Source organism: Polaromonas sp. P1_H6 (assembly GCF_056405195.1).
In genome coordinates this window covers 112,773-160,500 of record NZ_JBFUCN010000009.1, presented here as the reverse complement: position 1 = coordinate 160,500, position 47,728 = coordinate 112,773, and the positions used below count along the sequence as shown (strand labels likewise).

The 47,728-nt window shown below is 64.1% G+C and carries 40 protein-coding genes, 1 pseudogene and 1 riboswitch (1 of these 42 running past the window's edge); of the genes and pseudogenes, 11 read left to right on the top strand and 30 right to left on the bottom strand.

Annotated features, from left to right (window positions below):
* Window positions 1-561: 561 nt before the first annotated feature.
* The 6 genes from mdtD to rplM form a co-directional block, all read right to left on the bottom strand.
* Window positions 562-1,983, bottom strand: coding sequence for a multidrug transporter subunit MdtD (gene mdtD, locus AC1D1F_RS11070; protein ID WP_477700723.1), 1,422 nt, complete (start codon window positions 1,981-1,983; stop codon window positions 562-564).
* Window positions 1,984-2,098: 115 nt separating this feature from the next.
* On the bottom strand, window positions 2,099-2,464 hold the full coding sequence (erpA, locus tag AC1D1F_RS11065) for an iron-sulfur cluster insertion protein ErpA (protein ID WP_122955163.1): 366 nt from the start codon (window positions 2,462-2,464) through the stop codon (window positions 2,099-2,101).
* A gap of 168 nt (window positions 2,465-2,632) precedes the next feature.
* Window positions 2,633-3,034 carry a bactofilin family protein gene (locus AC1D1F_RS11060; RefSeq protein ID WP_436156070.1) on the bottom strand — a complete coding sequence of 134 codons (402 nt, stop codon included), beginning with the start codon at window positions 3,032-3,034 and terminating at the stop codon, window positions 2,633-2,635.
* A gap of 58 nt (window positions 3,035-3,092) precedes the next feature.
* Window positions 3,093-3,800: a DUF6776 family protein gene (locus tag AC1D1F_RS11055; protein WP_477680835.1), complete on the bottom strand. Its 708-nt coding sequence runs from the start codon at window positions 3,798-3,800 to the stop codon at window positions 3,093-3,095.
* A 189-nt stretch (window positions 3,801-3,989) separates the two neighbouring features.
* A complete protein-coding gene (rpsI, locus tag AC1D1F_RS11050) occupies window positions 3,990-4,382 on the bottom strand; it encodes a 30S ribosomal protein S9 (protein WP_007867568.1) in 393 nt (130 codons plus the stop codon).
* Between the two features lie 10 nt (window positions 4,383-4,392).
* A complete protein-coding gene (gene rplM, locus AC1D1F_RS11045) occupies window positions 4,393-4,821 on the bottom strand; it encodes a 50S ribosomal protein L13 (RefSeq protein WP_007867557.1) in 429 nt (142 codons plus the stop codon).
* 207 nt (window positions 4,822-5,028) lie between these two features.
* On the opposite strand from rplM, the gene AC1D1F_RS11040 reads away from it, so the two are divergent.
* From AC1D1F_RS11040 to AC1D1F_RS11030, 3 genes are all read left to right on the top strand, one after another.
* Window positions 5,029-6,015, top strand: coding sequence for a 23S rRNA (adenine(2030)-N(6))-methyltransferase RlmJ (locus AC1D1F_RS11040; protein WP_477678860.1), 987 nt, complete (start codon window positions 5,029-5,031; stop codon window positions 6,013-6,015).
* Window positions 6,016-6,188: 173 nt separating this feature from the next.
* Complete coding sequence (locus AC1D1F_RS11035; protein ID WP_477697329.1) at window positions 6,189-8,189, top strand: sensor histidine kinase; 2,001 nt, start codon at window positions 6,189-6,191, stop codon at window positions 8,187-8,189.
* The gene (locus AC1D1F_RS11030) at window positions 8,186-10,258 is read left to right on the top strand and encodes a protein kinase domain-containing protein (protein WP_477697328.1); all 2,073 of its coding nucleotides are present in this window, start codon (window positions 8,186-8,188) and stop codon (window positions 10,256-10,258) included. The genes AC1D1F_RS11035 and AC1D1F_RS11030 overlap by 4 nt, the downstream gene beginning before the upstream one ends.
* Window positions 10,259-10,261: 3 nt before the next feature.
* Here AC1D1F_RS11030 and AC1D1F_RS11025 read toward each other — a convergent pair whose 3' ends face one another.
* The 3 genes from AC1D1F_RS11025 to AC1D1F_RS11015 are packed head-to-tail and all read right to left on the bottom strand — an operon-like array spanning window position 10,262 to window position 13,363.
* Window positions 10,262-11,293, bottom strand: a complete 1,032-nt coding sequence (locus AC1D1F_RS11025) for a cytochrome d ubiquinol oxidase subunit II (protein WP_477675794.1) — start codon at window positions 11,291-11,293, stop codon at window positions 10,262-10,264.
* The gene (locus AC1D1F_RS11020; RefSeq protein ID WP_477675793.1) at window positions 11,286-12,704 is read right to left on the bottom strand and encodes a cytochrome ubiquinol oxidase subunit I; all 1,419 of its coding nucleotides are present in this window, start codon (window positions 12,702-12,704) and stop codon (window positions 11,286-11,288) included. Before AC1D1F_RS11020 ends, AC1D1F_RS11025 begins: the two co-directional genes overlap by 8 nt.
* Window positions 12,705-12,706: 2 nt before the next feature.
* Complete coding sequence (locus AC1D1F_RS11015) at window positions 12,707-13,363, bottom strand: GbsR/MarR family transcriptional regulator (protein ID WP_477675792.1); 657 nt, start codon at window positions 13,361-13,363, stop codon at window positions 12,707-12,709.
* A 205-nt stretch (window positions 13,364-13,568) separates the two neighbouring features.
* Between AC1D1F_RS11015 and AC1D1F_RS11010 the strand changes: the two genes are divergently transcribed.
* Entirely contained in the window at window positions 13,569-14,039 is a 471-nt protein-coding gene (locus tag AC1D1F_RS11010) for a cupin domain-containing protein (RefSeq protein ID WP_477675791.1), read from the top strand.
* A 43-nt stretch (window positions 14,040-14,082) separates the two neighbouring features.
* Here the strand turns inward: AC1D1F_RS11010 and AC1D1F_RS11005 are convergent, their stop codons facing one another.
* From AC1D1F_RS11005 to ahcY, 4 genes are all read right to left on the bottom strand, one after another.
* On the bottom strand, window positions 14,083-14,646 hold the full coding sequence (locus AC1D1F_RS11005; RefSeq protein ID WP_477675790.1) for a septal ring lytic transglycosylase RlpA family protein: 564 nt from the start codon (window positions 14,644-14,646) through the stop codon (window positions 14,083-14,085).
* A gap of 61 nt (window positions 14,647-14,707) precedes the next feature.
* Window positions 14,708-15,541 (bottom strand): methylenetetrahydrofolate reductase [NAD(P)H], encoded by an 834-nt coding sequence (gene metF, locus AC1D1F_RS11000; protein WP_477675789.1) that lies wholly within the window; start codon window positions 15,539-15,541, stop codon window positions 14,708-14,710.
* A 10-nt stretch (window positions 15,542-15,551) separates the two neighbouring features.
* Window positions 15,552-16,562, bottom strand: coding sequence for a TlyA family RNA methyltransferase (locus AC1D1F_RS10995; protein ID WP_477675788.1), 1,011 nt, complete (start codon window positions 16,560-16,562; stop codon window positions 15,552-15,554).
* Between the two features lie 158 nt (window positions 16,563-16,720).
* Window positions 16,721-18,151: an adenosylhomocysteinase gene (gene ahcY, locus AC1D1F_RS10990; protein ID WP_477675787.1), complete on the bottom strand. Its 1,431-nt coding sequence runs from the start codon at window positions 18,149-18,151 to the stop codon at window positions 16,721-16,723.
* A 103-nt stretch (window positions 18,152-18,254) separates the two neighbouring features.
* A riboswitch (S-adenosyl-L-homocysteine riboswitch) is annotated at window positions 18,255-18,327 on the bottom strand.
* 177 nt (window positions 18,328-18,504) lie between these two features.
* Between ahcY and AC1D1F_RS10985 the strand changes: the two genes are divergently transcribed.
* On the top strand, window positions 18,505-19,299 hold the full coding sequence (locus tag AC1D1F_RS10985; protein ID WP_477675786.1) for an HAD-IIB family hydrolase: 795 nt from the start codon (window positions 18,505-18,507) through the stop codon (window positions 19,297-19,299).
* Here the strand turns inward: AC1D1F_RS10985 and AC1D1F_RS10980 are convergent, their stop codons facing one another.
* Window positions 19,300-20,550, bottom strand: a complete 1,251-nt coding sequence (locus AC1D1F_RS10980) for an MFS transporter (RefSeq protein WP_477700722.1) — start codon at window positions 20,548-20,550, stop codon at window positions 19,300-19,302.
* A gap of 112 nt (window positions 20,551-20,662) precedes the next feature.
* Between AC1D1F_RS10980 and AC1D1F_RS10975 the strand changes: the two genes are divergently transcribed.
* Window positions 20,663-21,247, top strand: coding sequence for a TetR/AcrR family transcriptional regulator (locus tag AC1D1F_RS10975; protein ID WP_477675784.1), 585 nt, complete (start codon window positions 20,663-20,665; stop codon window positions 21,245-21,247).
* On the opposite strand, the gene AC1D1F_RS10970 is transcribed toward AC1D1F_RS10975, so the two are convergent.
* On the bottom strand, window positions 21,234-22,199 hold the full coding sequence (locus AC1D1F_RS10970) for a Bug family tripartite tricarboxylate transporter substrate binding protein (protein ID WP_477697039.1): 966 nt from the start codon (window positions 22,197-22,199) through the stop codon (window positions 21,234-21,236). The two genes, AC1D1F_RS10975 and AC1D1F_RS10970, sit on opposite strands and share 14 nt — an antisense overlap.
* A 417-nt stretch (window positions 22,200-22,616) precedes the next feature.
* Here AC1D1F_RS10970 and AC1D1F_RS10965 point away from each other — a divergent pair, with 417 nt between their 5' ends.
* Window positions 22,617-23,255, top strand: a complete 639-nt coding sequence (locus AC1D1F_RS10965) for a hypothetical protein (protein ID WP_477675782.1) — start codon at window positions 22,617-22,619, stop codon at window positions 23,253-23,255.
* Window positions 23,256-23,276: 21 nt separating this feature from the next.
* On the opposite strand, the gene uvrA is transcribed toward AC1D1F_RS10965, so the two are convergent.
* The gene (gene uvrA / locus AC1D1F_RS10960; RefSeq protein WP_477697040.1) at window positions 23,277-29,156 is read right to left on the bottom strand and encodes an excinuclease ABC subunit UvrA; all 5,880 of its coding nucleotides are present in this window, start codon (window positions 29,154-29,156) and stop codon (window positions 23,277-23,279) included.
* A gap of 193 nt (window positions 29,157-29,349) precedes the next feature.
* Here uvrA and AC1D1F_RS10955 point away from each other — a divergent pair, with 193 nt between their 5' ends.
* The gene (locus AC1D1F_RS10955; RefSeq protein ID WP_477655009.1) at window positions 29,350-30,462 is read left to right on the top strand and encodes an ABC transporter substrate-binding protein; all 1,113 of its coding nucleotides are present in this window, start codon (window positions 29,350-29,352) and stop codon (window positions 30,460-30,462) included.
* 345 nt (window positions 30,463-30,807) lie between these two features.
* On the opposite strand, the gene AC1D1F_RS10950 is transcribed toward AC1D1F_RS10955, so the two are convergent.
* From AC1D1F_RS10950 to AC1D1F_RS10890, 13 genes are all read right to left on the bottom strand, one after another.
* Complete coding sequence (locus AC1D1F_RS10950; protein WP_477675780.1) at window positions 30,808-31,281, bottom strand: hypothetical protein; 474 nt, start codon at window positions 31,279-31,281, stop codon at window positions 30,808-30,810.
* A gap of 184 nt (window positions 31,282-31,465) precedes the next feature.
* Window positions 31,466-31,684 carry a hypothetical protein gene (locus AC1D1F_RS10945; RefSeq protein ID WP_477697041.1) on the bottom strand — a complete coding sequence of 73 codons (219 nt, stop codon included), beginning with the start codon at window positions 31,682-31,684 and terminating at the stop codon, window positions 31,466-31,468.
* 69 nt (window positions 31,685-31,753) lie between these two features.
* Window positions 31,754-33,412, bottom strand: a complete 1,659-nt coding sequence (locus tag AC1D1F_RS10940; RefSeq protein ID WP_477697042.1) for an MFS transporter — start codon at window positions 33,410-33,412, stop codon at window positions 31,754-31,756.
* A 250-nt stretch (window positions 33,413-33,662) separates the two neighbouring features.
* Window positions 33,663-34,313, bottom strand: coding sequence for a 2-hydroxychromene-2-carboxylate isomerase (locus AC1D1F_RS10935; protein ID WP_477676276.1), 651 nt, complete (start codon window positions 34,311-34,313; stop codon window positions 33,663-33,665).
* Between the two features lie 38 nt (window positions 34,314-34,351).
* A complete protein-coding gene (locus AC1D1F_RS10930; RefSeq protein WP_477697043.1) occupies window positions 34,352-35,107 on the bottom strand; it encodes a YbaK/EbsC family protein in 756 nt (251 codons plus the stop codon).
* 1 nt (window position 35,108) lies between these two features.
* Entirely contained in the window at window positions 35,109-36,029 is a 921-nt protein-coding gene (locus tag AC1D1F_RS10925) for a hydroxymethylglutaryl-CoA lyase (RefSeq protein ID WP_477676274.1), read from the bottom strand.
* Window positions 36,030-36,068: 39 nt separating this feature from the next.
* Complete coding sequence (locus tag AC1D1F_RS10920; protein WP_477697044.1) at window positions 36,069-37,007, bottom strand: 2-hydroxyacid dehydrogenase; 939 nt, start codon at window positions 37,005-37,007, stop codon at window positions 36,069-36,071.
* A 39-nt stretch (window positions 37,008-37,046) separates the two neighbouring features.
* The gene (locus AC1D1F_RS10915) at window positions 37,047-39,038 is read right to left on the bottom strand and encodes an acetyl/propionyl/methylcrotonyl-CoA carboxylase subunit alpha (protein WP_477700721.1); all 1,992 of its coding nucleotides are present in this window, start codon (window positions 39,036-39,038) and stop codon (window positions 37,047-37,049) included.
* Entirely contained in the window at window positions 39,031-39,705 is a 675-nt protein-coding gene (locus AC1D1F_RS10910; protein WP_477676271.1) for a DUF4126 domain-containing protein, read from the bottom strand. The genes AC1D1F_RS10915 and AC1D1F_RS10910 overlap by 8 nt, the downstream gene beginning before the upstream one ends.
* Before the next feature lie 10 nt (window positions 39,706-39,715).
* The gene (locus AC1D1F_RS10905) at window positions 39,716-40,507 is read right to left on the bottom strand and encodes an enoyl-CoA hydratase/isomerase family protein (RefSeq protein ID WP_477676270.1); all 792 of its coding nucleotides are present in this window, start codon (window positions 40,505-40,507) and stop codon (window positions 39,716-39,718) included.
* Window positions 40,504-41,676, bottom strand: a complete 1,173-nt coding sequence (locus AC1D1F_RS10900) for a dienelactone hydrolase family protein (RefSeq protein ID WP_477676269.1) — start codon at window positions 41,674-41,676, stop codon at window positions 40,504-40,506. The genes AC1D1F_RS10905 and AC1D1F_RS10900 overlap by 4 nt, the downstream gene beginning before the upstream one ends.
* Window positions 41,669-42,805, bottom strand: a complete 1,137-nt coding sequence (locus AC1D1F_RS10895; RefSeq protein WP_477676268.1) for an acyl-CoA dehydrogenase family protein — start codon at window positions 42,803-42,805, stop codon at window positions 41,669-41,671. The genes AC1D1F_RS10900 and AC1D1F_RS10895 overlap by 8 nt, the downstream gene beginning before the upstream one ends.
* Window positions 42,806-42,830: 25 nt before the next feature.
* The gene (locus tag AC1D1F_RS10890) at window positions 42,831-44,453 is read right to left on the bottom strand and encodes a carboxyl transferase domain-containing protein (RefSeq protein ID WP_477696207.1); all 1,623 of its coding nucleotides are present in this window, start codon (window positions 44,451-44,453) and stop codon (window positions 42,831-42,833) included.
* 147 nt (window positions 44,454-44,600) lie between these two features.
* Between AC1D1F_RS10890 and AC1D1F_RS10885 the strand changes: the two genes are divergently transcribed.
* The 3 genes and pseudogenes from AC1D1F_RS10885 to AC1D1F_RS10875 form a co-directional block, all read left to right on the top strand.
* Window positions 44,601-45,638 (top strand): AraC family transcriptional regulator, encoded by a 1,038-nt coding sequence (locus AC1D1F_RS10885; RefSeq protein ID WP_477676266.1) that lies wholly within the window; start codon window positions 44,601-44,603, stop codon window positions 45,636-45,638.
* 52 nt (window positions 45,639-45,690) lie between these two features.
* Complete coding sequence (locus tag AC1D1F_RS10880; protein ID WP_477676265.1) at window positions 45,691-46,371, top strand: glutathione S-transferase family protein; 681 nt, start codon at window positions 45,691-45,693, stop codon at window positions 46,369-46,371.
* A gap of 387 nt (window positions 46,372-46,758) precedes the next feature.
* Window positions 46,759-47,037, top strand: a pseudogene (locus tag AC1D1F_RS10875) (IS21 family transposase); the annotation flags it as partial.
* A 279-nt stretch (window positions 47,038-47,316) separates the two neighbouring features.
* Here AC1D1F_RS10875 and AC1D1F_RS10870 read toward each other — a convergent pair.
* Window positions 47,317-47,728: the 3' portion of an aminotransferase class V-fold PLP-dependent enzyme gene (locus AC1D1F_RS10870; protein WP_477676264.1), read on the bottom strand. 752 nt of this gene lie beyond the right edge of the window; 412 of the gene's 1,164 nt are visible here — the last part of the coding sequence; its start codon lies off the right edge, out of view — the gene reads right to left on this strand; the stop codon is at window positions 47,317-47,319.

Sequence of the window (47,728 nt, the reverse complement as noted above, 5' to 3'; positions counted from 1 at the left end):
CTGGCCGGGGGTTGCCCGGCAGCAAGTAACTTTCTTTTGCTTCGCCAAAAGAAAGTCACCAAAGAAAAGGCGACCCGCAGTCTGGGTCCCTACGCTTCGCTACGGGCAACCTGCGGTGCTCGAGCCAAGCGGGGTCCGGCTAAACTCGCCTTCGGCTCAGACAACGCCGGCCCTGATCCGCTTGTCTCTGAGCTCCTCGGCCCAGCCAGGACGGGGCAATCGGGAGCGGGGAAAGAAGACAAATACAAACAAGGACTCGCCGTGGCGAGTCCTTGTTTCTTCAGGTATTCGGTATTCCTTCCCCACCCCTTGTGGATGCGCCGAGGAGCGCAGGTTCAGACGGATCAGGGATCGCGTTGTTTGAGCCGAAGGCGAGTTTAGCGAGACCCCGTCTGGACCGAGCACCGCAGGCTGCCCGCAGCGCAGCGGAGGGACGCAGCAACCAGGGTCGCCTTTTCTTTTGCTTACTTTTCTTTTGGCGAAGCAAAAGAAAAGTGAGTAGCCGGGCTACCCCCGGCCAGCAACCCTCAGAGGAGAGCGCGTCGCCGGAACAAGCAACACCTACCCCTGCCCCGAAGCCTCAGAAGCTTCAGCCTTCTTCACCACCCTCACCTCCGGCGAGAGCTGCCAGAAGATCCCCGCCGAGGCCAGCGTGATCAACCCCATCGCGGCAAACGTCGCCTGGAAGGAGTGCAGCGTCTGCACCGCTTCGGCGGTGCCGAAGAAACCCGTGAAGGCGGCCAGCACCGCGCCGGCGGCGGCCACGCCCATGCTCATGGCCAGCATTTGGATCATGGACAGCAGGCTGTTGCCGCTGCTGGCCATGCTGCTGTCGAGGTCGCGCAGGGTGACGGTGTTCATCGCGGTGAACTGCATGGAATTGACCGCGCCGAAGCAGGCCAGTTGCAGGATGTGCAGCCACAGCGGCTGGGCCGGCGTGACGAGTGCGAAACTGGCCATGGTGAGGCCCACCAGCGCAGTGTTGGTCACCAGCACCCGGCGATAGCCGTAGCGCGTGATGAGCGGCGTGGTGACGCGCTTGACCAGCATGCTGGCCACGGCGACGGGCACCATCATCATGCCGGCCTGCAACGGCGAATAATCCAGGCTGACCTGCAGCAACAGCGGCACCAGAAAGGGCATGCACGAGCTGCCCAGGCGCGAGAACAGGTTGCCCAACAGGCCTATGCTGAGCGTGGGGATCGAAAACAGCTTGGGCGAAAACAGCGGGTCGGGCCGCTTGGCCGCATGCAGCCAGTAGGCGGTCAGGCTGGCCATGCCGAACACCAGCAGCACCAGCACGCTGGCCTGTTTCAGGCCCAGGCCCGACAGCCCGTCGACCGCGAGCGAGACGGCCACCATGCCGAAGGCCAGGAACAGATAACCCGGCAGGTCAAAGCGCGGCACCTGCATCCGCGGGTTGTCCTGCATATAGAACACCGTCGCCACCCCGCCCAGCAGCCCCACCGGAATGTTGATGAGGAAGACCCAGTGCCAGGTGGCCACCTCGACCAGCCAGCCGCCCAGGGTGGGGCCTATCAACGGGCCGATCAGGCCCGGAATGGCGATAAAGCTCATGGCCTGCAAAAAGCGTTCGCGCGGGAAGGCGCGCAGCACGGCGAGCCGGCCCACCGGCAGCAGCAACGCCCCGCCCATGCCCTGCACCACGCGCGCGGCCACCAGTTGCATCAGGTTGCCGGACAGCGCGCAGGCGATGGAGCCGACGACGAACAAGGAGATCGCGCCCACATACACGCGCCGCGTGCCGAAGCGGTCGGCGATCCAGCCGGAGGCGGGGATCAACATGGCCATGGTGAGGGAATAGGCCACCACCACCGACTGCATGCGCAAGGGGCTTTCGCCGAAACTGCGGGCCATGGCCGGCAGGGTGGTGTTGACGATGGTGGCGTCCAGGGTCTGCATGAAAAAGCCGATGGCCACCAGCCAGAGCAGCACACGCAATGATTTTTCTTCTGCCTGCATGGTTGAGAGATGAAAAATGGCGGACTTGGTTCAGGGCATTGAACAGACGGAAAGAACGGCGGACAGCAAAAAGCCGCCTCGAGGGCGGCTTTTTGAGCGGGGTGCGGGATTCGCCTCAGGCCGAGAAGCTGGAACCGCAGCCGCAGGTGCTGGTGGCGTTGGGGTTCTTGATGACGAACTGGGCGCCTTCAAGGTCGTCCTTGTAGTCGATCTCGGCGCCCACCAGGTACTGGTAGCTCATGGCGTCGATCAGCAGGGACACGCCGTTCTTGGTCATGGTGGTGTCGTCTTCGTTGGTGATTTCATCAAAGGTGAAACCATACTGGAAGCCGGAGCAGCCGCCGCCCTGGACGAACACGCGCAGCTTCAGGTCGGGATTGCCTTCTTCGGCGATCAGCTCAGCCACCTTGGAGGCGGCGCTGTCGGTGAAGACAAAAGGCGCGGGCATTTCGGTCTGGATATTTTCGGCAACGGCACTCATGGGGACTCCAATACATCATCAAGCGAACATCGTCCGCGATTCGGGGCTGCAGGCTCTGGCGGCACTGATAGGCAAATAGTACAGCAATTCAATCAACCATAACGCCCATGCGTGTTAGGCGCAGCCATCTATTTGTGAGCGCTTACTCTCAAAATCCACCCGGCAGGCTTAGATATTGTTGGCCGCCAGCTTGAGCGTGGGCTTTTCTTCCAGCTCCGGATGCGTGGTGGGACGCAACTGTCCAAAGATGACGGCGCCCTGGTGCATTTCAAGCGCTTTGTAGGACACGTCGCCCTCGATCTTCGCCTTGGGCTGCAGCTCGAGCAGCTCGGAAGCATGCACGGGCCCCATGACGCGGCCGTTGATGATGACGTGGTCGGCGTGGATATAGCCGGTCACGGTGGCGGACTCGCTGATCACCAGGATGCTGGAGCTGCCTTCGGCGGCCCGAATGTCGCCTATGACTTCGCCGTCTATGCGCAGGCCGTCGGTGAACTTCAGGTTGCCTTCAATACAGCTGCCCTGGGCAATCAGGCTTTTGATAGGCGGCTGTTTCTTTTTTCCAAACATACAAAAATTCCTGTGCTGGGTCGGTGTGCAATGGGCGGGATGGCTGGGGGAAATTCATTCAAAGCTTGAAGGTCTGGGAAGATCTGACCGCTGTTCCCTCAATGACCTTAGCTGTAACACTTTGTACCACGGCTTGGGGGGGCAAGTCGAGGACACCCTCCACACGCCGGTACTGTTTGAACTGTAAAGTTTGCGGCCCTCCGGGCAAAGTCATGCTCCAGGGCTTGCCGGCCTGGGTTCCATGGACGGTGAGGTCCAGTTTCCCGTTGAAATTCGGGGCGGCTTTCTCAGCCTGGATGACCAGCACCTGCCACTTGAGCTGGGTGTCGGACAGCCTTTCGGCCTGCAGGCTGCGGATGGTGGCCACTTCGGCGCTACCGGCCGGCAGCAGCTTTTCAAAAAAGCCCAGGTCGTCGCGCAGGCTTCGGTTGTCCGCTTCCAGCTGCCGGATCTGGCTCATCATTTTTTCCTGGGCGGCTTTTTCGGCGGTCAACAGGCTGCCTGAGGTGTTGGCGATGGACTGCGCCTTGTCGCGATCCGAGCGCAGGCTGGCCAATTCCTGCCGCAGCAGCACCAGTTCTTCCTTGCTGCCCGTGTCTGTGCCGGTGATGCCCTTGCCGAATTCGAAGGCCCACAAGGCGATGGCGCCGGAAAAGCCGAGCATCAGGGCGCCGGCGATCCAGCGCAAGGGCCAAGGGAGCGAGCTGCGCACCGACATGCGCGGGGAACTGATGGTCAGGCGACGGCGAAACAGGCGAAATTTCAAAAAAGGGCCCTGCTGTTTTCGGTTCGGGGAGCGTGCATTGTGCACTCAGACGAGGCCCAGAAAGGGTATTAATCCCCACAATACCGGTAAAGCCACAGTAAGGGTTTGCATCCGGGTTTGCCGGACGGATGGCCCATGAAAAAAGCCGCCAGGCTTGCACCAGGCGGCTTTTTTGGGAGCGAAGCGGATTTAGCGCTTGCTGAACTGCTTGCGACGGCGAGCAGAACGGAAACCGACTTTTTTACGTTCGACTTCACGTGCATCGCGGGTCACAAAGCCGGCCTGGCTCAGGGCCGGCTTCAGCGTTGCGTCGTAATCGATCAGCGCGCGGGTGATACCGTGGCGCACTGCGCCGGCCTGGCCGGACTCGCCGCCGCCGTGGACGTTGACCATGATGTCAAACGTCTCGACGTGGTTCGTCAGAAACAGGGGTTGGCGGCAGATCATGATCGAGGTTTCACGACCGAAGAACACCTGGATGTCACGATCATTGATCGTGATCTTGCCGGTGCCTTTTTTGATAAACACACGGGCGACGCTGGATTTGCGACGGCCGGTGCCATTGTTCCATTCACCAATCATCAATAGCTCCTTAGATGTCCAGCACTTTGGGCTGTTGGGCGGTATGCGGGTGCTCTGCACCACCGTACACCTTGAGTTTCTTGATCATGGCGTAGCCGAGCGGGCCCTTGGGCAGCATGCCCTTGACGGCTTTTTCCAAAGCGCGGCCGGGGTGCTTGGCTTGCATGTCGCGGAAGTTGGTGGCAGTGATGCCGCCTGGATATCCGGAATGGCGATAGTAGATCTTGTCGGTCGACTTGGCGCCGGTGACGCGCAGCTGGGCTGCGTTGATGATGACGATGAAGTCACCGGTATCGACGTGAGGCGTATAAATGGCCTTGTGTTTGCCGCGCAAACGGAGAGCAACTTCGCTGGCTACTCGTCCGAGGACCTTGTCGGTCGCGTCAATCACAAACCACTCGTGCGTCACGTCAGCGGGTTTTGCGCTGAACGTTTTCATGAGTTTTCTTTCGAAAAAATGGTTTGTCGGGTTCTTTTCTGCGGTCGGTGTTCTTCTGATGAGAACCTCTTAGGCAGTATTGTTTAGCCTCTGCCGCGGAACCACAAGGCGCTGCAGAGCCCACGATTATATGAAAAATCAAGGACTTGCGTCAATATTCGGCCGCTTTTAAGGCATTCCCCCCCGGCAAGAAGGTAGGATAGGCCCATGTTTTCCTATCGCCACGCCTTCCACGCAGGCAACCACGCCGACGTGCTCAAGCACACCACGCTGATCGCGTTGATGAAGTACCTGACCCAGAAAGACACGGCGCTGACCGTGATCGACACGCACGCGGGCGCGGGCCTGTACCGGCTGGACGGTGATTACACCGAAACCAGCGGCGAGGCCCAGGAGGGCATTTTCCGCCTGCTGTCCGAGCCCAAAGCGGTTACAACCCCCGCGAAAAAAGCGCCTACTGCTACCAAAACCGCAGCAGCCGGCGCAGGCAAACCCGCCGCCGCCCCGACTTGGGCGCCTGCGCTGCAGGACTATATTGACCTGCTGCGCGGCCTGAACCCGCAGTTCGCCGAAACCGGCGACCTCGCCCACCTCAAGATTTACCCGGGCTCCCCCTTCATCGAGCAGCAATTCCTGAGCGGGCGCGACAAGCTCAAGCTGTTCGAACTGCACCCCACCGATTTCAAGTCGCTTTCCGGCAACATCGAGCAGCTGGGCGTGGGCCGCCAGGTGGCCGTTGCCCGTGAAGACGGCTTTGAAGCGCTCAAAACCTTTTTGCCGCCGCCGGCCCGCCGGGCCATGGTGCTCTGCGATCCCAGCTACGAAATGAAGAGCGACTACGGTCGCGTGGCCACCTGCATGGCCGATGCCCTCAAGCGATTCGCCACCGGCACCTATGTGGTCTGGTACCCCATCATTCCGCGGCCCGAAGCGCACGATTTGCCGCGAAAACTCAAAACCCTGGCCGTCAAAAGCAGCCGCAGCTGGCTGAATGCGGCTTTAACGGTGAAATCAAGCAAGTTAACGACAGATACGAGCGGAGAAGTGATTCGCCCGGGACTTCCCGCAAGCGGCATGTTCGTCATCAACCCGCCCCACACGCTCAAAGCGGAGCTGCAAGCCGCCCTGCCGCAAATGGTGGCGCTGCTGGGCCAGGACCGCAACGCGGGCTTCACGCTGGAACACGGCGGCTGAAGCGCACGAGGCAAGCGCCTTGCGGCGCCGAGGCTAGCTGGTTTGCAGCGCCGCGCGCGCATGTTTTCCTGTCTTTACCGCCGCGATGAGTTGTGGCAAGGTTGCCTGTCACCTGTCCCGCGTCCACAGCCCCACCCTCCTGACTGACTTTTCACCGGCGTTTTACGACCCTCATGCCCGCTCAGGCACATCCGACCTCCCCTGCCCTGCCCGACACACCCGGCGGCGGGCCGCGCGCGGACTACGCGGCCCCGGCGGACGAGGAATCCATGGAAGCCGAAATCGCGCGGCAGGTCGCGCTGCGCACGCGAGAGCTGGGCGCCTCGCTGGCGCGCTACCAGACCATGGTCGACCTGGCGACCGAAAACATCTGCGTGGGCCAGGGCGGGCTGCTCCGCTTCGCCAATCCGCCCTGCCTGGCCTTGCTGGGCACGCAGGCCGGCACCATGGCCGACCGCCTCATGATCGAGTTCATCCATCCGGACGATCGCGAGTTTGTTTCCGGCAAGCACCAGTTGCGCGCCGCCGGCAATGTCGTCCCGGCCTTTGAAGCGCGATTCCAGCGCGACGACGGTACGGTTTCCTGGGTGGAAATCAATGGCGTGCTGGTGGACTGGGAGGGTGCACCCGCGGACCTGTTTTTCCTGAAGGACGTCACCGAACGCAAAAGGCTGGAGGCCCTGACCCAGTCCGCCGCCGAGCGCTACCGGGCGGTCGTGGAAAACGTCAACGACACCATCCTCGTGGTGCAAAAAGGCATCGTCCGTTTTGCCAATGCCAGCGCGCAGGAGCTGTTCGGCTGCGCGCTCATCGGCCTGCCTTCGCTGCACCTGATACATCCCGACGACCGCCCCATCGTGCAGCAGCGCCGCGAACTCATGCAGTCGGGCACCATGGTCAGCGCCTATGAGGCCCGGTTCATCACGCCGCCGCGCGAGGCCATGGCGCCTTCGCTGCGCACCGGCTGGGCCAGCATCTACGGCACGCGCATCGAATGGGACGGCGAGCCCGCTCTGCTGGTGCTCATGTCCGACATCAGCGAACGCCGCCGGCTCGACCAGGAGCTCAAGAGCGCGCTGGTGCAGCGCGAGGCCATCCTCGAGACCACCGCCGTCGGCGTGACCTTCCTGAAGGCGCGGCGCCACCAGTGGCTGAACCGCACGCTGGCCGCCATGCTGGGCTACAGCCCGGCCGAGCTGCTGGGCCAGGAAACCCGGGTGCACTATCCCGACGACGAAGAGTTCGAGCGCCTGGGTGCGCTGGCCTACGCGCAGATCACGCAAACCGGCCTGTTCTCGGCCGAAGCCCGCATGCGCAGAAAGAACGGCGAACTGATCTGGGTGCAGCTGGACGGCTCGGCGCTGGACCGCAGCCGGCCCGAGGACGGCTCGGTCTGGACCTACGTGGACATCACGCGCCGCAAGGAAGCCGACGAGGAAACCCGCCGCGCTTTGGTGCGCGAGCGCGAACTGGGTGAACTCAAGACCCGCTTTGTCTCCATGGCTTCGCACGAATTCCGCACACCGCTGGCAACCATTCTGTCCTCGGCCGAATTGATAGAGCACTACGGCGAAAAAATCACGCATCGCGAGCGCCAGGACATCATGGCCGACCTGGTGGTCGCGGTGAAGCGCATGCAGGGCATGCTCGAAGACATGCTGACCGTCGGCCAGGCCGACGCAGGCAAGCTCAGGCTCAACCTGCGGCCGGTGGACATCGCGGCGCTGTGCCGCAAGCTCGTGACCGAGGTGCACACCAGCGACGCCGGCCAGCATGCCATCGAGTTCGAGGCGCCGGTCGGCCACGACGCTTTTTCGCAGCTGGTCATGCTCGACGAGCGGCTGATACGCCACATCACCAGCAACCTGTTGACCAACGCCTGCAAGTACTCCGCCCCGGGCAGCGTGGTGGTGCTGACGCTGGGCGGTGACAAGGACGAGCTGGTCCTGCAGGTCAGCGACGAAGGCATCGGCATCCCGACCGCCGACCTGCCGCGGCTGTTCGAGAGCTTTCACCGCGGCTCCAACGTCGGCAACCGCCAGGGCTCGGGCCTGGGCCTGGCCATCGTCAAGCACGCCGTCGACCTGCACCACGGCAAAATCGAAGTGGCGAGCACGCCAGGCGCAGGCACCCGGTTCACGGTCAGCCTGCCCATCTCCCGGGGACAAACATGACACTGATTCTGATCGTTGAAGACGACGACGCCATCCGCAGCAACATCGTGCGCCTGCTCAAGCTCGAGGGTTTTGAGACCGCCGCCGCATCCGACGGCGTGCAAGGCCTGGCGCTGGCCCGCGCCAGCAGGCCGGACCTGATCATCTCCGACGTCGGCATGCCCGGCATGAACGGCTTCGAGCTGCTGGCCACCCTGCGCGCCGACCGCGACATGGCCAACACCCCCTTCATGCTGCTCACGGCGCTGGACGACCGCGACAGCATGCGCCGCGGCATGACCTCCGGCGCCGACGACTACCTGTCCAAGCCCTTCAGCCGCGCCGAGCTGCTGGACGCCGTCAATGCCCAGCTCAAGAAAAAAGCCCGGGTGCGCGAAGCCATTGATTCGGAAGTGGCCGCCGGCGAACAGCGCCTGCGCGCGGCCTTCTCCAATCGCATCAGCGGCGATCGGCCCGACTCGGTCCCCGTGGACATTCCCGCCACGGCGCAAACCGAAGAAATTTCCAGCGCCACGGTGCTGGTTGCCAGCATCCGTAACTTCACGTCCATCGCCGAAAAACTCAGCGCCGCCGAAGTTTCGCAATTGCTCACCGAATACTTCGAACGCGTCTCCGAACCCGTGCTGAAGAACAGCGGCCGCCACATCAAGTTCATCGGCGACGGCCTGATGGCGGTGTTTTCGGACACCATGACGGGCTCGCCGCTGCCGGCTCCGCGCCGGGCGATTTCCGCCGCCCTGGCCATGGCGCTGGCCACGCATGAATTCCGCGACTGGCTGGATGAACGCTTCAGCGCGCGCGCCCTGCCGCCCTTTGCCATGGGCGTGGGAATCCACAGCGGCGCCGTCACGCTGTGCCAGCTCGGCACGCAGCAGAACAAGGAAGTCACTCCCGTCGGCGAAACCGTGACCCTGGCCGCGCGCCTGGAAAGCGCATCCGAGGAAATGGGCTGGACCGTCATGGCCAGTGAAGAGGCCCTGGGCCTGGCCGGCACCGGCATACAGACCGGCATCCACACCTCACTGGTGGTGCCGGGCAAGAACCTCGCCATCGACGTGGTGGAAGTGATCGGCCTGGTCACCACCATGGAGGACAAGATCCACGGCATGGCCAGCCTGACCGAGCGCGCCAAGGAGATCAGCGACGCGGTGCGTGCCAACTCCGACATCACCGCGCGCGCCGTCAAGGGCGCGCTCGACTCCAAGCTGTCGGCCCTCAAGGATCTGCGCTTCGACGCCAGCACCGAGCCGGTGCGGCTCAAGGGCTACCGCATCACGCGCAAGATAGGCGCGGGCGGCATGACCGAGGTCTACCTCAGCGAACGCGAGTCCGACGGCCTGCCCATCGTGCTCAAGGTGCTCGATTCGCGCGGCAAGGAAGCCTCCGAGCACCTGGTGCGCTTCATCCAGGAATACGCCCTGCTGTGCAAGATAGACCATCCGCACGTCATCAAGATCTATGACCAGGGCTTCACCGACGAACATGCCTACATCGCGATGGAGTACTTCGAGCGCGGCGACCTGCGCGGCCTGTTCGGCCCCAGCCTGGCACGGCCGCAGGCGCTGACGGTCGCGCGCGAAATCGCCCATGCCCTGTCGGCCATCCACGCGCACGGCATCGTGCACCGCGACATCAAACCCGAAAACGTCATGTTGCGCGCCGACGGCAGCGTGGCGCTGGCCGATTTCGGCATCGCCAAGTCCATGCTGCAGTCGCAGAACATGGGCCTGACGCAAACCCACCACGGCGATGTGGTCGGAACGCCCTACTACATGAGCCCCGAGCAAGCCACCGGCCGCAAGGTCACGGCGCTGTCCGACCTCTACAGCCTGGGCGTGATGCTGTTCGAGATGCTGGCCCACCGCAGGCCTTACATCGCCGAGTCACTCGAGCTGTTGCTGGCCAAGCACCTGAACGCCGAAACCCCCGCACTGCCGGCCCCGCACGCGGACCTGCAAGGCATCGTCAACAAGCTGATGGCCAAAAGGCCCGAGCAGCGCTATGAATCGGCCGAGGCGTTTTTGCTGGAACTGGAAGCCGTGGCGCCCGCACCCGAGATTAGTCTCTAGCTTCTAGTACTTCAGAGCAGTGCTTTTTCCCCAGAAGACCCTGTACGCAAAGATCGTGTAGCCGATGATCATCGGCAGCACCACCGCCGCCCCGGCCAGGATCACACCCATGGCCTCTGGCGCGGCGGCGGCTTTCCAGATGTCCAGGCTGTCGATCACCAGCCAGGGAAACAGGCTGTAGGCCAGGCCGTAGAAGGCCAGCATGAACACACCCACCGTCGCGCCGAAGGGCACCCAGGCGCCGTATTCATTGCCCTGGGCCAGCCGCACCGGCAGGCGCTGCAGGCTGCGGAAGATCACACCGAACAGCACCAGCGTGGCGGCCGGAATCGGCAGCAGCAGCACGATGTTGGGGAAGGAAAACCACTTGTTAAAAATACTGTGGCTGACCAGCGGCGTGGCGATCGAGATCGCCGCCACCCCGGCCATGGTGAACCACAGGCTGGCACGCGCCCAGCGCACCGCGCGCAACTGCAGCTCGCCCTCGGACTTGATGATGAGCCAGCCCGCGCCCATCAGGCAATAGGCCGCCACCAGGGACAGGCCTATCACCGCGTTGAACACGATGGTCCACCAGTTGCTGGCAAAGCCGGTGACCAGCGAGCCCAGCATATAGCCCTGAGACCAGCTCGCCAGCAGCGAGCCGGTGTAGAACATGCGGTTCCACAGCGGCTTGTGGCTGGCGCGCGCCTTCACCCGGAAGTCGAAGGCCACGCCGCGCAAGGTCAGGCCTATCAGCATGAAAGCCACCGGCAGGTAGAGCGCGCCCAGGATCACGCCGTGCGCCACCGGAAACACCGTGAGCAGGATGCCTACGCCCAGCACCAGCCAGGTTTCATTGGCATCCCAGAACGGGCCTATGCTGGCGATCATGGTGTCCTTGTCCTCGTCGCTGGCTCGGCGCATCAGCACGCCCACGCCGAGGTCGTAACCGTCCAGGATCACATAGGCCAGCATCGCCAGCCCCATCACCACCAGGAAAACAATCGGCATCCAGCCGGCGGCTTGCGTCAGGTCGGGGGCAAGATCAAGCATGGGATGCTCCTTCCTTTTCGGGATAGTTCACGACGTTGAGTTCTTTTTCGGTTTCGCCCGCGGTGTTGTCGTCGTCGCCGAAAGGCTTGTCCGCATGCTTCCTGTGCCGCGCGAGGTAGAAGACCACCGACACATAAGACGCCAGCAGCACCGCGTATAGCGCGAGGTAGAGCGACAAGGTCAGCGCGATGCGCGGCGCCGGCACTTTCGAGGCCGCGTCGGCCGCCGTCAGCACGCCCGTCACCAGCCAGGGCTGGCGGCCGATTTCGGTCACGTACCAGCCGGCGACCAGTGCGATCCAGCCCGCGAAAGTCATGGCCACCAGCAAGCGGGCATGCCACACCGTCAAGGTGCGCGCCGGGTCTCTCTTCCACGGGGCCAGCTGCAGCACGCTGGCCCAGCTGACCAGCAGCATCAGCACGCCCACACCCACCATGATGCGGAAGGCCCAGAACACCGGCGCCACGGGCGGGTGCTTGCCCTCGAACTGGTCCAGGCCCTTGACCTCGCCGTCCATCGAGTGCGTGAGGTAGAGCGAGGCCAGCTTGGGGATCGCGATTTCATAGCGGTTGGCCTTGGCCTTTTCGTCCGGCAAGGCGAACAGAATCGCGGGCACGCCTTTTTCGGTTTTCCAGATGCCCTCCATCGCCGCCAGCTTGGCCGGCTGGTGCTCCAGCGTGTTGAGGCCGTGCTGGTCGCCCGCGACAATCTGCAGCGGAATCAACATCGCGGCCATGTAGATACCGGTCTTCAGGCCGGCCATCACTTCGGCCCCGCGGTCGTTGCGCAGCCAGCGGTAGGCCGAAATTCCGGCCACCAGAAAGGCCACCGTGAGTCCGGAAGCCAGCAGCATGTGCGTGAGCCGGTACGGGAAGGAGGGGTTGAAGATGACTTCAACCCAGCTCGTCACATGCGCCTGGCCGTTGATCATTTCAAACCCGGCGGGCGTCTGCATCCAGGAGTTGAGCGCCAGGATCCAGAAGGCCGACAGCGTGGTGCCGCCCGCCACCAGCAGGGTGGCCACGGTGTGCATGGTCTCGCTGACGCGTTCGCGCGCGAACAGCATCACGCCCAGCATGGTAGCCTCCAGGAAGAAGGCCGTCAGCACCTCATAGGCCAGCAGCGGCCCGGCGATGTTGCCGACCTTCTGCATATAGCCCGGCCAGTTGGTGCCGAACTGGAAGCTCATGGTGATGCCGCTGACCACGCCCAGCGCGAAGGTCAGCGCGAAAATCTTCACCCAGAACTGGTAGGCGTCCATCCAGAATTGGTCCTGGCTTTTGACGAAGCGCAGCTTGAAATACAGCAGCACCCAGCCCAGCGAGATGCTGATGGTCGGGAACAGGATGTGGAAGGTGATGTTGGCCGCGAACTGGATGCGGGCCAACAGGAATGCGTCAAGTCCGTCCATCGTCAACTCCTGGTGTCATCGGGAAGGTTGGCAGGCAGCGCTGCGGGTGGTGCGGGCGCTCCGGAAGGCTGAGCCGCCACTGTGGTGGATGGCGCGCGGCCTGTCAAACCGGCCTTCATGCCGCCGGTAACCTTGTTTTTCATCTCCAGCAGCTTCTGCACCTTGGCGCCCATCTTCATGAGGCTCATCAGGGTCGCCGAATCCATTTTCTGCACGTCCGCCAGCCAGCCCGTCATGAGCTCAATCAGGTCGTGCATCTGCTTCATGCGCGCCTGGGCGTGGATGTCGTCCGCATGCGAGGGGTGTTCCATCAGCGCATCGCGCAGCATGGACAGCGTCGGGTCGATCTCGCGCTTGCGGCGCTCTTCGGCCAGCGTGCGGAAGATGGCCCAGACGTCTTCAGGCGCCTGGAAATACTCGCGCCTGTCGTTGGGCAGGTGCTGCAAGCGCACCAGGTTCCAGGACTGAAGCTCCTTGAGCCCCATGCTGACGTTGGAGCGGGAGAACGCCAGCGCCTCGCCGATTTCGTCGGCATTGAGGGCCCGCGGCGACACATATAAGAGAGCATAAATCTGCCCCACGGTGCGGTTGATGCCCCAACGGCTGCCCATTTCACCGAAATGCAGGACAAAACGCTGGGTTAAGGGGGGCAGGTTCATGGCGCCGGGCCTCTTTGGTTTATTGAATTTTCAGGAATTACTGAAATTCTAATAAATTGAAACAGTTTGCGCCAGTCAGGTTTGATTGACCCTGCGCGGCTGTCGGGGTGCGCCGGGCACCTTGCGGATTGAATTCAGCCAAGCAAGCCGGGCGCAATATGGTCATACTGGCCCGCCCAAACCACAACACCTCAAAAAGGACTCCATGCGCCACACCACCACAGCCCTCGGCTTTGCCGTCACCTTGGCCTTTGTGGCCGGCATCGCGTTATCACCGTTGGCCCAACGCGCCTTGCCCGAAGCGCATGCGCAAGCCGTGCCCCTGGCGCCGGCGATGATTGACCTTGCTGCGCTCAAGCACAGCGACATTCCCCCCACCCCAAACCCCGAAATGAACGCCAGGGGATTGGTCATCACCGACAACGCCACCATCGGCATTCAATCCGGCAACGTGGCCAAACACATTCACCCCAAAACCGACGAGATCCAGTACATCATCGAAGGCAGCGGCGCGATGTGGCTGGGCGGCGAACGCAAGGAGTTCAAACCGGGCACGCTGATCATCATCCCCAAAGGCACGGCTCACGGCGGTACGCTGGTGACCAGCGGGCCCGTCAAGGCGCTTGCCATCAAGATCCCGCCGCAACCCAGGGACGACGTGACCTTCGTGAATTGAGCAACTGAGCAACTGAGCGGGTGCGCCCGCAGCCAGCGGCGTTTCAGCGTTGAGCGCGGGGCGCGGCGGGGCGCCGCCGTACAGCCGGGCGCTTCCTGGCGGCGGGCGGTGGTGCCACCGCCACCTCGGGCGTGGACTCCGGCACCAGCAACACCACTTCCTTGAAGCCCAGGCCCAGCATGCCCAGCTCCTCGGCCGCCGCGCGGCTCAGGTCGATGATGCGGTTGCCGGCGTAGGGGCCGCGGTCGGTGATGCGCACGTCCACGTCACGGCCGTTGACCAGGCTGTGCACGCGCACCAGGGTGCCGAAAGGCAGGGTGCGGTGGGCGGCGGTGAACTCGCGCATGTCAAAACGCTCGCCGCTGGCGGTGCGCCGGCCGTTGAAGCGCGGGCCGTACCAGGAAGCCGTTCCCCGCTGGAACTCGCGCGGCACTTCGCCGCCCAACAGTTCGGGGCGTGGCCGCTCGCTGAGAGATACCGATGCTGGCACTTCATCAACGGCCTGGCCGGGCGCGTCATGCTGCTGCGCCGCGGCGGGCCGGGGCGTCGTGCGAGGTCCCGGCGGTGTGGTCGGCGCCGTCGTGCACGCCGCCAGTAAGGCGACCAAGGCCGCCGCACCGGCGACTCGAACAATCTGGATCACACCCTGCCGCATGGGGTGGCCGGGCTCAAGCCCGTTGCTGCAGCCGCCCGATGATTTCGGTCGTCGCCGCGGCCTGGTTCATCGTGTAGAAATGAATGCCGGGCACGCCCGCGGCATACAGCTGCTCGCACAAGCCGGTGATCACGTCCAGGCCGAAGCTCTTGATGGACGCGGTGTCGTCGCCGAAGCCCTGCAGGCGCAGGCGTATCCAGCGCGGGATCTCGGCGCCGCAGGCGTCGGAAAAGCGCATGAGCTGCGTGGAACTGATGATGGGCATGATGCCAGGCACCACAGGCACGTCCACGCCCAGCGCCTGCGCGTCGTCAACGAAGCGGAAGTAGGCGTCGGCATTGAAGAAATACTGCGTGATGGCCGAATCGGCGCCGGCCTTGACCTTTTTGACGAAGGCCTGCAGGTCGGCGTCGGCCGATCGGGCCTGCGGATGGACTTCGGGGTAGGCCGCCACCTCGATGTGGAAGGCGTCACCGGTTTCCTCGCGGATAAAGGCCACCAGGTCGCTCGCGTAATGGAACTCGCCGCCGGCGCCGTAGCCGCTGGGCAGGTCGCCGCGCAGCGCCACCAGGCGCTTGACGCCCATGGCCCGAAGCGTGGCCAGTTGCACGCGCACCGTGGCCTTGGTCGCGCCCACGCACGAGAAATGGCAGGCCGCGGCCACACCTTCGTCGAGGATTTCCTTCACCGTGCCGAAGGTGCCGTCCTGCGTGGAGCCGCCGGCGCCGAAGGTGACCGAGCAGAACTCGGGCTTGTGCGCATACAGCGCCTGGCGCACCACGCGCAGTTTCGCCGCGCCTTCGGGTGTCTTGGGCGGGAAGAATTCAAAGCTGAAGGGCAGGTTCATCACGTATCTCTCACTCGTTGTCGGTTTTTTTGTCGCGCCGTTTGCCGCGCGCGGGGCCAGGCTGGCCTGCATGCGCGAGTTCGGAGTCTTCGTGCGGCGCGCGGGAGGCGCGCATTTCGGCGCGCGGAACCCGCTTGGCGACCTTGCGCTGCGGCGCAGCCGGCAGCGGCTGGTCTTCACCCGCCACCTCATCGCCTTTGACGGCCTGGATGAAAAATTCGCGGTTGCCGTCGCCGCCTTCAATCGGCGAGGCCAGCCAGGCCTTGACCTCTAGCCCCAGCGCCGCGCAGGCATCGCGCAAACGTTTTTCCACGAACTCAAAATGCGCGGGGTCACGCACGATGCCGCCCTTGCCGATCTGGCCGGGCTGCAATTCAAACTGCGGCTTGACCAGCATCAGCAGATCGCCGCCGGGCTTGAGCAGGCGCACCACCGCCGGCAGCACCAGCGTCAGCGAGATAAAGGACAGGTCGCCGGTCAGGAAGTCGAAGTCGGCTTCGATGGACGGGGTTTCGTCGCCTTCATCGTCAACATCGAAGTCATCCGAAAAATCCATATCGCCGCTATCGCCCGCATGGCCGGCCACCAGGTCGGCGGCCGTCATGGAACGCGCATTGACGCCTTCGATGCAAACAACACGCGGGTCCTCGCGCAGGCTGGCATGCAGCTGGCCGTGGCCCACGTCCACCCCCACCACCTGCACGGCGCCGTGCTGCAGCAGGCAGTCAGTGAAGCCTCCGGTCGACTGGCCGACGTCCAGGCAGCGCAGGCCGGCCACGGACAGTCCCGTGGCCTTGAGCGCGCCTTCGAGCTTGAGCCCGCCGCGCGAAATGTATTTGGCTTCCGTGGTGTCCAGCAGCTGAAGCTCCGCGCCTTCCGGAATCTCGTCACCGTTCTTGGCGACTTTTTTCCAGGGCGCCTCCGCCTCCGCACGCCACTGCACGCCCGATGCAATCAGGCGCTGGGCCTGCGAGCGGGTGGCGGCATGGCCGTGGTCGACGAGGAAGAGGTCAGCGCGCATGTAGTGTTCCGGTATTCCAACAACAGCCTCAAGGGCGTAGCGAGCGGCCCGAGAGCAAGGCGCGGGCGTCAGGCAACCGGAATGCACTTGAGGTGCATGAGGATTGCCTGATCGGGACCCGCAACGCCGCTATCGGGTCGCGCAGTAGCCACGAAAAATCAATAGCGGTAGGTATTGGCTTTGTACGGGCCGGCTTTAGAAACGCCGATATAAGCCGCCTGCTCATCGCTCAGCTCGGTCAGCACCGCGCCGACCTTCTTCAGGTGCAGGCGCGCGACCTTTTCGTCGAGGTGCTTGGGCAGCACGTAAACCTTGCCCACTTCATAGTCGGCCTGCTTGGTGAACAGCTCGATCTGGGCGATGGTCTGGTTGGCGAAGCTGGACGACATCACGAAGCTCGGGTGGCCGGTGCCGCAACCGAGGTTCACGAGGCGGCCCTTGGCCAGCAGGATGATGCGCTTGCCGTCCGGGAAAATCACGTGGTCGACTTGCGGCTTGATCTCTTCCCAGGTGCATTTTTCAAGCGCAGCGACGTCGATCTCGTTATCGAAGTGGCCGATGTTGCAGACGATAGCCTGGTCTTTCATCTTCGCCATGTGGTCGTAGGTGATCACGTTCTTGTTGCCGGTGGCGGACACAAAGATGTCGGCCTTGTCGGCAGCGTATTCCATGGTCACGACCTTGTAGCCTTCCATCGCGGCCTGCAGGGCGTTGATCGGGTCGATCTCGGTCACCCACACCTGGGCGGACAGCGCGCGCAGCGCCTGGGCCGAGCCCTTGCCCACGTCGCCGTAGCCGGCCACGCAGGCGACCTTGCCGGCCACCATCACGTCGGTGGCGCGCTTGATCGCGTCGACCAGGGATTCGCGGCAGCCGTAGAGGTTGTCGAACTTGGACTTGGTCACCGAGTCGTTGACGTTGATGGCGCGCAGGGCCAACGTGCCCTTGGCCGACATTTCATTGAGGCGCAGCACGCCCGTGGTGGTTTCTTCGGTCACGCCGATGATGTTCTTCAGGCGGCGGCTGTACCAGGTCGGGTCTTGTGCGAGCTTGGCCTTGATCGAGTTGAACAGGCAGATTTCTTCTTCGCTGGTCGGCTTGGAGATCAGGCTGGCGTCTTTTTCGGCTTTGGTGCCCAGGTGCATCAGCAGCGTCGCGTCGCCGCCGTCGTCCAGGATCATGTTGGGGCCTTCTTCAGGCGTGCCTTTGGCGCCGCTGAATTCAAAGATGCGGTGGGTGTAGTCCCAGTAGTCGGCCAGGGTTTCGCCCTTGATGGCGAACACCGGCGTGCCGGCGGCGGCGATCGCGGCGGCGGCGTGGTCCTGCGTCGAGAAGATGTTGCACGAAGCCCAACGCACGTCAGCGCCCAGGGCCTGCAGGGTTTCGATCAGCACGCCGGTCTGGATCGTCATGTGCAGCGAACCGGTGATGCGCGCGCCCTTCAGCGGCTGCACCTTCGCGAACTCTTCGCGGATGGCCATCAGGCCGGGCATTTCGGTCTGGGCGATGTTCAGTTCCTTGCGGCCCCAGGCGGCAAGCGAAATGTCGGCAATGACGTGGTCGGTGGAAGGCTTCAGGACGGCGCTCATACGGTTCTCCAATAATCAGACGTAGTAACTGGGCAAAATCGCCACGGGCATGCGGCTTCAAGAAAGGGGGAATTCAGTCATTCACCCGGCTTGAGAGAGCACATGCGGGTGAGCGTGGTTGCAATGAAGTCCTGAGCCTGGTCCACGTGGTGTGGCTTGCAACGCTCCTCAGGAAGCCACGATTGTAATTCCATTTCCAATTCAAAGCGATAGGTCGTTGCACCGCCTTGCCGTGCTGTAGCACTGTCTGCGGCGGCGCGCCTACTCTCGCTTCGAATTGAAAACGGAATTACCGCCCCGGGGCCCGCTCAGCCTTTGAAAGCCGCGAGCAAGAGCCGTGCGAAAATTTCACCATGCAAGAATTTTCCCGCTGGCCTGTTACAGAGCGCCGCCGCATTACAGGCGTCTTCACTGATATCGACGACACACTGACCACCGAAGGGGAGATCACCCCCGATGCGCTGGAAGCTTTGGGTGAATTGAAAGCAACCGGGTTCAAGATTGTGGCCATCACCGGCCGCCCGGTCGGCTGGAGCGAACCCTTCGCGGCGCGCTGGCCTGTCGATGCCATCGTGGCCGAGAACGGCGCCGTGGCCCTGCTACCCGATGCCAAAAGCGCCCCGCCGCGGCCGCTGGCCAAAATCTACCAGCAGGATGCGGCCACACGCAGCGCCAACTTCAGCCGCATGCAGGCCGTGCTGGCGCGCATCGAACGCGAACTGCCGGGCGTGCACCGCGCCACCGATTCACCGGGCCGCGAGACCGACATTGCCATCGACCACAGCGAATTCACGCAACTCAGCGACGGGCAGATCGCCGCCGCGGTGGCGCTCATGAAAAGCGAGGGCATGCATGCCACCGTGAGCAGCATCCACATCAACGGCTGGTATGGCGACCACAACAAGCTCGAAGGCGCTCGCTGGATTGTTCGCCAGCTCTGGCAGCGCGACCTGGATGCCGAAATGGACAACTGGGTCTACGTGGGCGACTCCACCAACGACCAGCTGATGTTCAAGGCCTTTGCCAACAGCGTAGGCGTGGCCAACATCGCGCGTTTTGTGCCGCAACTCGCGCATCTGCCGCGCTATGTGACGCGGGGTGAGCGCGGCGCGGGCTTTACCGAAGTAACCCGCGCCTTGCTGGATTAATTAGTTAACGGCTGGTGCGCCCGTGCGGCGCAGCGAAGTCCAGCGCAGCCAGGCGCCCAGGGCGGCAACGGCCAGCACCAGGCCCGCATAGCCCTCGGCCGTGGCCGGCAGGCCCAGCGGCGCAATCAGCCGGCCGGCCAGCATGGCGGGCACGCTGAACGCCAGGTAACTGGTGGCGTACAGCGCGGCGAACAGTTCGGCGCGTTGCTGCGGCTGTGCCAGCGGGGCCAATGTCTGGACCTGCGCCGAGAAAGCCGAGCCGCCGCCGAAACCGGCCAGCGCCGTGCCCGCGAAAAACAGCCCCACCGAATGCGTGGCCAGTGACACCGCCACCCCGCCGGCGCCCACGGCCAGCAAAGCCATGCCCAGAGCGCTCATGCGCACGGGCGACAGGCGGCGGAGCAAAGTCGGCGACACGGCGCCCAGGCCGAAAAAAGTCGAAATGGCCAGCCCGTTGACGATGCCGTTGTGGATGCCGAAGATCTGCTGCAGCATCGAAGGCACCAGTGAGAGGTAGAGCCCCGCGAAGGACCAGACGGCCAGCATCGTCGGCACGCCGCGCAAGAATTCAGCGCGCGCCTGCACGGGTATCGAAATACGCGGTACCAGCGAAGCCAGCGCACCGGGGCGCGGCGTGGCGCTTTCCGGCAGGAACAGCGTGGCCACCGCACCCGTGACACAAATGGCGGCCAGCACGCCGAACACCAGCGGCACCGGGTGCAGCGCGAACTGCACGGCGATGCCGGTCAGCAGCGCGCCCACGGCCAGGCCCGCCAGCGGCGAGACGCTGCCTATCATCGCGCCCAGGCGTTTTTGCGCGGCCGGGGCCGCTTCCACCACAGCCGCCGTCAGCGCGCCGCTGACCATGCCGGTCGCGATGCCCTGCACGACACGCGCCGCGATGATGCCGTTGATGCCCTCAGCCAGCAAAAAAGTCAGCATCGCGCCGGCCTGTAGCAACAAGGCGGTAAACACCACGGGGCGCCGGCCTATGTGGTCGGACAGCGAGCCGGCCACCAGCAGCGAGGCCAGCAGCGCAATCGCGTAAATCGCGAACGCCACCGTCAGCAGCGCCGGCGAAAAGCCCCACTGCTGCTGGAACACCACAAACAGCGGCGAAGGTGCGCTGCCCGCCACGAAGAACGCGAACAGCAGGACGGCCAGCAGCGGGAAGGCCGCCGCGGGCGGCAGTTGCCAGCGGGCGGCTGAGGCGGAGGATGGGGCTTGCACAGAGGGGGCGGGTGCGGTCATGGGAAACGCTCAACTTTCTTGAAGCTCTTAAAGCAAATTTGTTTGCGTTTGTGAATTCTACGTCGACTTTTAAATTAACGCAAACATCGTTGCTTTAAGCTAGAATTTGCCCATGAACACCCCTCTCCCCAGTCAGGTCAAACGCCCCGGTGGCCGTAGCGCCCAGGTCCAGGCCGTGGTGCGCAAGGCGCTTGAAGAGTTGATTGCCCAGGAGGGCCGCGACAAGGTCACCGTGCCGGCCGTGGCCGAGCGCGCCGGCGTCAGCGCCTCCAGCATTTACCGGCGCTGGGGCGACGTGAACGGCCTGCTGGGCGAAACCGCCACGCAGCGGCTGGACCCGAATCGCCCCCTGCCAGAGACGGGCGACCTGAAAGCCGAACTCGCGGCCTGGGCCAGGGAGCTGATCACCCACCTCAACAAGCCGGGCAATGCCTCGATGCTGAAGGCAGCTGCCGCGCTGGCCGGCTCGGAAGAAACCAATTGCCTGAAGAACCGCCGCAACGAAGCCACCGTGCTGGTCAAGCGCGCCCAGGCGCGCGGCGAGACCACTCCCACGGTGCAACAGGTGCTGGACCACATGATGGCCCCCATCATTTACCGTTTGATTTTTGGCGCAGGCGTTGAACCCGCTCTGGCGGAACAGCTCGCCGACGAAGTATTCGTACTTGCCGGCGTTCAGCCCGCTAGTTGGGTTTAGCCAGGCCTAACTTGTCGATCAACGCCTTCTCGCGGACCACCGTATCCTGCGCGAACTTCGTGTAGTCGGCCGAACTCAGGTAGTTGGGCAGCATGTCGTAACGGGCCAGTGCCGCCACGTAGCTGGGTTCTTCCATCGCCTTTTTGAAGGCATCGTGCAGGCGCCTGACCACCTCGGGCGGCGTGCCCTTGGGCGCGCCTAAACCGAAAGGCGAGTTCTGCACGATGTCATAGCCCAGTTCCTTGAGGGTGGGCGCATTCGGGAATTTGTCCAGCCGCTTTTCGCCCCAGGTGTTCAGCACGCGCAGCTTGCCGGCCTCCACCTGCGGTGCAAAGCCGGTGCTGTCGGCGCCCGCCATCAGCTGGCCGCTGACCAGCGCCAGCATCAGGTCGGCGCTGCCCTTGTAGGGCACATGCTGCAGCTCGATGCCGGCCTTTTGCGCGATGAGCTCCGTCGTCAGGTGCGGGCTGGTCAGCGTGCCGGTGGAGCCGTAGGTCAGCTTGCCGGGATTGGCCTTGGCATAGGCCACGAAGTCGGCCCAGGTCTTGAACGGGCTGTCGGCCGGCACCACGATGCCGAAGGCATAGCCCGTCACGTTGATCACATAGCTGATGTCCTTGACCGGGTCCCAGTTGATCTTGGTCGTATAGCCCAGGCGGAACACGCCCAGCGGAATCTGCGCCAGCGTGTAGCCGTCGGCCTGTGCGCTTTGCAACTGCTGGGCCGGCAGGGTGCCGCCCGCACCGGGCTTGTTCTCGACGATGACCGGTTGGCCAAGAATCTTGCCGGCGTTGTCAGCCAGCGAACGCATGGTGATGTCGGTCGGCCCGCCGGCCGGGAAGGCGACCACCAGCTTGATGGGTTTGACGGGAAAGGTCTGCGCCAGCGCGGCGCCGCCGATCGCGGGTATCGCCAATGCGGCGGCGGTTTGAAGTAAGTGGCGGCGGTGCATGGGAATGTCTCCGTTGTTTTTGGAATAGCGGCCATCATGCCCGCCGATCAGCCTTGGCGCATCAGGGCAACACCTGAATACCGGATCGGGTTCCTGCCGGCCTCGAAATAGGCTCCCATCGCATTCGCCCCCCGGAAATCTGTCGGCGCTCGCCGACGAAACAGGCCCTTGAATTTGCTGGATATTTTGCAGGGGCTGAAGACGCCTGTCGGTCCATGCCGACGCCTCTGCTTGCCCCCAAATTTAAAAGATGTTGATTTGACTGGATTTTTTCCGTGGCACGGATTGTGAAAAGTCCATGCGCTGGCGCGAAAAGTTGCTTGAACCATTTCGGGTTCATTTGCGACTGATGTGCGCCACAGCGCAAAACGCCAAGCGCATTTATCAACACTCCATTCAGGATTTTTAAGGACTTATATGAAACTCAAACATCTCGCACTCCTCGCCGCATTGATGATGGCCGGCCAGTCGTGGGCACTGACCGCTTACGAAAAACAGCATGGCTGCAACAACGACGGCGAAGGCTGTGCCGGCGGCGGTGGCGCCGGACAGGGCGGCGGCGGCGGTTATGAATCGTCGCAATACGTGGCCGCGTTTATCAGTGAAGGCAGCCTCTGGGAGATGTTTTCAGACAGCCAGGGCGGTTTCACCATCGAAACAGACCTTGGCAGCGGCAAAAAGAAGGTCCACATCGGCGAAAAGGCGGCCTACCTGATCAAGCCACCGCCTGCCAATTCGCAAATGAAGCGCGCTTCCCTGGTCTATGGCGCCATGGCGCCGGCCCTGAGCGCGGAAGCAGCGAAGAAAAAGGCGGAAGAGGAAAAAGCCAAAAAAGCACAGGCCGAGGCGGCCGCCGCCCAGAAGGCGGCTGAAAACAAGGCTGTTGCGGATGCCATCCAGAAAGCCGGCGGCGCTGGCGCCTATTCAGCCGGTCTCGGGGGACCTGCCGCTGCCAAACCGGCCGGTGGCGGTGTCATTGCCGGCACCCCGGCCATCGGTATGCAGCCTGCGGCCGGCCTGTCGGCCGGCGCCATCACCGCACGCAAAAAACCGTAAGGCAGTGCGTCCGCAGCCCGCCTATCCAGCGGTCCGCTCGAGCACGCTCTTCAAGGCCTTGCCCGTATGTGTGCCCTGCTTGACCACCGCTTCGGGCGGGGCCGACGCCACCACACGCCCACCCGCATTGCCGCCGTCCGGGCCCAGATCGATCACCCAGTCGGCTTCGGCGATCACGTCGAGGTCGTGTTCGATCACCACCACGCTGTGGCCGCCGTTGACCAGGCGGTGCAGCACGTGGATCAGCTTTTCGACGTCGGCCATGTGCAGGCCCACCGTGGGCTCGTCCAGCACATACAGCGTGTGCGGCGCCTTCTGGCCGCGGCGCGTGATGTCGTCGCGCACCTTGCTCAGTTCGGTCACCAGCTTGATGCGCTGCGCCTCGCCGCCCGAAAGCGTCGGCGAAGGCTGGCCCAGCGTCAGGTAGCCCAGGCCCACGTCTTTCAGCAGCTGCAGCGGGTGGCTGATGTTGGGCATGGAGGAGAAGAAGTCCACCGCCTCGTCCACTTCCATTTTCAGCACGTCGCCGATGTTTTTGCCGCGCCAGGTCACGGCCTGGGTTTCGGGGTTGAAGCGCGCGCCGTGGCAGGTTTCGCAGAGCACCTTCACGTCGGGCAGGAAGCTCATGCCGATGGTGCGCACGCCCGCGCCTTCGCAGGTCGGGCAGCGGCCCTCGCCGGTGTTGAACGAGAAGCGCCCGGCGCTGTAGCCGCGCGCGCGCGCTTCCAGCGTGTCGGCAAACAGCTTGCGAATCGTGTCCCAGAAGCCGATGTAGGTGGCCGGACAGGAGCGCGGCGTCTTGCCGATCGGTGTCTGGTCGACTTCCAGCACGCGGTCCACCGCCGCATAGCCTTCGATGCGTTCGCAGCCGGTCCAGTCCGGCGTCTTGCCCCTGTCGTCGGCGTCGCGCCCGGACTTGGTCGAGCGCTGCATCACGCCGGCATGCACATTGGTCAGCAGCACGTCGCGCGCCAGCGTCGACTTGCCGGATCCCGACACGCCCGTCACCGCCACCAGGCGGTACAGCGGCACGGTGACCGACACATCCTTGAGGTTGTGCAGGTCGGCATTGACCACCGTGAGCCAGGAGGTGAACTTGCTGGCCGCGGCGGGCGCCGCATTGTGCAGCGCGCTGGCATTGGCCGCGGCGGCTTTGAGTGCGGCGGCCTTGAGCAAGGCCGCTTTCTGCTTGCTCACGGGCTTGGCGTTGGCGGCGGCGGGCAGCGCCTCCACCACGTCCACCGGCGCCGCGCCCTTACGCGTTTCGCGGCGCGCATGCAGCGGGTGGATCAGCGGGTTCGCCAGGTAGCGGCCCGTCAGCGACTCGGGGATGGCCGACAGCTGCGCCGCCGTGCCCTGCCCCACCAGCGTGCCGCCGCGCTTGCCCGCACCGGGGCCTATGTCGATGATGTTGTCGGCTCGGCGTATCGTGTCTTCGTCGTGTTCGACCACCACCAGCGTGTTGCCGCGGTCGCTGAGCTTGCCCAGCGCGCTCAGCAAAATCTGGTTGTCGCGCGGGTGCAGGCCTATGGTCGGCTCGTCCAGCACGTAGCAGACGCCCTGCAGGTTGGAACCCAGCTGCGCCGCCAGGCGTATGCGCTGCGCCTCGCCGCCTGAAAGCGTCGGCGCGCCGCGGTCCAGCGTGAGGTAGCCCAGGCCCACGTCCTCGAGGAATTCGAGCCGGCTCTTGATTTCGGGGATCAGGTCGCGCGCGATGCCGGCCTCGCGGCCCAGCAGCGCGAGTTTTTCGACCCAGCGCCGCACGTCGGTCACCGACAGCGCCGCGATGTCGGCAATGCCGACGCCGGCGAACTTCACCGCGCGCGCCGTCGCATTCAGGCGCGTGCCCGCGCAACCCGGGCAGGCGGTGCCGGCCAGGTCTTCCACCTCGGGCTCGGCAAAACTCTGTTCACGGCCCTTGTTGTCGTCGTCCATCACCGAGTCGTCGAACACCTTGCGCTGCTCCTTGGTGAGCTTGACGCCCGTGCCCACGCAATCCGGGCACCAGCCGTGCTTGCTGTTGTAGCTGAAGAGGCGCGGGTCGAGCTCGGCATACGAAGTCGCGCAGACCGGGCAGGCGCGTTTGGTCGAAAACGCGATCAGCTTGCCGATGTTTTTGGCGCTGGCGCCGGCCATCATCGCGCCGCGCAAACCATCGAGCGGCGCCAGCACGTGGACCACACCCCTGCCGTGCTCCAGCGCGGTGGCCAGCGCGGCGCGCAGCGCGGCCTCGTTCTCGGGCGAGACACGGATGTCGGCGATCGGCAGCTCCACCGTGTGTTCCTTGAAGCGGTCAATGCGCGGAAAGCCCGTGGTCGGCAAGAACTCGCCGTCGATGCGCAAATGTGTGTAGCCGCGCGGGCGCGCCCAGTCGGCCAGCTCGGTATAGACGCCCTTGCGTGCGATCACCAGCGGGGCCAGCAGGCCGATGTGCTGGCCGCGGTAGGTCTTGAGCAGCTGCGCCGCGATGCTTTCGGGGCTTTGCGGCATCACGGCCGCGCCTTCCTTGGTGCAATGCTGCACGCCCAGCTTCACATACAGCAGGCGCAGGAAATGCCAGACCTCGGTGGTGGTTCCCACGGTGGACTTGCGCCCGCCGCGCGACAGCCGCTGTTCAATCGCCACGGTGGGCGGGATGCCATACACAGCATCCACCTCGGGCCGGCCCGCCGGCTGCACGATGCTGCGCGCGTAGGCGTTGAGTGATTCGAGATAGCGCCGCTGCCCTTCGTTAAAGAGGATGTCAAAGGCCAGCGTGGACTTGCCGGATCCCGACACGCCCGTCACCACATTGAACTTGCCGCGCGGAATGTCGACCGAGAGGCTCTTGAGGTTGTTCTCTTTCGCGTTGACGATCTGGATCAGGTTGGAAAAGGCCGGCCGCGTGGCCCACACCTTAGGCCGCGACTCCTCGACGCCGTGCACCTTGCCCATGGCCTGCTCGTATTCGCGCAGCGCAAGTGCGGTGTGAGACGTGGGATGCTGGCGCACCTCTTCGGGCGTGCCCTGGGCCACCAGCAGGCCGCCGGCCTCGCCGCCTTCTGGGCCCAGGTCTATCAGCCAGTCGGCCGAGCGGATCACGTCGAGGTTGTGCTCGATCACGATCAGCGAGTGGCCGGCTTCCAGCAGCTTGCGCAGCGCGCGCATCAGCTTGGCGATGTCGTCGAAGTGCAAACCAGTCGTCGGCTCGTCGAACAGGAAGAGCGTGCCGCGCCCGGGCTGTCTGAGCGCCAGCGCCTGTTTGCTGGCGCTGGTGGTCTTGCTGGCATTGGCCAGGAAACCCGCGAGCTTCAGGCGCTGCGCCTCGCCGCCCGACAGCGTGGGCACGGGCTGGCCCAGCTTCACGTATTCCAGGCCCACGTCCACGATGGGTTGCAGCGCGCGCACCACCTCGCGGTCCTGCGCGAACAGTGCAATCGCCTCGCTGACGGTCAGGTTCAGCACGTCGGACACATTGAGCAGGCGCGGCTTGAGGTCGCCGATGGCCTTGCGCTCAATCGTCACTTCGAGGATCTCGGCGCGGTAGCGCTTGCCGTCGCAGTCCGGGCAGCGCAAGTAGACGTCGCTCAGGAATTGCATCTCGACGTGCTCGAAGCCCGAGCCGCCGCAGGTCGGGCAGCGCCCGTCGCCGTTGTTGAAGCTGAACTTGGTGGCGGTGTAGCTGCGCTGTTTCGCCAGCGGCGCCAGCGCGAACAGGTCGCGCACCGCGTCCCAGGCGCCGACATAGCTGGCCGGGTTGGAGCGCGCCGTCTTGCCGATGGGTGACTGGTCGACAAACACCACGTCGGTCAGGTGGTCGGCGCCCATGAGGCGGTCGTGCAGGCCCGGTGTTTCGGTCGCCTTGCCGAACTGGCGCAGCAGCGCCGGCGCCAGGATGTCCTGCATCAGCGTGGACTTGCCGGAGCCGCTGACACCGGTCACGCAGACCAGGCGCTGCAGCGGGAAGTCCACCGTCAGGTTCTTCAGGTTGTGGTCGCGCGCGCCTTCAAGGATGAGGCGCGGCGTGTTGTCGGTCACCGCGCGCTTGAAGCCCATGCCCACCTGCTTGCGCGATCCGAGGTAGGCGCCGGTCAGCGTGTCGGCATGCTTGATGTCGTCGGGCGTGCCGTCGAACACGATCTGCCCGCCCTTCTCGCCCGGGCCCGGGCCCATGTCGATCAGGCGGTCGGCCGCCAGCATCACGGCCGGGTCGTGCTCGACCACCACCAGCGTGTTGCCCGCGTCGCGCAGCCGGTGCATGGCCTGTGTGATGCGGTTCATGTCGCGCGGGTGCAGGCCGATGGAAGGCTCGTCGAGCACGAACAGCGTGTTGACCAGCGAGGTGCCCAGCGCCGTCGTCAGGTTGATGCGCTGCACCTCGCCACCCGACAGCGTGCGGCTTTGCCGGTCCAGCGTGAGGTAGCCGATGCCGACGTCGCACAGGTATTTCACGCGCGTCTGGATTTCCTCGAACAGCGACTTGAGCGCCTGCAATTCGGCGTCGTCGCCCATCACGTTCAGCGAAAGGCCGCTGAAGAAGTCGCGCAGCCTGTCGATGGGCAGGCGCATCAGGTCGTGGAGCGCCAGGCCCGGCAGGGCCTCAAGCTGCTCGCGGCTCCAGTGCACGCCCACCGGCATGAAGCGCTGGCTGGGCGGCAGCACCGCGTCGGCCGCTTCCCTGGAGCCCAGGCGCCACAGCAGCGATTCGAGCTTGAGCCGTGCACCGCCGCAGGTTTCGCAAGGCGTGTAGCTGCGGTACTTGGACAGCAGCACGCGGATGTGCATCTTGTAGGCCTTGCTTTCGAGGTACTCGAAAAAGCGCTTGATGCCATACCACTGCTTTTTCCAGCTGCCGTCCTTGTAACCCGGCATGCCGTTGATGACCCAGCCCTGTTGCGCCGGCGTGAGCTTGTACCAGGGCGTGTCGCGCGGAATGCCTGCCGCCTCGGCGTGGCGCATCAGGTCGTCTTGCGCTTCTTTCCAGGCCGGGGTCTGTATGGTCTTGATGGCGCCGGCGCGCAGGGTCAGCTTGTCGTTGGGAATCACCAGGCCGTAGTCGACGCCGATGACGCGGCCGAAGCCGCGGCAGGTTTCGCAGGCGCCCATGGCCGAGTTGAAAGAAAACAGCGAGGGCGTGGGGTTGGTGTAGCGCAAGTCACTGTCGGGACAATGCAGGCCGGTCGAAAAGCGCCACATCACATCGGGATGACCATCTTCCGCATGCTGCACGTAGACATTCAGGCGGCCGCCGCGCTTCAGTGCCGTCTCGATGGCGTCCATCACGCGGGATTTTTCCACCGCATGCGTGCGAAAGCGGTCGGCCACCACGTCGAGCAGCTTGTGGGGCCCGGCCGGTGTGGCGACGTCGCGCTGGGCATGCACGCGTGTGAAGCCGCTGACCGACAGCCATTGCTCCACCTGTTCGGCGCTGGTGTTGCCCGGCAGCTCGACCGGGAAGGTCAGCACCACGCGCGGGTCGCCTTCCCTGGTGCGCGCCATCAGTTCGGCGTAAATCGACTCCGGCGTGTCGTGGCGCACGTTCTGCGCGGTCTGTTTGTCGAACAGTTGCGCGGCGCGCGCGTAGAGCAGCTTCAGGTGGTCGTTGAGCTCCGTCATGGTGCCCACGGTGGAGCGCGAGCTGCGCACCGGGTTGGTCTGGTCGATGGCGATGGCGGGCGGCACGCCCTCCACCTTGTCGACGGCCGGCTTGTCCATGCGGTCCAGGAACTGGCGCGCATAGGCTGAGAAGGTTTCCACGTAACGGCGCTGGCCTTCGGCGAACAGGGTGTCAAACACCAGAGAGGATTTCCCCGAGCCGCTGGGGCCGGTCACCACCGTCATTTCACCGGTGCGGATGTCGAGGTCGATGTTTTTGAGGTTGTGCTGGCGCGCGCCGCGGATGCGGATGGTTCCCTGGGACATGAGTGCGGTCTTTCCTGAAGAGGTCAAACATTCTAGGCAAAGCCTCCGGCCGTGCGGGGCGTGAGGATTAATGCCCCTTTTGTGCACTTTTGCCGCCGGCAATTAGGGCGCATTCTGGTTTTCCTGCTGCCTGTTTTTGCGCTTTCATGTTTAACTTTGGCGGTCTGGGATCGATTCATCAAGGAGACACACCATGTCAACAAGCAAGCGCTGGTGCGCGGCCCTCGCGATGGCCGTCCTGAGCCAGCTGGGCCAGGCGCAAATCCTGGTCGGGCAGACCGCCGGCTTCAGCGGCCCCGTGGGCGCCGGCGTCAAGGAAACCACCGAGGGCGCCAAGCTCTACATCGACGCCGTCAACGCCAAGGGCGGCGTGAACGGGCAGAAGATCGAGCTGGTCTCGCTCGACGACAAGTTCGAGCCCAAGCTGGCGGCCGAGAACGCACGCAAGCTGGTCGAAGAGCAGAACGTGGTCGCCCTGTTCCTCACGCGCGGCACGCCGCACACCGAGGCCATTCTTCCCCTGCTCGAAAAATACGGCATACCGCTGGTAGGCCCGTCCACCGGCGCCATGGTGCTGCACCAGCCGGTCAAGAAGCATGTGTTCAACGTGCGCGCCACCTACCAGCGCGAAGCCGAAAAAGCGGTCACCCACCTGCACTCCATGGGCATCACCCGCATCGGCATCGTCCATGCCGACGACAGCTTCGGCGCCGACGGTGTCATGGGCGCGCAGAAAGGCCTGGCCACGGCCAAGCTGCAGCCGGCCGTGCTCGAAAAATTCGACCGCAGCAAGCCCGACTTCGGGCCCATCGCACCCAAGGTCTACCAGTCGAACGCGCAGGCCGTCATCATGGTGGCCTCGGGCCAGGCCGTGGTCGACGGCATCAAGGCCTTCCGCGCGGCCGGCTCCACGGCGCAGATCGTCACGCTGTCGAACAACGCCTCGGGCGGTTTTGTGAAAAGCCTGGGGGACAACGCCCGCGGCGTCATCGTGACGCAGGTGTTTCCGTATGAGCGCTCCATCGCCTTCCCCATGGTCAAGGAAGCCCAGGAACTGGCCAAGGCCAAGGGACAAAGCGAGGTGAGCCCGGCCATGCTGGAAGGCTTTGCCGCGGCCAAGGTACTGGTGGAGGGCCTGCGCCGGGCCGGCGCCAAACCCACGCGTGAAAAAATCCAGGCCGCACTTGAAGGCATGCGCAAGTACGACTTGGGCGGGCTGGAAGTGAGCTACTCCCCCGAAGACCACACCGGCCTGGACTTTGCCGACCTGTCCATCATCGGGACCGACGGCAAGTTCAAGAGGTAGCCCCCCTGCCGACGCTCACTTCGTGTAGCGTCACCTCCCCCCAGGGGGACAGGCGCCTTGCGCCCGGCAAAGCCGGATCGCGGCCCCTGCTCGAGAATTCGCCCCCCTGCCGACGCTCACTTCGTGTAGCGTCACCTCCCCCTGTGGGGGACAGGCGCCTTGCGCCCGGCAAAGCCGGATCGCGGCCCCTGCTCGAGAATTCGCCCCCCCTGCTGACGCTCACTTCGTGTAGCGTCCCCTCCCCCTGTGGGGGACAGGCGCCTCGCGCCCGGCAAAGCCGGATCGCGGCCCCTGCTTGCGAATTCGCAAACCTGCGCGTGCCGTGCGCCCTAGGTGCGCGGCCCCTCAGAAATAGAGGGCGTTTTCGAGTTCCTTGAACTTCTCGGGACCGACGGCTTCCTTGATCTTGGGCGCCAGTTCCTTGAGCTTGTCGATGTCGCCCGCGGCCTCCACCGCGAGGTTGAGCCGGAAACCCCTGAGGCCCAGGCCGGCCGTGAGCCGGGTCGCGATCGGGTAAGCCCTTGAATAGTGTTCCTGCGCGGTCAGCGTGGGCGAACCGTCGGCATTTTGCGCGGACGCTGCCGGCGCCGGGGCTGCGGCCACGGTCGGCGGCTGCACCGCGGCCGGCGCCACCAAGCCCAGGGTCAACAGGTGGGCGATGTCTTCCGCCGTGACGCCCAGGCCCGCGGTGGCCTTGACCACCTCCTCCATGCTGCGCTTGCCGTCAAACATGATGAAGGCGGAGCGTTGCCGCGGGGTCATCGGGATGGAACGGTCCTGCAGTGCGGATTGGCCTAATTCCGTCTTGGTGTAAATCATCAGCTGTTCTCCAGTAAAAACGCCGTGGGGCACAGACATTTGTGCATGGCGCAGAGACAGGTGTTAGTACTTTTTTGTCGCCTCTGATTCAATTTACCCCATTTTTGCCGCCAATGCACCTGTTTCGGGCGCGGGCGCGGCGATGTCCTTCAACCGGAGACGCATCCGCTGCATTCGTTCACACTCAAGCGCGGACCGCGAGGGGCGCCTGCAAGGCGCCGTGTTTTTCACCGCCGAGGTCTATGTCGCCGCCCTTGTTCAAGAGGAACAGCGCCAGGCCTGCGATCACGATAAATCCGAGTACAAGTTTCCACATCTTTCTCTTCTCCAAAAAAGCAAAAAACAAAAAGGCAAAAAAAACCCAAAAAAAAGCCCCCGGCACATGGATGACGAGGGCCTGCAAATATCACCAGGCTCTTCAGCCTGAAGAAACCGGTGCGGGCCATCGGGCCCGCGCCGGCGATCACACCAATCAGTCGTTGGCGTAAATGTCCACGTCCTTGGTTTCCTTGATGAACAAGGTGCCAATCACCACGGTCATGCCGGCGATGATGATCGGATACCAGAGGCCGTTGTACATATTGCCGGTCTGCGCCACGATGGCGAATGCGGTCGTCGGCAGCAGGCCGCCGAACCAGCCGTTGCCGATGTGGTACGGCAGGCTCATCGAGGTGTAGCGGATGCGGGTCGGGAACAGTTCCACCAGCATGGCGGCGATAGGGCCGTAGACCATGGTCACCAGCACCACCAGGTAGAACAGGATGGCCGTGACCATGACCTTGTCGATCTTGGCCGGGTCGGCCTTGGCGGGATAACCGGCGGTCTTCAGGTCGTCAGCCACGAGCTTCTTGAACTCGGCGTCCTTCTTCTTGGCGTCGTCGGCGCTCATGCCCTTGGCGGTGTAGCTGGGGATCGCGGTTTCGCCGATCTTGATGGTGGCCACCGTGCCGGCGGGTGCGGCGACGTTCTCATAGCTCACCGAAGCGCCTGCCAGCACCTGTTTGGCGATGTCGCACGAGCTGGTGAACTTGGCGGTGCCGGTCGGGTTGAACTGGAACGAGCACTCTTTCGGGTCGGCGGTCACGATCACCTTGTTCTTGGCTTGCGCGGCGGCGAGGTCGGGATTGGCGGCCTTGGTCAGCGCGGTGAACACCGGGAAGTAAGTGACCACGGCCAGCAGGCAGCCGGCCATGATGATGGGCTTGCGGCCGATCTTGTCCGACAGCGTGCCGAAGATCACGAAGAAAGGCGTGCCCAGGATCAGCGAATACGCCACCAGGATGTTGGCCGTGGGGCCGTCCACCTTGAGCGCCTGCGTCAGGAAGAACAGCGCGTAGAACTGGCCCGAATACCAGACCACGGCCTGGCCGGCGGTCAGGCCGATCAGCGCCAGGATCACGATCTTCAGGTTTTTCCACTGGCCGAAGGACTCGGACAGCGGCGCCTTGGAGGTCTTGCCCTCGGCCTTCATTTTCTGGAAGGCGGGGGATTCGTTCATCGACAAACGGATGTAGACCGACACGGCCAGCAGCAGGATGGAGACGATGAACGGAATGCGCCAGCCCCAGTCGGCGAAAGCGGCCTCGCCCATGGCGGTACGCACACCCAGGATCACCAGCAGGCTCAGGAACAGGCCCAGCGTGGCCGTGGTCTGGATCCAGGAGGTGTAGGCGCCGCGCTTGCCCTGGGGCGAGTGCTCTGCCACGTAGACGGCTGCGCCGCCGTACTCACCGCCGAGCGCCAGGCCTTGCAGCATGCGCAGGGCGATCAGGATCACCGGCGCGGCCACGCCGATCGAGGCATAGTTGGGCAAGAGGCCCACGATGAAGGTCGACAGGCCCATGATCACGATGGTGACCAGGAAGGTGTACTTGCGGCCGATCATGTCGCCCAGGCGGCCGAACACCAGCGCGCCGAAGGGGCGCACGATGAAGCCGGCGGCAAACGCGAGCAGCGCGAAGATGAAGGCCGAGCCCGAATCCAGTCCGCTAAAGAACTGCTTGGCGATGATGGCCGCCAATGAACCGTAGAGGTAGAAGTCGTACCACTCGAATACCGTGCCGAGCGAAGAGGCGAAGATCACCTTCTTCTGCTCGGCGGTCATGGGTCTGTTGTCGACGGCTGTTGCCATGATGTGTGTCTCCAAATAGTGAGGGCCTCCGGTATGGAAGCTACCCTGATTATTTTTGGAGTCCCTGACCTAGCTCTGACGTGAAACTAACAGGAGCTTTCGTGAAACTTATGCGTGGCTGACAACTCAAGGGGAAACCCTTGAGAAACTTTTCAGCATGCGAAGCTGCTCCGGGAAAACGCGTAGAACCTTTTTACACCACGCGTCAAAGTCGCTTACACGGCCATACGCGTGCTTACGTGCACCCGCATCACGCCTTGCGCGCAATGCCCACGGAAATTTTGCTCACGCCGTTCCAGCCTTCGCCGTCAAACCAGGCGTTGCCCAGCAGGTATTCGCGCAGCATGGGCAGCGCGTCGAAGCCCCAGAAAATTTTCCCGTCGACTTCCATCGCGGGCACGCCGAACACGTTCAATGCAATGGCTTCGTCGGTGTTTTTTTTCAGCTGCGCTTTCGCTTCATCGGCCGTCAGGTGTTGCTGCGGCGCAAGCAGCGCGGTGAGCGCGGCCAGCCGCTGTTCATCCGCCGCCTCGGCGCCGCCCTGCCAGACATGGCGAAAAATGGTTTCGCACACATAGCGGTTCGAGCCGGCCGGGTCCGCCGGCGTGCCGCAGGCGCTGGCCAGGCGCAGCAGGGGCAAGGGGTTGAAGGGGTGGCTCGCCGGTATCTTCATTTCAATGCCCTTGCTGTGCGCATGCCACAGCACCTGCCGGTAAGTCCAGTCGCGCTTGGGCGCGATTTCCGCCGGGCCGAGCTGGCCGTGGTGCTTGAGCATCGCGGCAAACAGCACCGGCCGGTAGCTCACGCTGTAGCTCAGGCCCTTGAGCGCTTCGGGCAGGTGCTCGAAGGCGAGGTAGGCGTAAGGCGAAATGAAGTCGAGGTAAAAATTGATGTGCTTCATGAGGCTCTCCGCTGTGTTGCCATGTTTGCTGTGCTTGTTTATGCCCGCACGGCCGCCATGCGCTGGCCTATGGTGCGCCAGAGTTCGCGTTGCGCCTCGGGGCCGGAGCGCGCCCAGGCCGAGATCTCGCCCAGCGTGCGGAAGCAGCCTTCGCAGAGGCCGGTGTCGGCGCTCACGCGGCACACCGAGATGCAGGGCGATGGCACGGCGTCACCCGCTGCTTCCACCGTGCGGCCGCGCGCCGTCACCTGCGCGACCGCCTGCTCGCGCGCGATGCTTTCCTCGTCCAGGTCCACCGCGACGTCGACCACCGGCGCGCCGGTCAGCAGCTCCAGCTCTTGCGGCATCAGCTTGAACACCGCATGCGGATGGCCGGCCGCGGCCCAGATTTCCTCAAAGCGCATCAGGCTCAGGTCCACCAGCACCACCGCCTCGGTGATGTGCCCCACGGGAGACACGCCCCCTATGGAGAAACCGGTTTTGCTTTTCACGAAATCCGCATCGGCCCGGCCCACGCGTTTGCCGTCCGTGCAAACCAGGGCCTCGACCTTGCGTTCGTCCACCCGCCTGTCGCCCGAGGTCACGACCAGCACAGCGGCATCATCCGACTTGCGGCGAAAGATGATGCTCTTGGCGATCTGCCCCAGGCGCACGCCCAGCGCATCGGCTGCCTGCTGCGCGGTGCGGGCCGCGTCGTCGAGCATCACGGGCATATGCGGGTGGCCGCTTTGCTGCAGCACCGCCACCACACGTTGAACCCCTTCGGGCAAGCTCTTCAGTTCGGCACCACACATATCAATTCAATCGCTTGTTAAGGAGCGCGGTCGCCGCGCGAGAATTGGGCTTGCGCCCCAGGAAGTCGCTGATGAATTGTCCCGCATCAATCAGCTTGTCCAGGTCTATGCCGGTGGTGATCCCCATGCCGTGCAGCAGGTACACAACGTCCTCGGTCGCGACGTTGCCGGTCGCGCCCTTGGCGAAGGGGCAGCCGCCCAGGCCGGCCGACGAGGTGTCGAACTGCCAGACACCCATCTGCAGCGAAGCCAGGGTGTTGCCCAGGGCCTGGCCGTAGGTGTCATGGAAATGGCCCGAGACGTCGTTGATATCGAAATGCTGCAGCGTGGCGTCGAGCGCGCGCTGTACCTTGAGCGGCGTGCCCACGCCAATCGTGTCGGCCACGCCCACATGCTGCACGCCTATGCCCTTCATGAGGCCGGCAAGCATGCCGACACGTTCCGGCGCGATCTCGCCCTCGTAAGGGCAGCCCACGGTGCAGGACATGGCACCGCGCACATAAATGCCCTTCTCGCGCGCGGCTTCCACTACGGGGCGGAAGCGCTCAATGCTCTCGGCAATCGAGCAGTTGATGTTCTTCTGGCTGAAGGCCTCACTGGCCGCGCCAAAGACCACGATCTCGTCGGGCCACAGTTCACGCGGCGGCGCGATGGCGGCCTCAAAGCCCTTCATGTTCGGCGTCAGCACCGAATAGCGCACGCCGGGTTTTCGCTTGATCCCGGCCATCACCTCGGCGTTGTCGGCCATCTGCGGCACCCACTTGGGCGAGACGTAGCTGGTGACCTCGATCTCGGTCAGGCCCGCGTCCTGCAGGCGGTGCACCAGTTCAATCTTCACCGCGGCCGGCACCTGGGCTTTTTCGTTCTGCAGCCCGTCGCGGGGGCCGACGTCGACGATTTTGACTTTGGGAGGTAGTTTCATGATGGTCCTGCACGCCGCCCTCAGAAAGGCGGCAATTAATTAGTATCCCTTTTTCGGGTCAACCACACCGGCAAGGGTGTTGATGGGGGCACCCGCTGCCAGGCTGCGTATTTTCCCGGCGATCTGCGCAATACTTTCCTCGCGCAAGGTGCGCGCAGAGGTGTGCGGCGTGACCGTGACCTTGGGGTGTTTCCAGAACGGGTGCTCCGCCGGCAGCGGCTCGGTGCGGAACACGTCCAGCGTCGCGCCGGCCAGCTGGCCGTTATCGATCAGCGCGACCAGGTCTTCGTCGACCAGGTGGCTGCCGCGCGCCACATTGATGACATAGCCGCCCGGCCGCAGCCGCGACAGCGTGTCACGGTTCATGATGCCCAGGGTGTCCGGCGTCAGCGGCAGCAGGCAGACCAGGATGCGGCTGGCCGCCAGGAAATCCTGGAAGCCCGCGCTGCCCACCTCGCCTGAAAAACATTGCACGCCTTCAATCTTTTTGGGCGAGCGGCTCCAGCCATTGACCGGGAAGTCGAACTGCGCGAGCGCCCGGCTCACGCGTTCGCCCAACACGCCCAGGCCCATCACACCAATGGGATAGTCCGTGCGCAGGCGCGGTTTGCGGTAAGACCATTTGCCCTCAGCAATGTCGGCCTCATAGGCGTCAAGCTCGCGGAAATGGCGTATCACCGCATGGCACACATACTCGGCCATCTGCGCCGACATGCCGGCATCGTCCAGCCGCACCACCGGCACGCCGGCCGGCAGCCGCAGCTTCATGAGCGCATCGACACCCGCACCTATGTTGAAGATTCCCTTGAGCTGTTGCTGCTCGTCAAAAAATTGCTGGGGCGGCTGCCAGACCACCGCGTAGTCGGCCTGCTCCGCCCCTGTGGACCACAGCGCCACATCGGCATCGGGGAAAGCGGCCTTGAGGCCGTCCACCCAGGGCTGGGGTTTGGTGTCGGAACAGCAAAAACTGATGCGCATGAAAAATCCCGTTTGAATCAAAGCAAGTCGAAAACAAAATCAAACGGCTATTTTCAACAATTCCGCGCCCTCGCTGACCTGGTCGCCCGGCGCGTACAGCAATTCTTGCACCGTGCCGTCGGCCGGCGCGGCGATGGTGTGCTCCATTTTCATGGCCTCCATCACCGCCAGCGGCTGGCCTTTGCTGACCTTGTCGCCGGCCTTGACGGCGAAGGACACCACCTTGCCAGGCATGGGCGCGGTCAGGCGGCCACCCTCGGCCTGGGCCTCGCCCGCATGGGCCAGGAGGTCTATCGACAGGATTTGCGTTGCGCCGCGCGCGCTGAACACATGGTCGAGCTCGCCCTGCGCATACACCGCCGCCGTCATGCGCTGGCCCGCGAACTGGATGTCCAGGCCCTGCGCGCTTTCGGCAAATACCAAAGGCCCCGCCACGCCGTCCAGCGCCAGGTGCAGCGCGCCGTCATGCCCATAACTCAAGGTGGCCTTGGCCGGCTCGCCATGGAATTCAAACTCAAAACGCCGCTGCACCACACCATGCGAGCGCCATCCGTCGCGACGGCTGAAGGGGTCGGCGCCCTCCAGGGCGCGCTCGTCGAGCAACTGCCTGGCCACCGCCGCCGCGGCCGCCAGGGACAGGCCCACGGGCTCCTGCTTGAACAGCACGGCTTCCTCGCGCTGGATCAGCGCGGTGTCGAGATTGGCCTTGGCAAATGACGGGCTGCGCACCACATAACGCAAAAACTGCACATTGGTGCTCAGGCCCACGATGCGGGTCTGTGCCAGCGCATCGTCAAGCCGGGCCAGCGCCTCTTCGCGCGTCGCGCCGTGCACGATGAGCTTGGCCACCATGGAGTCGTAGTAGGGCGAAATCGCATCGCCCTCGCGCACGCCGTCGTCCACGCGGACCTGGCCGCGCTCGAAGGCTGTGTGTGCCGGTTTTTTGTAGACGTGCAGCGTGCCGGTGGCCGGCAGGAAGTTGTTGTCCGGCGTCTCGGCGCAGATACGCGCTTCGATGGCGTGGCCATGTATGCGCAACTGATCCTGCAACAGCGGCAGCTTTTCGCCCGAGGCCACACGCAGCTGCCACTCGACCAGGTCCAGGCCGGTGATGGCTTCGGTCACCGGGTGCTCCACCTGCAGGCGCGTGTTCATCTCCATGAAGAAGAAGTTCATGCTGCCATCGGCGCGCTGCTCGACGATGAACTCGACTGTGCCCGCACCGACGTAATTCACGGCGCGCGCGGCCGCCACGGCGGCTTCGCCCATCTGCTGGCGCATGGCTTCGGTCATGCCCGGGGCCGGCGCTTCTTCGAGCACCTTCTGGTGGCGGCGCTGCACCGAGCAGTCGCGCTCGAACAGGTAAACGTAATTGCCGTGCGTGTCGCCAAACACCTGGATCTCGATGTGGCGCGGGCGCTGGGCGTACTTTTCGACCAGCACCGCGTCGTCGCCAAAGCTGTTGATGGCTTCGCGCTTGCAGGAGGCCAGCGCGGCCTCGAAGTCCTCGCTCTTGTCCACCGCGCGCATGCCCTTGCCGCCACCGCCCGCGCTTGCCTTGATCAGCACCGGGTAGCCGATGCGGTCGGCCTCGCGTTTCAGCAAGGCCGGGTCCTGGTCGCTGCCATGGTAGCCCGGCACCAGCGGCACGCCGGCTTTTTCCATCAGCTGCTTGGACTCGGCCTTCAGGCCCATGGCCTTGATGGCCGAGGCCGGCGGGCCGATAAACACCAGGCCGGCGGCCGCGCAGGCCTGGGCGAACTCCTCGTTCTCGCTCAGGAAACCGTAGCCCGGGTGGATGGCCTCGGCGCCCGTGGCCTTGGCGGCTTCGATGATGCGCTCCCAGCGCAAGTAGCTGTCCTTGGGCGCGCTGCCGCCTATGTGCACGGCCTCATCGCAAAAGCCCACATGCTTGGCGCCCGCATCGGCGTCGGAATACACCGCGACGGACTGGATGGCCATGCGTCTTGCCGTAGCAGCGACCCGGCAGGCGATCTCCCCACGGTTTGCAATCAGGATTTTTTTAAACATGGTGGTCGTTCTGTTTTGAGAAAGGAGACTTCAAGGTAAAAGCGGCGGCCGTGCCCGGGTCCGGCCTGCCGCTGAAAATGCGCGCCACGCGGATAAACAGCTGACGCAAAAACCGCCAGCACACGCGTATCAACCAGACGCTGAGCGCCAGCACGATGGCCAGCAGCACCACAAAAATCAAAGGGTGCGCAATCGCCAGCCACAAGCCCAGCGGCACCAGCCCGTCTTCAAGCAGCGAGGCGCCTATGTTGCTGAAGGGCTCGGGCGAGGTGTTGATGGCCGCGCGCGTGGTGGCTTTGGCGGCAAAGCTGGTGGCCGCCAGTGTGCCGCCCAGCAGAGCCGCGACCAGCGCGCCCAGGCCGTCGTCGCCGCCAAACACCGCGGCCGCCAGCGCAGCGCCCGCCGGGATGCGGATCACGCCATGCACCACGTCCCACAGCGAATCGAGCCCCGGAATCTTGTCGGCGAAAAATTCGATAAACACCATGAAGCCGCTGACACCCAGCACCACGGGGTGGGCCAGCAGCTGCAGGCCCGCCGGTAGCTGCACCCAGCCCATAAAGCCCGCCAGGCCCGTCAGCAGCACCACCAGGTAGAGGCGCACGCCGCTGGCCCAGCCCAGCGCGCCGGCCAGGGCGATCAGTTGTGTGGTGTCCAGGGTGGTCATGGCTATGGCTTCACGCCGGTGTGGAAGGCAGCCAATTTGGCTTGCGCTTTTGCAGAAAAGATTGAACGCCCTCTCGGCCTTCAGGGCTCACGCGCACATCGGCAATGCCCTGGACCGTCATCTGCGTAAGTTCCGGTGTGATGGCCTGCCCGGCCACGTCCTGCACCAGTTTTTTGCAGAGCTTCACGGCTTCGGGGCCGGCGCTGACCAGGGCTTTCACCAGCTCGGCCACCTTGGTATCCAGCGCTTCGGCCGCCACGACCTCGTGCACAAAACCGATGCGCAAGGCCTCGGCCGCATCAAAACGCTCGGCCGTCAAAAAGTAGCGATGCGCGGCCCGCGCGCCCATGGCGCGGACCACATAAGGACTGATGGTCGCCGGGATCAGGCCCAGCTTGACCTCGCTAAGGCAGTAGCCGGCCGTGTCGGCAGACACGGCGATGTCGCAGGCCGCCACCAGTCCCGTTCCGCCCGCGTACACATCCCCCTGTATGCGTGCAATGACGGGCCGAGGGCATTCATACACGGCCTGCAGCATGGTGGCGAGGCGGCCCGCGTCCTCAAGGTTCTGCTCGTAGCTGTAGTCGGCCATGCTGCGCATCCAGTTCAGGTCCGCACCCGCGCAGAAAGCCGGGCCGTTGGCCGCCAGCACCACACAGCGCACGTCGTCACGCAGGCCCAGCTCGACAAAGGCCTGGGTCAGCTCGGCGATCACCTCCTGGTTAAAGGCGTTGCGCACCTCGGGGCGGTTCAGGGTGACGGTGGCGACCAGCGCCTCGACATGCAGGGTCAGGTGATTCATGGTGTGGTCCAGACAACGTCGTTATCGACGGCATAAAGTTTGCATTTTCCGGAGGCGTGGCGGTTGCAGCTGTCGAGCGCACGCTTGATGGGATCGTCACCGCCCTCCGCCCAGCCCCAGCCGCCCGTGGGCCCGACGGCAAAGGCGCGCGGCACCTCCTTGGACAGGAAGGCCTTGTAGCCCGCCTTGCCGGAAGCCGACAGGAAAGGCAGCGCGGGCTCCTCGGTGATGGCCGCAAAATCGGTTTTGGGCGGCGCCTCGGTTTTCTTGCCCGCGGGCGCAAAGCGCGCAAACGCCGGCGCGGGCTGGCTGGGCAGGCCTATGCTTTCGAGGAAACGCGTGACTTCAGGTTGCCAGATGCCCTGGCCCTTGGTGGAGCCGAACATGCTGTGTGAATCGCTGCTGAAGGTCCCGAAAGCGACCACACGCGCCTTCTCGCCGCCGCTGTTGTAGCGTGCCGCCATGTCCTGCCAGGTGGATGGCGAAAAATAACTGTCGTTGTCGCCGTAGAACCATAAGGAAGGCAGTTTGGTTTCGGCCGCATAGGTGCCCGCGGCTCGGGCCAGGTTGGCCTGCCAGCCCGCGCAGCTTTCCTGCCGCAGGCCGCCCGCGAAGTTGACCAGGCCTTTGACGCCGGGGTAGTTGAGTGTGCCGAAAGCCAGCGTGGTCCAGCCGCCATGCGACTGGCCCATCACCAGGATTCGGGTTTTGTCGGCCTCAGGCTGCGCCAGCGCGTAGTCGAGCACCGCCTTGACGTCCTCGGCCTGGACGCGGCCGTTGCTCTCCACATTGCAGCCGCCGCCTATGTAGCCCCCGCTGGATTTGGAGAAGCCCTGGCGCATGGGCACCAGCACCATGTAACCGCGCTGCAAAAAGTAGCGCGCGGCGATGGCCGGCCGGTAGCGCGACTGAAAGCGCGGGTCCCCCATTGCCTTGCCGTGGTTGATGACCACCACCGGGAAAGGCCCGGGGCCGTCGGGTTTGTAGAGCGTGGTTTCCAGTTCGGTGCTGCCGATGATGGCTTTTTTGGACACCATAAACACAGACTCATTCAGGGCAGCGCTGAGTTCCGGCTCCTGCGCGCTCGCGGGAGCCAGGACGGCGCACAGCAGCATCCCCAGCAGGGCCGATGCCCACAAGGTTCGAGAAAAACGGTGTGTATCAGTCATATCGTTTGGCCACTTCTTCGAGCATCACTTCGGTTGCGCCGCCACCTATGCCCAGCACACGCGCGTCGCGCCACAGGCGTTCAATCGCTGTCTCGCGGATAAAGCCCATGCCGCCGTGGAACTGCTGGCAGGTTTGCAATACTTCGTTCACCAGCTCGCCGGTCAGCGCCTTGAGCATGGATACTTCTTGCACGATGTCGCGGCCCTGCGTCACGGCCCAGGCGCAGTGGTACATGAACTGGCGCGCCGCGCGGGTCTTGGCGTCCAGCATGGCGATGCGCTGGCGAATGGTTTGTTTGTCCCACAGCGTGGCGCCGAAGGCCTGGCGCTGGCGCACATAGTCCAGCGTCATCTTGATCGCCTGCGTGCAGTGGCCGACCGCCATGGCCGCCAGCGCGATGCGCTCAGTCTGGAAGTTTTTCATGACCGAATAAAAACCCTTGCCCTCTTCGCCCAGCAGGTTGCCGGCCGGGATACGGACGTTGTCAAACACCAGCTCAGCCGTGTCCGACGACAGCCAGCCGGTTTTCTTGAGTGCACGGCCCACCGTAAACCCCGGCGTGCCTTTTTCGACAATGAACATGGACACATCGTGGCGCGCCGTGCCGGTCTTGGCCGCGATGAAATACAGGTTGGCAAACACACCGTTGGTGATGAACATCTTGGTGCCGTTGAGCACCCATTCGTCGCCTTCACGTTTGGCAGTCATGCGCATGCCGGCTACGTCCGAGCCCGCACCGGGCTCGGTGATACCGACCGCGGTGATTGTCTTTCCCGCAATCACGTCCGGCATGTAGCGCGCCTTCTGCGCCGCATTGCCCGCGTGGAACAGGTGCGGGCTGGCCATGTCGGTATGCACCAGCACCGTGATGATGAAGCCGCCAAAGGTCGACTGCGACAGCACCTCGGCAAACACCAGGTTGGCCAGCGCATCGGCCTCGCCGCCGCCGTACTCCGCCTCATACATCAGGCCCAGCAGGCCGGCCTCGCCCATCTTGCGCAGCACCTCGCGCGGCACGCAGCCCTCTTCTTCCCAGGCAGCCGCAAACGGCTCAACCTCACGCGCAATGAAGCGCGCGACCTGCTCGCGCAGCAGCTCGTGCTCGGAGGTGATGTAAATGTTGTCCATGGCCGGCTTTGTGGCTTACCCGGATTTACATGCGGAACACGCCGAACTTGGTCTCGGGAATCGGCTGGTTCAAGGTGGCCGACAGCCCCAGCGCCAGCACGCGCCGCGTATCCGCCGGGTCGATCACGCCGTCGTCCCAAAGCCGCGCGCTCGAGTAATAAGGATGGGACTGGTGGCCGAACTGGTCCAGCACCGGCTGCTTGAAGGCCGCCTCTTCCTCGGCGCTCCACTGGCCGCCCTTGGCTTCAATCGCGTCGCGCTTCACCGTGGCCAGCACCCCGGCGGCCTGCTCGCCGCCCATCACGCAGATGCGCGCATTCGGCCACATCCACAAAAAGCGCGGCGAATAGGCCCGGCCGCACATGCCGTAGTTGCCGGCGCCGTAGCTGCCGCCGATGATGATGGTGAACTTGGGCACCTGGGCCGTGGCCACCGCCATCACCATCTTGGCGCCGTGGCGCGCGATGCCCTCGGCCTCGTATTTTTTGCCGACCATAAAGCCCGTGATGTTCTGCAAAAACACCAGCGGGATCTTGCGCTGGCAGCACAGCTCGATGAAGTGCGCGCCCTTCTGCGCCGATTCGCTGAACAAAATGCCGTTGTTGGCGATGATGCCCACCGGCATGCCTTCGACATGCGCGAAGCCGCAAACCAGGGTGGTGCCGTAGCGTGCCTTGAACTCGGCGAACTCGCTGCCGTCGACGATGCGCGCAATGATCTCGCGCACGTCATAAGGCTTGCGTGTGTCGGTCGGGATCACCCCATAGAGTTCTTCGGGGCTGTAGAGCGGCGGCGCGGGCGTGCGCAGCACCTGCTGGGGCTGCTTCTGCCGGTTCAGGTTGGCCACGGCGCGGCGCGCCAGGGCCAGCGCATGCGGGTCGTTCTGCGCCAGGTGGTCGGCCACGCCCGACAGCCGTGTGTGCACGTCGCCGCCGCCCAGGTCTTCGGCCGAGACGATCTCGCCGATGGCCGCCTTCACCAGCGGTGGGCCGCCCAGGAAGATGGTGCCCTGGTTCTTGACGATGATGGTCTCGTCGCTCATGGCCGGCACATAGGCGCCGCCGGCGGTGCAGCTGCCCATGACCACCGCGATCTGCGCAATGCCCGCAGCGCTCATGTTCGCCTGGTTAAAAAAAATGCGGCCGAAATGGTCGCGGTCGGGGAAGACTTCGTCCTGGTTGGGCAGGTTGGCGCCGCCCGAATCGACCAGGTAGACGCAAGGCAGGTTGTTCTGCTGCGCGATCTCCTGCGCGCGCAAATGCTTTTTGACCGTCATCGGGTAATAGGTGCCGCCCTTCACCGTCGCGTCATTGCACACCACCATGCAGTCCACCCCGCTGATGCGGCCTATGCCGGCGATCACACCCGCGCAGGGCGCGCTGTCGGTGCCGTCGCGGTCGGGGTACATCGCGTAGGCGGCCAGCGGCGAGAGTTCGAGGAAAGGCGTGCCCGGGTCCAGCAGCATCTGCACCCGGTCGCGCGGCAGCAGCTTGCCGCGCGCCGTGTGCCGCGCACGCGCGGTGTCGCCGCCGCCGTGGGCGGCCTTGGCGACTTTGGCGCCGAGGTCGTCGACCAGCGCGCGCATGGCGGCGGCATTGGCCTGGAAGTCGGCGGAACGGGCGTTGAGCTGGGTCTCAAGAGCGGACATGGATTTTTTCCTGATGGGGGCGCTGAAAGGACGTCGGAAGGCGTACCGGCCCTACCTTAGCGCCAAACAGCCAGCTTAGCGAAAACCCGCCCCCGGCAGGCCGCCAACAAGGTTGCAAATCCTGCCAACGGCACCGAGAATCACAAGATGCCCTCCCGCAGCCCCGCCAACCCGCCCGTCGCCGCCACGCCCATGGCCTTTGCTAGAAGCATAGCGGCCGCCTACAAGCGCGAAGGCCAAAGCCCGGAGCAAGCCCTCAAACTGGCACAGATCACGCCAAACCAGCTCAAACAGCCAACCGGCCACATCACCGCCCGCCAGATGGAACTGCTCTCAGGCGCCGCCATGCAGGAGCTGGGCGACGAAGGCCTGGGCGCCTTCAGCCGCAAACTGCCCTGGGGCAGCTACGGCATGCTGGCGCGCGCGTCGATTAGTTCGCCGAATCTGGGCGTGGCCCTCAAACGCTGGTGCCGCCACCATGCACTGATTGCCGACGACATCACCCTGCGCCTGACCACCAGCGGCGACACGGCCGCGATCACGGTTGAAGAGAAGGTGCCCAGCCAGGTGGGTGAGTTCGGTTTGGTCCACGTGCTGCGCAATATCCACGGCCTGGCCTGCTGGTATGTGGATTCGCGCATTCCCCTGCAGGGCGCACGCTTTCCATTCGAGGCGCCGGCCCATGTGGAGGCTTATGCGCTGATGTTCCCCGGCCCGGGCCTGCAGTTCAAGGCCGCGCAGGCCGAGATCCGCTTTGATGCGCGTTACCTGGCTTTGCCTTTGCGCCGTGACGAAAAAGCCTTGCAGCAGATGTTGCAGCGGGCTTTGCCCTTGACGGTGCTGCAGTACCGGCGCGACAGGCTGCTGGTGGAGCAGGTGCGGCAGGCGCTGGCGAACCCGGCCGTCGCCTCACATACCGCGGAGACCCTGGCGGCAACGCTCAACATGTCGCCTCGCTCCCTGCATCGCCAGCTTCAGGAAGAAGGAGCGTCGCTGCAGCAGCTCAAGGACGAGGTGCGCTTTGAGAAGGCCAAGGACTTGTTGCTGCGGACCTCAAAGCCCATCAAGCAGGTGGCTGAGGCTTCTGGATTTCGGAATGAGAAGAGTTTTACGAGGGCGTTTCGGGAATGGAGCGGCCAGTCACCCGCGGAGTTCCGGCAAGGAAAACCGCCACCACTGGCCTGATTTGCCCCCTTCGTGGCAGGACTTGTGACGCGCGGCGCCCTAGACTGTGCGCATGATCACCCTTCACCACTGCGTCAGCGCCCGCTCCTTCCGCCCCTTGTGGATGCTCGAAGAGCTGGGCCTGCCCTACACGCTGCGCATGCTGCCTTTTCCGCCGCGTGCGCTGGCCCGCCAATTCCTGGCGGACAACCCCTTGGGCACCGTGCCCCTGCTGGTGGACGGCGACACCCGCATGACCGAATCCGCGGCGATATGCCAATACCTTGCGGCACGGCACAGCCCCGGGCAGCTGGATGTTCCGCTGGCAGACCCGGCCTATGGCGCTTACCTGAACTGGCTGCACATGGGCGAAGCCACTTTGACCTTTCCGCAAACCCTGGTGCTGCGCTACACCCACTTCGAACCCGAGGCGCGCAAACAGCCCCAGGTCGCGGAAGACTACAGCCGCTGGTTCCTCGCCCGGCTGAAAGCCATGGACGCCGCCCTGCAGCAGCAACCCGAATTTCTCTGCGCCGGCCGCTTCACCGCCGCCGACGTGTCGGTCCACTACGCCCTCATGCTGGCCAGCCACCTTGGCCTGGCAGCACAATTCCCCGATGCGGTGCGCCGTTACCACCGGCAGCTCGAGCAACGCCCGGCATTTCAGCGCGCCCTGCTGGCGCAGCATCAGGCCGCGCTGGACCAGGGCATCCCGACCACGCCGGCACCGGATATGCGGCCGGGCAAGGGATAGGGGCGGGGGAGAACTACCCGCGGGGATGCATTCACAGATTCTGTGGGCAAGCTTGTGTACCCGCGTGAGGACAACACGGAGATCCTTACCTGGCGTGGCTTCCAGCAGGATGCCCGTAAAACAGGCAGCATCAATCCGCAGGCATTGCCAATGGCCAATCAAAGTGAGTAAAGGCTTGGTGGGTGTGACAGGCGCTGACGAACCCCGACGGTCTAAAACAAGGCATTTTTCACATGACATGAAATGTTACAAGCCGTATATTGCCTCAGTGCCTCCCAAAGGTGTTGAATTCCGTCGAAATCTGACCCACTTAGCGCAGTAATTTCCATCCAAAACTGACCCACGTAGGCACTACCCTGCTTGTTTTAAAAGCAGGGGAAATTAGGAGTGATAGACGTGGCGACATTGAATGTCATCAGACGTTGGGCATTGCGGGATCAGATGTCCATCCGCGAGATCTCAAGGCGTACAGGCCTGGCTCGCAACACAGTGAAGAAGCACCTGCGATCGGAAGAGAGCGAGCCCAGCTACCAAAGGCGGGCAACCCCAAGCAAGCTCGATCCCTACGCCGAGAAGCTGGCCACCTGGCTAGTCATCGAGGCAACAAAATCGCGGAAACAGCGGCGCACTTTGAGGCAGATCCACACAGACTCAGCCCAAAAAGGAGAAAACCAAGAACTTATCCACATCGTGAGCAGCTTCTGCTCACAAAGAGTGTGGGTCAATATTCGATGGAAAACTCGGGTCAAACTTCAGCGGAATTCAACAACGCTGGACACTCCATGTACTTCACGGACCATAGCGTCGGTACGTTGCCTTCAATTCCAACCGCGTTTTGCTGTCTTAGCCAATCTTCCGAATATCCAGGATGAATCTCAACCTTGCAGTGTGGACATTTCATCTAAGCTCCCAAAGTTGATTAATTCTCAGAATTGGAGAAATGCTTCAAAAATTCTCAGCCGCCTCGGCAATCCGCCCAGTCACCCCAATCCCCTCCAAAGCCCCCGCCAGACTCGCCACCGTCCGGTCCACGTTATGCCACTTCTCCAGCCCAAACAGCCCCACGCGGAAGGTCTTGAAGTCCGCACCTTCATCGCATTGAAGCGGCACACCGGCGGCGGTCTGCAAACCCTCGGCCAGAAACTTCTTGCCTGACTGAATGTCAGGATCGGTGGTGTAGCTGACGACCACGCCCGGGGCCTTGAAGCCCTCGGCGGCCACGCTGGGCAGGCCACGGCTTTCGAACAGGGCGCGCACCTTGCTGCCCAGTTCTTGCTGTTCTGCCTTCACTTTCGCAAACCCGTACGCTTGCGTTTCCTTCATCGTGGCGCGCAGGCGAGTGAGGGCGTCTGTCGGC

Excerpts from the sequence above, each read along its gene's own strand:
- mdtD (WP_477700723.1), bottom strand. The coding sequence starts at position 1,983 with ATGCAGGCAGAAGAAAAATCATTGCGTGTGCTGCTCTGGCTGGTGGCC.
- erpA (WP_122955163.1), bottom strand. The coding sequence starts at position 2,464 with ATGAGTGCCGTTGCCGAAAATATCCAGACCGAAATGCCCGCGCCTTTT.
- AC1D1F_RS11060 (WP_436156070.1), bottom strand. The coding sequence starts at position 3,034 with ATGTTTGGAAAAAAGAAACAGCCGCCTATCAAAAGCCTGATTGCCCAG.
- rpsI (WP_007867568.1), bottom strand. The coding sequence starts at position 4,382 with ATGATTGGTGAATGGAACAATGGCACCGGCCGTCGCAAATCCAGCGTC.
- rplM (WP_007867557.1), bottom strand. The coding sequence starts at position 4,821 with ATGAAAACGTTCAGCGCAAAACCCGCTGACGTGACGCACGAGTGGTTT.
- AC1D1F_RS11040 (WP_477678860.1), top strand. The coding sequence starts at position 5,029 with ATGTTTTCCTATCGCCACGCCTTCCACGCAGGCAACCACGCCGACGTG.
- AC1D1F_RS11035 (WP_477697329.1), top strand. The coding sequence starts at position 6,189 with ATGCCCGCTCAGGCACATCCGACCTCCCCTGCCCTGCCCGACACACCC.
- AC1D1F_RS11030 (WP_477697328.1), top strand. The coding sequence starts at position 8,186 with ATGACACTGATTCTGATCGTTGAAGACGACGACGCCATCCGCAGCAAC.
- AC1D1F_RS11025 (WP_477675794.1), bottom strand. The coding sequence starts at position 11,293 with ATGCTTGATCTTGCCCCCGACCTGACGCAAGCCGCCGGCTGGATGCCG.
- AC1D1F_RS11020 (WP_477675793.1), bottom strand. The coding sequence starts at position 12,704 with ATGGACGGACTTGACGCATTCCTGTTGGCCCGCATCCAGTTCGCGGCC.
- AC1D1F_RS11015 (WP_477675792.1), bottom strand. The coding sequence starts at position 13,363 with ATGAACCTGCCCCCCTTAACCCAGCGTTTTGTCCTGCATTTCGGTGAA.
- AC1D1F_RS11010 (WP_477675791.1), top strand. The coding sequence starts at position 13,569 with ATGCGCCACACCACCACAGCCCTCGGCTTTGCCGTCACCTTGGCCTTT.
- metF (WP_477675789.1), bottom strand. The coding sequence starts at position 15,541 with ATGAACCTGCCCTTCAGCTTTGAATTCTTCCCGCCCAAGACACCCGAA.
- AC1D1F_RS10995 (WP_477675788.1), bottom strand. The coding sequence starts at position 16,562 with ATGCGCGCTGACCTCTTCCTCGTCGACCACGGCCATGCCGCCACCCGC.
- ahcY (WP_477675787.1), bottom strand. The coding sequence starts at position 18,151 with ATGAGCGCCGTCCTGAAGCCTTCCACCGACCACGTCATTGCCGACATT.
- AC1D1F_RS10985 (WP_477675786.1), top strand. The coding sequence starts at position 18,505 with ATGCAAGAATTTTCCCGCTGGCCTGTTACAGAGCGCCGCCGCATTACA.
- AC1D1F_RS10980 (WP_477700722.1), bottom strand. The coding sequence starts at position 20,550 with ATGACCGCACCCGCCCCCTCTGTGCAAGCCCCATCCTCCGCCTCAGCC.
- AC1D1F_RS10975 (WP_477675784.1), top strand. The coding sequence starts at position 20,663 with ATGAACACCCCTCTCCCCAGTCAGGTCAAACGCCCCGGTGGCCGTAGC.
- AC1D1F_RS10970 (WP_477697039.1), bottom strand. The coding sequence starts at position 22,199 with ATGCACCGCCGCCACTTACTTCAAACCGCCGCCGCATTGGCGATACCC.
- AC1D1F_RS10965 (WP_477675782.1), top strand. The coding sequence starts at position 22,617 with ATGAAACTCAAACATCTCGCACTCCTCGCCGCATTGATGATGGCCGGC.
- uvrA (WP_477697040.1), bottom strand. The coding sequence starts at position 29,156 with ATGTCCCAGGGAACCATCCGCATCCGCGGCGCGCGCCAGCACAACCTC.
- AC1D1F_RS10955 (WP_477655009.1), top strand. The coding sequence starts at position 29,350 with ATGTCAACAAGCAAGCGCTGGTGCGCGGCCCTCGCGATGGCCGTCCTG.
- AC1D1F_RS10950 (WP_477675780.1), bottom strand. The coding sequence starts at position 31,281 with ATGATTTACACCAAGACGGAATTAGGCCAATCCGCACTGCAGGACCGT.
- AC1D1F_RS10940 (WP_477697042.1), bottom strand. The coding sequence starts at position 33,412 with ATGGCAACAGCCGTCGACAACAGACCCATGACCGCCGAGCAGAAGAAG.
- AC1D1F_RS10935 (WP_477676276.1), bottom strand. The coding sequence starts at position 34,313 with ATGAAGCACATCAATTTTTACCTCGACTTCATTTCGCCTTACGCCTAC.
- AC1D1F_RS10930 (WP_477697043.1), bottom strand. The coding sequence starts at position 35,107 with ATGTGTGGTGCCGAACTGAAGAGCTTGCCCGAAGGGGTTCAACGTGTG.
- AC1D1F_RS10925 (WP_477676274.1), bottom strand. The coding sequence starts at position 36,029 with ATGAAACTACCTCCCAAAGTCAAAATCGTCGACGTCGGCCCCCGCGAC.
- AC1D1F_RS10920 (WP_477697044.1), bottom strand. The coding sequence starts at position 37,007 with ATGCGCATCAGTTTTTGCTGTTCCGACACCAAACCCCAGCCCTGGGTG.
- AC1D1F_RS10915 (WP_477700721.1), bottom strand. The coding sequence starts at position 39,038 with ATGTTTAAAAAAATCCTGATTGCAAACCGTGGGGAGATCGCCTGCCGG.
- AC1D1F_RS10910 (WP_477676271.1), bottom strand. The coding sequence starts at position 39,705 with ATGACCACCCTGGACACCACACAACTGATCGCCCTGGCCGGCGCGCTG.
- AC1D1F_RS10905 (WP_477676270.1), bottom strand. The coding sequence starts at position 40,507 with ATGAATCACCTGACCCTGCATGTCGAGGCGCTGGTCGCCACCGTCACC.
- AC1D1F_RS10900 (WP_477676269.1), bottom strand. The coding sequence starts at position 41,676 with ATGACTGATACACACCGTTTTTCTCGAACCTTGTGGGCATCGGCCCTG.
- AC1D1F_RS10895 (WP_477676268.1), bottom strand. The coding sequence starts at position 42,805 with ATGGACAACATTTACATCACCTCCGAGCACGAGCTGCTGCGCGAGCAG.
- AC1D1F_RS10890 (WP_477696207.1), bottom strand. The coding sequence starts at position 44,453 with ATGTCCGCTCTTGAGACCCAGCTCAACGCCCGTTCCGCCGACTTCCAG.
- AC1D1F_RS10885 (WP_477676266.1), top strand. The coding sequence starts at position 44,601 with ATGCCCTCCCGCAGCCCCGCCAACCCGCCCGTCGCCGCCACGCCCATG.
- AC1D1F_RS10880 (WP_477676265.1), top strand. The coding sequence starts at position 45,691 with ATGATCACCCTTCACCACTGCGTCAGCGCCCGCTCCTTCCGCCCCTTG.